The organism is Candidatus Pantoea communis (assembly GCF_011752685.1).
Lineage (GTDB): Bacteria > Pseudomonadota > Gammaproteobacteria > Enterobacterales > Enterobacteriaceae > Pantoea > Pantoea communis.
Map to the genome: position 1 here is coordinate 57214 of NZ_VWXC01000005.1, position 57671 is coordinate 114884.

Genomic DNA, 57671 nt, shown 5'->3' on the forward strand with positions numbered 1-57671 from the left:
GCGCTTTCATTTCAGAGGCGACAAACAGGTTGCCGTGCTCATCGTTGCCCATGTACAGCGGGATAATCCCGATGTGGTCACGGCCAATCAGATACTGCTGCTTCACGCTGTCCCACAGAATAAAGGCGAACATACCTTGCAGATCATCGAGGAAATCGAGACCTTTTTCCTTATACAGCGCGAGGATCACTTCGCAGTCAGAACCGGTCTGGAACGCATAACGATCGCTCAGTTCAGCACGCAAAGCCTGATGGTTGTAGATCTCACCGTTCACGGCCAGTACGTGGGTGTGGTCAGCGTTGTACAGCGGCTGTGCGCCGTTGTTGACGTCAACAATCGACAGGCGCTCATGCACCAGAATGGCTTTGTCATCGGCATACACGCCAGACCAATCCGGTCCACGGTGACGCATCAGACGGGAACACTCCAGCGCTTTCTTGCGCAGTTCAACAGGATCGGATTTCAGATCCAGCACACCAAAAATCGAACACATAACTGACTCCTGATCTCACCTTGCGGCGATGTTATTTCTACGTTTGTCCGGCAGCCTTGACTGCGTGATGTATAAGAAAATGCGCTATCTGGTGGTGTTAACGCAAGTTAAATTGCGATCTTTTGATAAAAAGATTGTTGTGATGGCTTAAAAATTGAATTTCATCTAATGGAATATCAATTAAATTAGATGGCATCTAATGAATTGGCGTTTTGGATGATTTCCTGCGCAATTAACGGTGCACAAAATCATAATAAAGGGATGTAAAAACAAACGCCCTGCTCACACGACGTGCGGGCAGGGCGATAAGTAAATGCGATAAGAGAAGGTTTAAAACAGGTCGATATCGGCCACTGAAGGGTAAATCCAGTCAGGGCGGAAAGGCATCGCATCAATGTCACTCAGCGTCGAAACCCCGGAGAGCACCAGAATGGTTTCCAGGCCCGCCTGGAATCCGGCCAGAATATCGGTGCGCAGGTTATCGCCGACAATCACCGTCTCTTCCGAGTGGGCATGCATCTTATTTAGCGCAGCACGCATGATATACGGGCTCGGCTTACCGACGTAAAACGGTTTGCGACCGGAGATGGTTTCGATACCGGCGCAGAGTGCACCGCAGGCTGGCACAAAACCGCGTGCGTGGGTATCCGGGTTGGTGGCGATAAAGCGTGCGCCATTAGCCACAAAGAAAGCCGCTTTATGCATCATTTCCCAGTTAAAGGAGCGCGTCTCCCCAACAATCACAAAATCGGGATTCACATCGGTGATGGTAAATCCGGCTTTATACAGTTCGTGAATCAGCGCGCCTTCGCCAATCACGTAGGCTTTTTTGCCTTCCTGACGACGCAGGAAATCGGCGGTCGCCATCGCCGAGGTATAGAACACTGAATCCGGTACCTCGACACCCGCATTGGCAAAACGGTTTGCCAGATCCTGAGCGGTTTGCGACGGATAGTTGGTCAGCACCACCAGCGGCATCTCTTTTTCAAGGATGCGCTGCAGAAACTCATTCGCGCCTTTCACGGCGGTATTGTCGTGCATCAACACGCCGTCGATGTCACAGATTACGCTTTTGATGGTCATATTGGCTTCCGGTCGGGCCCGCCAGACGGCAGGCTTCAATTATTCTTCCAGCAGATGCTGCAGCAAGATACCATTCAGCATCGCACGTTTCGCCAGGGCAAAGGCGCCAATAGCGGAACGGTGATCCAGTTCGGAACGCACCACCGGCAGGTTTTTGCGGAAGGCATTCAGCGCCTGGGTATTAATGCAGCCTTCAATCGCCGGGAACAGCACTTTGTCTGCATCGGTGATTTCCCCCGCCAATACCACCTTTTGTGGGTTGAACAGGTTAATGGCAATCGCAATCGCTTTCCCGAGATAACGCCCTACATACTCAATCACTTCGCAGGCCAGCGCATCGCCCTGGTTGGCGGCACGGCAAATTTGCGGCATCAGGCAGTTATCCAGCGTCAGCGTGCTGGGATAGCCCTGGTTGAGCAAATGGCGCACGCGATTTTCAATCGCGCCATTGGCGGCAATCGTTTCCAGACAGCCAAAGTTGCCGCAGTGGCAGCGCTCACCCAAGGGATCGACCTGGATGTGGCCAATTTCGCCCACGTTGCCGTTGCTGCCGAGGAAAATATGGCCGTTAGCGATGATGCCCGCGCCGGTACCGCGATGTAAACGCACCAGAATGGAGTCTGCACAGTCACGACTTGCACCGAAATAGTGCTCCGCCAGCGCCAGACTACGGATATCGTGACCGACAAAGCTGGTGACGTTAAAGCGTTTCTGCAAGCTGGATACCAGCGGCCAGTGGCTGACAGCAATGTGCGGCATATAGCGAATAATGCCGTTAATCGGGTCCACCAGGCCTGGCAGAATCACCGCGATCGCGATTAATTCATGAATCTTGCGTTGATGCGCCGCCATAAATGCCGTGATGGCATTGAACAGCGCATTCTCCAGCGTTTCCTGGGTGCGCTCAGGCAGGGGATAATCTTCCTGCGCCAGCGATTTTCCGCTCAGATCGAATAATGTCAGCGTGGCATCATTGCGTCCTAAGCGAACGCCGATGGTATGAAAATGGCGAGTTTCGGTAATGATGGAAATGGCGCGGCGACCACCGGTAGAGGCTTGTTGCTCTACCTCTTTGATCAGGCCGCGCTCAATAAGCTGGCGGGTAATTTTCGTGACGCTGGCGGGCGCAAGCTGGCTGAGATCGGCAATCTGTATACGCGATATCGGCCCTTGTTGATCAATTAGCCGGTAAACGGCTGCACTATTGAGTTGTTTGACAAGATCGACATTTCCTATTTGAGTCTGGCCGCCAGTGGTCATTCAGTACTTACTCGCTGAGGACGTCGTCTCCATTGACTAACGTCTTAGTGATTTGATAATCGCGGGTAAAGACAGTGAGGTTAGCGACTTTTCCTGCTGTCACTGAACCCAGCTGTTTTTCCACACCCATTGCCTGGGCCGGGTAGAGCGTTGCCATGCGCAAAGCTTCATCCAGCGCGATACCACAATGTTCTACGCTGTTTTGCACCGCTTCAATCATGGTGAGCGCAGAACCGCTTAAGGTACCGTTTTCGTCAACGCAAAGGCCGTCGCGATAGTATATTGTTTTGCCTGCAAAAATGAATTTATCAATTGACGCGCCAGCGGGTGCGGTCGCATCCGTTACCAACACCAGCTTGTCACCTTTGATGCGCTTTGCATTACGCACGTTAGCGTAGTGGACATGTAAACCATCCGCAATGATGCCGCAGTATACATCAGGTGAATCAAACAGCGCACCGATCAGACCAGGTTCACGCCCTGCAAAGGTTGGCATGGCATTATAAAGGTGAGTGGCAAAAGAGACACCCGCACTAAAGCCCGCTTTGGCTTCTTCATAAGTGGCGTTTGAATGACCCGCAGAAACAATAATGCCGGCATTGCGCAGCTTGCCAATCACCTCGGCACCGGCATTTTCTGGCGCCAGCGTCACTTTGGTGATCACGTCTGCGTTGGCGCAAAGAAAATCGACCATCTCCGCATCGGGCAGACGAATCAAATCTTGATTATGGGTACCTTTTTTGGCTTTGTTTAGCCATGGACCTTCCAGGTGTAGGCCTAACGCCTGATTAGGGTGTTTGGCCAGATAGGCGCGCATGGTTTCGATGGCACGCTTCATCAAAGCATTGGTGCTGGTGATCAGCGTTGGCAGATAGCTGGTGCAGCCTGATTTTTCGTTGGCACGCTGCATGATTTCCAGCGTTTCCACGCTCAGCGCATCGATATCATCGTTAAACTGCACGCCGCCGCAGCCGTTTAACTGCAAATCAATAAATCCGGGAGCGATAAACGCACCAGCCACATCCTGCTGTGTCATCGTTGCATCAAGCGCATCTCGTGGGCACACGCGCTCAATCAGGCCATCTGCAATCACCACTGCATGATTATCCAGAATTTCATGACCGGTAAAAATCCGGCCGTTCACTAATGCGTACATCGTTTTTCTCTCCCGGCTAAGCCTGCCACCTTACGGCAGCAGGTTTTTCACAACGTGTTCTCACACACCTTTCATATTTTCCGCTTCCATTTCGCGGAAATATTTCACGGTTTTCACTTTCAGTTCCATGGTGGCCGGTTCGTCACACACCACCACAGATTTCGCATGCAGCTGCAGGCAGCTGATGGTCCACATATGATTAACGTTACCTTCTACAGCGGCCTGCAACGCCTGCGCTTTAAGATGGCCCGTCACCAGAATCATCACTTCTTCGGCATCCAGAAGCGTACCCACACCCACGGTCAGAGCGTACTTTGGCACCTGATCGACATCACCGTTAAAGAAACGCGAGTTGGCGATGCGGGTATCGTGCGTCAGGGTTTTGATGCGGGTGCGGGAAGAGAGTGAAGAAGCCGGCTCATTAAAGGCAATGTGTCCGTCGTTGCCCACGCCGCCCATAAACAGATTAATTTTACCGTAAGAGCGAATCTTCTCTTCGTACTGGCGACATTCTGCGTCAATATCTGGCGCATTGCCATTCAGAAGATTGATATTTTCTGGTTGGATATCAACGTGATCGAAAAAGTTGCGGTACATGAAGCTGTGGTAGCTTTCCGGATGCTCCTTTGGCAGGCCCACGTATTCGTCCATATTGAACGTCACCACATGCTTGAAACTAACCTGGCCCGCTTTGTGCATATCAATCAGGTGCTTGTAAGCTTCCAGTGGCGTACCACCGGTTGGCAAGCCCAGCACGAAGGGACGTTCTGCGCTAGGCTTAAACGCATTAATGCGGTTAACAATGTGGCGTGCAGCCCATTTACCCACCTGGGTCGGTGTGGCCAAAGGGATCAGTCTCATGTCTTCACCTCAATTAAGATTAGGAAATTGTTGTCGCCGATGCTGGTTTAGGTTGCTGCCATTAAGCGTAATCGGTTTAAGCGCAACCAGCAGGGAAAAGTGCGACCTGATATTTTTCATCATAAAATAAGTTTGTGGTGGTGGCTAGCATTTCGCAGTGATAAACGTCCATTATGGTGATTAAAGTCACAGTTACTGTGGTTTTAATTTGCGAGGCGAATTAATTTATCTTTACACTGCGCCTCGTGGTGAAAGATGTCATCAAGGTACCGAGCGTAGGGATAATAAAATCAACCCGCGCTACGGCAAACGCCAGTCTCATAGGGGGAGAAAAAGGTGAGTATTTTAGGATATCTGCAAAAGGTCGGCCGCGCGCTTATGGTGCCGGTAGCGACACTGCCGGCAGCGGCAATCTTGATGGGGGTAGGGTATTGGATTGATCCAGACAGCTGGGGTGCAGGCAATGCGCTGGCCGCTCTGCTGATCAAGTCCGGTTCTGCCATTATCGAAAATATGTCAGTGCTGTTTGCCATCGGTGTGGCTTACGGTATGTCCAAAGATAAAGATGGTGCGGCCGCGTTAACCGGCTTCGTGGGCTTCCTGGTGGTGACGACACTCTGTTCACCTGCCGCAGTAGCGATGATTCAGAAGATTCCGGTCGATCAGGTGCCTGCTGCCTTCGGCAAGATCAACAACCAGTTCGTGGGTATTCTGGTCGGTATTCTCTCCGCTGAAGTGTATAACCGCTTTAGCCATGTTGAGCTGCCCAAAGCGCTGTCGTTCTTCAGCGGGCGCCGTTTGGTGCCGATCCTTGTCTCATTCCTGATGATCGTTGTGGCGTTTATCCTGATGTACATCTGGCCAATCATCTTCGGCGGCCTGGTGAACTTCGGTGAGCACATTCAGAAAATGGGCTCGGTGGGCGCAGGCGTGTATGCCTTCTTTAACCGCTTGCTGATTCCGGTCGGTCTGCATCACGCACTGAACTCCGTATTCTGGTTTGACGTGGCAGGCATTAACGATATTCCTAAGTTCCTTGGCGGTGCACAATCAATCGCGAATGGCACGGGTATCCCGGGCATCACCGGTCGCTATCAGGCGGGCTTCTTCCCGATCATGATGTTTGGCTTGCCGGGTGCAGCATTGGCTATCTTCCACTGCGCACGTCCAGAAAACCGCGCGAAAGTCGGCGGTATCATGCTGGCGGCAGCCTTCGCGGCCTTCTTCACGGGGATCACTGAACCGCTGGAATTCTCCTTCATGTTCGTGGCACCGGTGTTGTATGTGATCCATGCGGTATTGACCGGTATCTCCGTATTTATCGCCGCGAGCATGCACTGGATTGCTGGCTTCGGCTTCAGTGCCGGCTTAGTGGATATGGTGCTGTCAACGCGTAACCCGCTGGCGGTGAATTGGTGGATGCTGATCCCACAAGGCCTGGTGTTCTTCGCCATCTACTATGTGGTATTCCGTTTCACTATTCAGAAATTCAATCTGATGACACCGGGTCGTGAATTGTCTGCGGGCGATGAAACTGACGGCTACGACGTCAACGTTGATCACAGCGGTAACGGTGAAAGCCAGACCGAATCACTGGCACGCCGCTACATTGCCGCCATCGGCGGTTCAGACAACCTGACCAACATCGATGCCTGCATTACTCGTCTGCGTCTGAACGTCAAAGACTCAGCCCAGGTGAATGAAGGCGTGGCGAAACGTTTGGGTGCGTCTGGTGTGATTCGTTTGAACAAGCAGAGCGTGCAGGTGATTGTCGGCACGCAGGCTGAAAGCATCGCCTCCGCAATGAAAACGGTATTGAGCAAAGGCCCGGTTGCTGCGGCTTCCGCTCCTGCAGCAGCAGCGCCTGTTGCGGCAAAACCTCAAGCCGTGCTGAACACCGAAAAAGCGGTGATTGCTACGCTGGTGGCACCGGTGACCGGTGAGATTGTCGCGCTCGACGCGGTGCCGGATGAGGCGTTCGCCAGCAAAGCGGTGGGCGATGGTCTGGCAATCAAGCCAACCGACAAAACCGTGGTGGCACCGATTGCCGGTACCGTGGTGAAAATCTTTAACACCAACCATGCGTTCTGTCTGGAAGCCGCTAACGGCGTTGAGATCGTGGTGCACATGGGCCTGGACACCGTGGCGCTGGAAGGAAAAGGCTTCACACGTCTGGTAGAAGAGGGAGCAACCGTCACTGCCGGTCAGCCGATTCTGGAGATGGATCTGGACTTCCTCAACGCCAACGCGCGCTCAATGATTAGCCCGGTGGTGGTCAGCAACAGCGATGATTTCGCCGGACTGAATCTGCTGGCCAGCGGTTCAGTGGTTGCAGGTGTGACACCGTTGTATGAAGTGAAAAACTAAGTCCTTGTGATTTAGCCAGAAGGCAGGAAGCAATTCCTGCCTTTTTTGTTTTAAAACGACCAACAAACGGTTGTTTCCCTCCTGCGCTTTGTGGATCATACTCCGTTACTTCGTGGTACAAATCACCCGCTATTGTTTTGAGGATTTTGAGATGAGTGAGGCTGAAGCCCGCCCAACGAACTTTATTCGTCAGATCATCGACGAAGACTTGGCGAGCGGTAAGCACAGCAGTGTGCATACCCGTTTCCCGCCTGAGCCCAATGGTTATCTGCATATTGGCCATGCGAAATCTATCTGCCTGAACTTTGGTATCGCCCAAGATTATCAAGGACAGTGCAACCTGCGTTTTGACGATACTAACCCGGTGAAAGAAGACCTGGAGTTCGTTGAATCCATCAAGCGTGACGTGCAATGGCTGGGCTTTGAGTGGAGCGGCAACATTCGTTACTCCTCAGACTATTTCGACCAACTGTTTAACTACGCCGTTGAGCTGATCAATAAAGGTCTGGCTTACGTTGATGAGTTGTCTGCTGAAGAGATCCGTGAATATCGCGGCACCCTGACTGCGCCGGGTAAAAACAGCCCGTACCGCGACCGCAGCGTGGAAGAGAACCTTGCGCTGTTCCAGAAAATGCGTGATGGCGGTTTCGAGGAAGGTAAAGCTTGTCTGCGTGCCAAAATCGACATGGCATCCAGCTTCATTGTGATGCGCGATCCGGTGCTGTACCGTATTAAGTTTGCCGATCACCATCAGACCGGCAGCAAGTGGTGCATCTACCCGATGTACGACTTCACGCACTGCATTTCGGATGCGATCGAAGGCATTACCCACTCATTGTGTACGCTGGAGTTCCAGGACAACCGTCGCCTTTACGATTGGGTGCTGGACAACATCACCATTCCGCAGCATCCGCGCCAGTACGAATTCTCGCGGCTGAATCTGGAATACGCGGTGATGTCGAAGCGCAAGCTGACGCAGTTGGTCACCGAGAAAGTGGTGGAAGGCTGGGATGATCCCCGCATGCTGACCGTTTCAGGTCTGCGCCGTCGTGGTTACAGCGCGGCCTCGATTCGTGAATTCTGCCGCCGCATCGGCGTGACTAAACAGGACAATATCGTTGAGATGGCGTCGCTGGAATCCTGTATTCGTGACGATCTCAATGAGAACGCACCACGCGCGATGGCGGTACTTGACCCGTTGAAAGTGGTGATCGAAAACCTGCCCGCCGGCCACGAAGAAACGCTGACCATGCCTAATCATCCAAACAAGCCGGAGATGGGCACGCGTGAAGTGTCGTTCAGCCGTGAAGTGTGGATCGATCGCGCTGACTTCCGTGAAGAAGCCAACAAACAGTACAAACGTTTGGTTCTGGGCAAAGAAGTGCGTCTGCGCAATGCTTATGTGATTCGTGCTGAGCGTGTGGCGAAAGACGAAGAGGGTAACATTACCTGCATCTATGCCACTTGTGATGTTGACACCCTGAGCAAGGATCCGGCGGATGGTCGCAAAGTGAAAGGTGTGATCCACTGGGTTTCCGCCATTCATGGACTGCCAGCTGAGTTCCGTCTTTACGACCGTCTGTTCAGCGTGCCAAACCCCGCGGCGGCTGAGGATTTCCTCACCACCATTAACCCGAACTCGCTGGAGATCAAACAGGGCTTCGTGGAGTCTGGTTTGCGTGAAGCGGCCACTACCGCAGCTTATCAGTTTGAACGTGAAGGTTATTTCTGTGCCGATAGTGTCTACTCACAGCCGGGTAAATTGGTGTTTAACCGCACGGTTGGACTGCGCGATACCTTCGCGAAGATTGGCGAGTAATATCTTTCGTCGATTGCACAATATGATCATGAAAGGGCGAGCAATCGCCCTTTTTTATTGCCTGTAATTCGCCACGGGCAATCAATTATGCTGAAGGCGGCAAGCTGAGCTTGTTGTCTATTTTGCGACAATTCTGACTTTAGCAAAATTAACCCATTTGCGAGTGTGAAAAATTGTATTTCAGGTAGGCTATGCGCTCTAAATAGAGCTCTGCGGGTTATCAAAGGAAAAAAAATGACAAGTCTCGCCCTGGAAGCTAAGCATAGTGTGGTGGTATTACATCAGCTTATTGAACGTGTTTTTAACCAGGTAGAAGGCAGTGATGACAGCATGGAACTGCTTTTGTCACACTTTCACCCGGATTTCAAAATGGTGACGCCGCTGGGTAAGCAACTGGATCTGAATGAGACCGAAGTGCTGTTTCGCAAACTGCACGGTCAGCGGGAAGGGCTGCGCATTGCCACCAGTGAGCATGCCATCATTTCTCAACAGAGCCAGGAAGTGACGATTCAGTATCGTGAACTGCAGATGTTGAACGGCACCCATCAAACGCGCATCTCTTTGGCTGTGCTGGATTGCAGCACCACCATTCCTCGCTGGCGCTACCTCCACGAGACCTTTATCGCTTGATAACAGGCATAAAAAAACCGGTGACCAGCACCGGTTTTTTTATATTGCATAGCACACTCAATTACTTATCGTGGAGCGTCTCGTCTTCGCGGCAGTCTCCCAGTGCACAGTGGCCGTACAAGTACAGGCTGTGGTTACTGAGTTTAATGCCATGGCGAGTGGCAATCTCACGCTGACGCGTTTCGATTGATTCATCGCTGAATTCGATCACTTTGCCACAATCCAGGCAGATCAAGTGGTCATGGTGATGCTGCTGAGTCAGTTCGAATACGGATTTGCCGCCTTCGAAGTTATGACGGGTGACGATACCCGCGTCATCAAACTGGTTAAGAACGCGATATACCGTTGCCAGGCCAATCTCTTCGCCCATATCGATCAGGCGCTTATACAAATCTTCCGCACTGACGTGATGGGACTCGGGGCCCGGTCCCTGAAGCACTTCCAAAATTTTCAATCTTGGCAGAGTGACTTTCAGGCCAGCCTTCTTCAATGCGGAGTTGTTGTCAGTCATTCGGATATTGTCCTGTTACTTTGCATGTCACTTACGGCGCAGGGGCCTTGAATGTTTAGGTCACACGTATTCTCATTTGCGTCTCATTATAGAACTCAAGCAGTGAAATGAAAACCGGGGTATCGCGCAAATCAACAAAAGTCGTAAGGATAAACATCGCCTACGTCAGCGCGGAACGGTGTGGTTTGGGTTTCCATTTCACTCAGCCTCAGTCAACAATCAGAGGAATAAGCGGATGACCATTGCGGGTATTCTACAGATTTGCGGGGAAAAGTTAAAAAACCGTAGCTATTATTTTTATAGGAAATTCCTTTGTCCCAATGTGAGCCAGCGCTCACATTGGGGAGGCGAGGCATCAGGCTTCGATGATCTCTTTTAACTGCAGCTCATCAAAAATCTGTTTCACCCAGGCATCAACACGTTCGTTGGTCAGCTCAGGTTGACGATCTTCGTCAATCGCCAGGCCGAGGAAGTGTTTGTCATCGGCCAGACCTTTTGAGGCTTCAAAATGATAGCCCTCAGTCGGCCAGTGGCCCACAATCACCGCGCCGTTTGGTTCAATGATGTCGCGAATCGTGCCCATCGCATCACAGAAATATTCTGCGTAGTCTTCCTGGTCGCCACAACCAAACAGCGCCACCAGTTTGCCATTAAAGTCGATCTCTTCCAGCGTAGGGAAGAAGTCATCCCAGTCACACTGTGCTTCGCCGTAATACCAGGTAGGAATGCCCAGCAGCAGGATGTCGAACGCTGCGAGATCTTCTTTAGTGCTCTTAGCAATGTCATGCACTTCGGCGACATCTTTACCCAGTTGTTTCTGGATCATTTTTGCAATGTTTTCAGTGTTGCCGGTATCGCTGCCGAAGAAAATGCCTACGATTGCCATGGGTTAAGTAACCTCTTAAAGCCTGATTGTGAAAGTAAGTCAATTGACTGCACATGTTAGCGAATGATAGCAGACCGTTGAAAAGGGCGGAACGAGTAAAGCCTGAACTTTGTGTTCCTGCGTGCGGTCAGCGCGCTAAGACAGTTTGAGTTGCGCCAGCAGCATTTGTTCAATCAATTCGCTGCGGCTGATGTTTTGTTGCTCGGCCAGCGTGTTCAGGGCGTCAACCGCTTCGCTGGACATTTTCAGCTCAACACGACGCAGCCCTCGCACTTTATCGCGCTTGAGCTGGTTACGTTTGTTGATACGCAACTGTTCGTCACGTGTCAGCAGGCTGGTTTTGGGTCGACCAGGACGCCGCTCGTCTGCAAAAAGATCAAGCGTGGTACGGTCAGTCTGTTCTTTTGCCATGATTAGTGAAACTGAGTGGGCGCGAACGGCGGAAAGGCGCTGCGCGATTTATACATTATCGGCCCGACCGCGGCGAAAAAATCATCCGCGGCAAATTTTTAGCGCGACATCATACTCCAGCGCCATCCGCGACGCCAACCCTAAACCGCATACGGCAAGCTTTTGCTTTTACAGGTTAAAAAAACGACGAACTGCGCGCAAAACCGCATCAGGTTTTTCGGCATGGACCCAATGACCGGCCCCGCTAATCACGTGTGCGTGTGCCTGCGGGAACTGACGCAGCAGTGCATCGCGGTGCTGATTGTCGAGGTAAGGAGAATCGCCACCGCGAATAAACAATGCGGGATGTGGCCAGGCGGGAACTTCTTCCCAGCCAGAAATCGTGGTGTAGTTGTCCCACAACACCGGCACGTTAAAGCGCCATTCGCCCTCGACAAAGGACTTGAGGATAAACTGAATCACCCCCTCTTCGGCGACATGTTGGCGCATCACCTCGGCCGCTTCACTGCGACGCGTCACACCCGCGGCGGTGACGGCGCGAATACCGGCAAAGATTTCATCGTGGCGGCGGGTTTGGTAATCCACGGGCGCGATATCGATCAGCACCATCTTCTCAATACGTTCGGGGGCCACGGCACTCAGTGCCATGGCGATCTTACCGCCCATCGAGTGGCCTATCACGCCAGCGCGTTCAATCTGGTGTGCATCCAGCGTCTCAACGATATCTTGCGCCATGGCGTGATAATTCATCACCTCACTGCGCTCAGATAAACCATGGTTGCGTACGTCCACTTGTAACGTGGGGCGAGCATCCCGTACGCCGCGTGCCAGCACGCCAAGGTTATCCAGGCTGCCAAACAGGCCATGAATTAACAGAATCGGGGACGCTTCAGGGGGAGATTGTTCAGTTTGCAGACGGGCGTTCAAAATCATGGCTAAAGTTCTTACGGTTGTGACCTTGGCTTAGGGTATCATGGATTCACCTGTCCAGGAGCCAGCCGGCCAGGCATTAGGGCATATTCCGACTTTTGCCCTGAAACGACGCCAGCGCTATCGGCTGCCACGGATTTAACTTTATAATCCTTATGTTAGAGCCCGCTCACGTTTTGCACAGCTCGATTTTGCTAAGGCCGTTGCAATAAAGCGTGGTTCTGTCATTTGCCAGAATTGTACGGAATAAGATGAAAACGATTGAAGTTGACGAAGAACTCTACCGTTATATTGCCAGCCACACGCAGCACATTGGTGAAAGCGCCTCGGATATTTTGCGCCGCATGCTGAAGTTTACCGCGGGCCAGACCGCACCGACTGCACCTGTCGCTGCGGCTTCGGCTTCGGTCAAGGAAGCGCAGCCAGTGCGCAGCGAAGCGCGTCCTCAGGATCGCGTACGCGCCGTGCGTGAACTGCTGCTCTCTGATCAGTATGCTGAGCAGAATAAGGCGGTTAATCGCTTTATGCTGGTACTGTCAACGCTCTATCGTCTTGATCCAGCAGCCTTTGCTGATGCGACTGCCTCGCTGCAGGGCCGCACTCGCGTCTATTTTGCGGGTGACGAGCATACGCTGCTGCAAAATGGCACCCATACTAAGCCGAAGCACGTTCCTGGCACACCGTACTGGGTGATCACCAATACCAATACAGGCCGCAAATGCAGCATGGTGGAACACATCATGCTGGCGATGCAGTTCCCTCAGGAACTGACAGAGAAAGTTCGCGGCACCATTTAAACTGAAGCGTCAGGGAGAAGCGCCAATGGCCAATCACCCCCGTGCCGGGCAGCCTGCCCAGCAGAGCGATTTGATTAACGTTGCACAATTAACCTCGCAGTATTACGTCCTGAAGCCCGATGCGGCTAACCCGGACCATGCGGTGAAATTTGGCACTTCTGGCCACCGCGGCAGCGCGGGACGCCAAAGCTTCAATGAAGTGCACATTCTGGCGATTGCGCAAGCCATCGCAGAAGAGCGCAAAAAGAATGGCATCACCGGTCCGTGCTATGTGGGTAAAGATACTCACGCACTGTCTGAGCCGGCGATTCTGTCGGTGCTGGAAGTGCTGGCGGCGAACGGTGTAGATGTGATCGTGCAGCAGGATAATGGCTACACGCCAACGCCGGCGATCTCCAACGCCATTCTGGAACACAACAAACGCGGTGGCGCGCAGGCGGACGGTATCGTCATCACGCCTTCACACAACCCGCCAGAAGATGGTGGCATCAAGTACAACCCGCCAAACGGCGGTCCGGCTGATACCAACGTCACCAAGGTGGTGGAAGATCGCGCTAACCAGCTGATCAAAGGCGAACTGAAAGACGTGAAACGTCTGCCGCTGGATCAGGCCTGGGCAAGCGGCCATATCGTTGAGCAGGATCTGATTCAGCCCTATGTTGAAGGTCTGGCTGAAGTCATTGACTTCCCGGCAATCCAGAAAGCGGGCCTGAAAATCGGCGTTGATCCATTAGGTGGCTCCGGTATCGCTTACTGGCAGCGTATTGCTGAGCACTATAAGTTGGATCTGACCATTGTTAATGATGCGGTCGATCAGACCTTCCGTTTCATGCATCTGGATAAAGATGGCGTGGTGCGTATGGACTGTTCGTCTGAGTGCGCGATGGCGGGTCTGCTGGCGTACAAAGATAAGTTCGATCTGGCGTTCGGTAACGACCCGGATTACGACCGTCACGGCATCGTCACGCCTGCTGGCCTGATGAACCCGAACCATTATCTGGCTGTAGCGATCAACTACCTGTTCCAGCATCGCCCGCAGTGGGGCAAAGATGTGGCGGTGGGTAAAACCCTGGTCTCCAGCGCGATGATTGACCGCGTGGTCAACGACATCGGTCGCAAGCTGGTTGAAGTGCCTGTCGGCTTCAAATGGTTTGTTGATGGCCTGTTTGATGGCAGCTTCGGTTTCGGCGGAGAAGAGAGCGCGGGTGCTTCCTTCCTGCGCTTCGATGGCTCAGCCTGGTCGACCGATAAAGACGGTATCATCCTGTGCCTGCTGGCAGCCGAAATCACTGCGGTGACCGGCAAGAACCCGCAGCAGCACTATGACGAACTGGCAGCACGCTTCGGCGCGCCAAGCTATAACCGTCTGCAGGCGCCGGCGACCTCAGCGCAAAAAGCGGCACTGTCTAAGCTTTCGCCGGAAATGGTGAGTGCTGACACGCTGGCGGGCGATCCGATTACTGCACGTCTGACCGCTGCACCGGGCAACGGCGCGTCAATCGGTGGTCTGAAAGTGATGACCGAAAACGGTTGGTTTGCTGCGCGTCCGTCAGGCACGGAAGACGCTTACAAAATCTACTGTGAAAGCTTCCTTGGCGCTGAGCATCGCCAGCAGATCGAGAAAGAAGCGGTAGAGATTGTTAGCGAAGTGCTGAAAAACGCGTAATTAAACGTCGAGGCGCGCTATGTGCGCCTTTTCACGCGTTTTCCATGGAACGACCCACGTGACAACATGGGTCGTTTTTTTATGGCATAAACCGATAGCCGATACCGGTTTCGGTCAGCAGATGGCTGGGTTGGGTGGGATTGCTTTCCAGCTTCTGACGAAGATGTCCCATATAAATGCGCAGATAGTGGCTGTGCTCCACCGCATTCGGCCCCCACACCTGATTCAGCAACTGACGCTGCGTCAGCACTTTTCCGGCATTGTTCAGCAACAAACTCAGCAGGCGAAACTCGGTGGGCGTCAGGTGAATTTCCTGTTCGTTACGCAGCACGCGGCGCGCAGCCAGATCGACACTCACTTCCCCAAATTTCACGATCGGCTCAGGCTGGCTGCTTTGATGGCGACGTAACGCCACGCGCACGCGGGCCAGTAACTCGCCGATACCAAACGGCTTAGTCAGATAATCATCTGCACCGGCATCCAGTGCATCGATTTTGTCCTGCTCATCACTGCGCGCAGACAGCACAATCACCGGCATGCTGCTCCACTGGCGCACTTCACGGATAAAGTCGTTGCCGTCACCATCCGGCAGCCCAAGATCGAGGATCACTAAATCCGGCTTTCGTGTCGCTGCTTCAATCAGCCCGCGCTGTAATTGCTCCGCTTCCACAATTTTCAGACCTTCGCTTTCCAGCGCCAGGCGCACGAAACGGCGAATCTCTTTTTCATCTTCAACAATCAAGATGGTCGTCACGCTGACTCCTGCCACAGGTAAAGTTAACACGGCACTTTATCAAGAATTGGTCACCGCGTCCGTCATGATGTTTGTAACCTTGCGAGATCCCTACGTTTACAATTATGTAACTTACTTTCAGCTTAAGCCGTAAAGCACAAAAAAAGACCAAAATTAGTGGTCGGATGAGTAGTAAAATTACACAACCAGGCGTAATATCTGAGGCAGATCACATTTCAACGCAAAAATTACCCCAGGAGGCAATCATGTATCAGGCATATCCACTCTATAAAATCGTGTTGCGCCGTTTTCTGGCGGTATTGGTCGGCATACTTGCCTTGCCCGTCATGCTGTTCCGCCAGGATCGTGCCCGTTTCTATAGCTATCTGCACCGCGTCTGGTGTAAGACCAGCACCAAGCCAGTCTGGCTGGCGCAGACAGAAGCGATAGGCAGCATCCACTGGTAAGCGTTTCAACGACTCCTTTAGAACCCGGCAGCTTCAATCAAGCGCCGGGTTTTTTTATTCTAAACTTTGTCTGTATTCCCCGGTTACCCGCTGTTATCCCTCGCCGTTTCAGCTACACTTAAACCTCTACAAGAATTTGGAGGTTGTACAAGTATGAGCGAAAAAATTCCTGTCGGTATCAGCGCTTGCCTGCTCGGGGATAAGGTCCGTTTTGACGGTGGCCACAAGCGTTTCGCTTTTGCAACTGAAGAACTGACTCCCTTTATCCGCTTTGAACCGGTGTGTCCGGAAATGGCAATTGGCTTGCCCACGCCGCGTCCCGCACTACGTCTGGTCAAAGAGTCGGATGATCAAATCCATCTTTGTTTCAGTAAAGATGGCGGGCAAGAGGTGACCGATGAGATGGAGCGCTGGTCGGCCGATCGCGTGAAATCCCTGCATCACCTTTGCGGCTATATTCTCTGCGCAAAATCACCCAGCTGCGGTCTTGAGCGCGTGCGCGTCTATCAGCCCGATACCAATGACAATCGCAAAGCGGGCACCGGCGTATTCACTGCCTTTCTGCAAAAAGAGATGCCATGGCTGCCTTTAGAGGAAGATGGCCGTTTGCATGATGATGCTATCCGCGAAAACTTTATGGGCCGCGTGTATGCGCTGCATGAGTTCAATGAAATGTGGCGCAGCGGTTTAACCCGCCACAAGCTGATCGCCTTCCACAGTCGATACAAGTTGCTGCTGCTGTCGCATGCGCAGGATGAGTATCGCGAGATGGGACGCTTTGTGGCCGCGATGGAGCAGTGGGATTCATTGGATGATTACGCCTATGAATACCGGATTCGCCTGATGCATTTGATGTCCCATCAGGCTTCGCGTCGTAATCACACCAATGTGCTGATGCATGTACAGGGCTACTTCCGCCCGCAGTTGTCCTCACCACAGCGCCAGGAACTGGCGCAGCTAATCGATCGTTATCGCACTGGCGTCCAGCCACTGTTGGTTCCCATCACCATGCTGAAACATTACATGGCGGAGTATCCGCATCCGTGGCTGGCGCAGCAGCGTTACTTTGATCCTTACCCGGAAGCGCTGCGTCTGCGCTACGGACAATAATCCCGGAGCATTATGACCACCCACTTAGTCTGGTTGCGTAACGATCTGCGCATCAATGACAACACTGCGCTGGCTGCTGCCTGCCGCGACAGCCATGCCAGGGTGCTGGCGCTGTTTATTGCCACGCCTAAACAGTGGCAGCAACACCATATGGCACCGAAGCAGGCGGCCTTCATTCACCAGAATCTGTGTGCGTTGCAAGATTCACTGGCCGAGCGCGGTATTCCGTTGCATTACCATCAGTGCGATGACTTTGCTGCTTCTGTGGATTACCTGAGTGCGTTTTGCGACCAGCATCAGGTGGATGAGTTGTATTACAACTATCAGTACGAGATTAATGAGCGCGAACGTGATGCGACCGCCGAAAAGCGTCTCGATGCTCAGGGAGTAATTTGCCAGGGCTTCGATGACAGCCTGTTATTGCCGCCTGGCAGCGTGCAGACCGGCAATCACACCATGTTTAAAGTCTTCACACCGTTCAGCCGCGCCTTTGTCCGTCGACTGCATCAGGGGTTACCGGAGTGTCATCATGCACCGAAAGCGCGCCGTGATGGGCCGATCAGTGCGGGTAAGAAAATCCCTGCTTTTGATTATCCGCAGGAAGATTTCGATGCATCGCTATTTCCGGCTGGGGAAGAGGCAGCGCTGAAGCAATTGCGCCATTTCGGCAAACAATCGGTGCAGCACTATCCCGACGTGCGCGATTTACCGGCACTAGATGGCACCAGCCGCCTCTCGCCCTATCTCGCCATCGGAGTGCTGTCTCCGCGCCAGTGCTTACATCGTATATTAAAAGAACATCCTGATGCGTTGAACGAAGGTAAAGCCTTTACATGGCTGAATGAACTGATTTGGCGCGAGTTTTACCGTCATCTGATGGTGGCCTTTCCAGCGTTGTGCAAGCACCAGCCGTTTGTGGAGTGGACGCATAACGTACAGTGGCAGAAAAACGAGGCGCATCTCACCGCGTGGCAGCAGGGCAAAACCGGTTATCCCATCGTCGATGCGGCAATGCGCCAACTCAACACACTGGGCTGGATGCACAATCGCCTGCGCATGATTGTTGCCAGCTTTCTGGTGAAAGATCTGTTGATCGACTGGCATGAAGGTGAGCGCTACTTCATGCAGCAACTGATCGATGGCGATCTGGCGGCCAACAACGGTGGCTGGCAGTGGGCGGCCTCAACGGGCACCGACGCGGCACCGTACTTTCGCATATTCAATCCTACGACTCAGGGGGAACGCTTTGACGAGAAAGGCGAATTTATCCGCCAGTGGCTACCGGAATTGAAAGATGTGCCGGAGAGTGACATTCATCAGCCGCAGGTGTGGGCGAAGAAAAACAATAAGAAACTCGATTATCCCGCGCCAATCGTGGAACATAAGGACGCACGTAAAAAGACATTAGACGCCTTTGAGCGCGCGCGCAGCGCGGCCTGAGGCGATCAGGGAGCCGTATTAAATGAATCATGTTGAGTTAGAACATCTCGTTAATCAGCAGCTGAACACCAGCGCCTTCAGCGACTATGCACCCAATGGTTTGCAGGTTGAGGGACGTGAGGAAGTGAATACCGTCATCACGGGCGTAACCGCGTGTCAGGCGCTGCTCGATGAAGCGGTCAAGCGCAATGCTGACGCTATCCTGGTCCATCACGGTTATTTCTGGAAGAGCGAATCGCCGCTGATTAAAGGAATGAAACGCCAACGCCTGCGCACGTTGCTGCTCAATGATATCAACCTGTATGGCTGGCACCTGCCGCTCGATGCCCATCCGCAGCTCGGCAACAATGCGCAGCTGGCAAAGTTATTTGATATTGAAGTGAAAGGGGAAATTCAGCCGCTGGTGCCGTGGGGCGAATTGACTGAACCGTTGAGCGGTGAAGCGCTGGCGGCGAAAATCGCCGATCGTTTAGGCCGAAAACCGTTGCACTGTGGTGATAATGCCCCGGCACTGATCAAACGCGTCGCCTGGTGCAGTGGTGGCGGACAGGGCTTTATCGATAGCGCGGCTGCTTTTGGTGTAGATGCGTTTATCACGGGCGAAGTTTCTGAGCAAACCATTCACAGCGCACGTGAACAAGGCCTGCACTTTTTCGCCGCCGGGCATCATGCCACCGAGCGCGCTGGTATCAAGGCGCTGGGCGAATGGCTGGCGCAGAGCTATGGCCTCGACGTAACCTTTATTGATATCGACAATCCTGCCTGATTTCTCTCTCTCCGCGTCCTTAACCCACGTTAAGGACGCAAATCTGTTGACACATCTCTGTCACTTTCGCATAACTTATTGACTTTCATTATAAGCAAAGCGATTTGTGGACATTTTTTGTCCGCGCCAATCATGACCGGGAGGTGGGTTTTGCAACGAGCACGTTGTTATCTACTGGGTGAGCGAGCGGTGGTGCTGGAGCTGGAACCCCCCGTTTCACTCGCCAGCCAGCAGCGCATCTGGGGACTGTGCCAGCGCCTGCAGCACAATGAACAGGTTCAGGAAGTGATTCCGGGGATGAATAACCTGACGCTGCTACTGCGCGATCCGCAATTGAATGCGCTGGATGCCATTGAGCGTCTTCAGCGCTGGTGGGAAGAGAGCGAGGAACAGATTCCTGAATCACGTCGGGTGGAGATTCCGGTGGTGTATGGCGGTGCGGGTGGTCCCGATCTGCAAGTGGTGGCAGATGGCGCCAGCCTGTCGCCAAAACAGGTCGTCGAGCTGCACAGCAGTGTTGATTACGTGGTCTATTTCATCGGCTTCCAGCCTGGTTTTCCCTATCTCGGCGGCTTGGATGAACGTTTGCACACGCCGCGGCGTGCTGAACCGCGAGTTATCGTTCCCAGTGGATCAGTCGGCATCGGTGGCAGTCAGACCGGTATTTATCCCTTGGCCGCACCTGGCGGTTGGCAGCTAATTGGCCATACGCCCGTCAGCCTGTTTGACCCCTTACAACACCCGCCGACACTGCTGCGCCCCGGTGACAGCGTGCGCTTTGTGCCGCAACAGGAGGGCGTATGTTAAACATTCTACGCGCCGGATTGATGACCTCGATTCAGGATCAGGGCCGTACCGGCTGGCGGCAATATGGCATCAGCGTCAGCGGAGCGCTGGATCAACCCTCAATGCATACCGCCAATATGCTGGTGGGCAATCCGGAAGAGAGCGCGGTATTAGAGATTGTGCTTGGCCAGTTTAAAGCGGAATTTAAACGTGACGGCTGGTTTGCACTCACTGGGGCGGGCTGTAATGCCGATCTCGATGGCAAACCGGTGTGGACTGGCTGGCGACTGCCGGTGAAAAAAGGTCAGGTGCTGTCCCTGGCGATGCCGGTGCGCGGTATGCGCAGTTATCTGGCGGTCAATGGCGGTTTCGCCATTGATGAGATGCTCGGTTCACACAGTACCGATCTCAAAGCGGCTTTTGGCGGTTTCCAGGGCCGTAAGCTGCAGGACGGCGATCAGCTGCCGTTGGGCAAACCCTCCCGCACCTTCAAAGGCAAAGCGGGCGTTCGTCAGTTGTTGTGGGGCAACCGCATTCGCGCTTTACCGGGCCCGGAGTATAACGAGTTCACGCGCGAAGCGCAGGAAGGTTTCTGGCGCAGCCCGTGGAAGCTGAGTCCGCAGAGTAATCGTATGGGTTACCGCATGCAGGGCCGCCAACTGCAGCGTAAAGCCACGCGTGATTTGCTGTCGCACGGGTTAGTACCCGGTGTAGTGCAGGTGCCGCCTAATGGCCAACCGATTGTGCTGATGGCCGATGCGCAAACTACGGGCGGCTATCCGCGTATCGCCTGTGTTATCGAAGCTGACCTGTATCAACTGGCGCAGATTCGCCTCGGTGAGCCGATTCACTTTATCCATTGCACACTAGAAGAAGCGCTTCTGGCGAAACAACATCAGCAACGCTCCTTCGACCAAATAGCCTGGGGGCTTGCACATGAAGATTGATCTTAATGCTGACCTGGGCGAAGGCAGCGCCAGCGATCAGGAGCTGCTAACGCTGGTGAGTTCGGCCAATATCGCCTGTGGATTCCACGCCGGTGATGCGCAAACCATGCTGCAATCGGTGCGCTGGGCCAAAGCCTCAGGTGTGGCGATCGGCGCCCACCCGAGCTTTCCGGATCGCGAGAACTTTGGTCGCACCGCGATGCAGCTGCCGCCGGAAACGGTGTATGCGCAGATGATCTATCAGATCGGTGCATTAAAGAGCATCGCCGAAAGTGAAGGTGAGCGTTTAGTGCATGTGAAGCCGCACGGTATGCTGTACAACCAGGCCGCGGCGGATGCCACGCTCGCCGATGCGATTGCCCGCGCGGTGAAAGCGGTGGATCCCGCATTGATTCTGGTCGGTCTGGCGGGCAGTGCTTCCATCAAGGCGGCTGTGCATCATGGCTTGCGCACCCGAGAAGAGGTATTCGCCGACCGTGGTTATCTGGCAACCGGCGCACTGGTGCCGCGCAGCCAGCCAGGCGCGATGATTGAAGAAGCCGAGCAGGCGCTGGCGCAAACGCTCACTATGGTGCAGCAGCGTCAGGTGCAGAGTATCAGCGGTGAATGGGTGCCGGTGAATGCAGAAACCGTGTGTCTGCATGGTGATGGCGCACACGCGCTGCAATTTGCGCGCACGTTGCATGCGGCTTTTGCTACCCATCAAATTACTGTGACCAGCGCATAACAAATAACAACTCGCCCGATCTGTATCGGGCTCTTTATTTCTGGTGAGGGGAAAAACATGGATAACGTGGTCAATCTCTGGCCGTTACTCGGCATTGCCGCCATCGTTCTGGGATTCGTGTTGCGCTTTAACCCGGTGCTGGTGGTGATTGTTGCCGGTTTTGTGACCGGCCTGGCCGCGCATCTGCCGCTGGCCGATATTCTGGAGAAACTTGGTTCCGGCTTCCTGAACACCCGCAACCTGCCGCTGATTTTGCTGCTGCCGCTGGCCGTGATCGGTTTGCTGGAGCGCCACGGTTTGAAGGAGCGCGCACAAAGCTGGATCGCGCAGATCAAAACCGCGACGGCGGGCCGTTTGCTGATTGTCTATCTGTTCGTGCGTGAAATCACCGCAGCACTCGGTTTAACCAGCCTCGGAGGTCATCCGCAGATGGTGCGTCCACTGCTGGCACCGATGGCAGAAGGCGCCACAGAAAACCGCTATGGTGAAGTGCCCGATGAAGTGCGCCATCGCTTGCGCGCCATGTCGGCAGCCACCGATAACGTCGGGCTGTTCTTTGGTGAAGATATCTTTGTCGCATTCGGCGCGATTATCTTCATGCACAACTTTATGCAGGAGTCGGCAGGCATTAGCACCGAGCCGCTGCATATCGCTTTGTGGGGTATTCCCACCGCACTCTGTGCCTTCCTGATCCATTCGGCGCGACTGGTGCGCCTTGACCGTCAGCTGGCGCGTGAATTGGGTGCCATTAATCAGCAGGCGTTGCACGCCAAAGGCGGGAAATAATGTTTCAGCAACAATATCTGATGTGGCTGGCAGGTGTGATCCTGCTAGTGGTCGCTGTTCTCTCCTGGCGTGATGCGGCTAACCCAAGACGCTTTACCACCGGTTTATTCTGGGCGCTGTATGGCCTGATGTTCCTGATTGGTGATGGTGCTTATCAACTAATGGGGCAGTGGGCAGGCGATACCGCTGCGGGTAAACGCATGCTGCACATTGGCGTCGGCATTGCGGTGGTGTTGATGGCGTTAATTGCCGGTTTCGGCGGCGTGCGTCTCGGCAGCTATCATCAGCGAAGCGATCAGCAGAAGCGCGAAAGTGCGCAGCGTTTGCGTAATAAGCTGTTTTTACCCGCGCTGGCGATTCCGGTGGTCACCGTGATTGGTGTGCTGGCGTTTAACAACATCCCGGGTTTGCAAGATGCTGTGTTTGGCCCGGGTAATCATTCAACGCTGGTGACCCTGTTCTCGATGATGGTCGGCTGCGTGCTGGGCTGGATCATCGCGCTGCAAATCACCCATGAAAAACCGCTGCAGTCGATGCAGGAAACTCGCCGCCTGCTGGATGCGGTGGGTTGGGCATTTATTCTGCCGCAAATTCTTGCCACGCTTGGTCTGTTATTCACCAGCGCGGGCGTCGGCACTGCGATTTCACATCTGACTGAACAGTATCTGGCAGTGGACAATCGCCTGATTGCGGTTGCGGTGTATGCGATTGGCATGGCGCTGTTAACCATGGTGATGGGCAATGCGTTTGCCGCTTTCCCGATAGTGACGGCTGGCATTGGGATTCCTATTCTGGTGCTGCAACACGGCGGCAATCCGGCGGTCATGGCGGCAATTGGCATGTTCTCTGGCTATTGCGGCACCCTGATGACGCCGATGGCGGCGAACTTCAACATCGTACCCGCGCGGTTACTGGAGTTGCCGGATCGAAACGGGGTGATCAAGGCTCAGGTGCCAACCGGTGTGCTACTGTTGGTGGTAAACGTATTCCTGCTCTACTTCCTGATGTTCTTGTGAGGTCGCAATGAAAACGGTATTGATGACGGCGTTTGAGCCGTTCGGTGGCGAAACCATTAACCCTTCATGGGAAGCGGTGCGCAGTTTTGACGGTAAAGAGATTGCCGGAGCCCGAATTGTGGTACGCCAGCTACCCGTGGTGTTTGCCACCTGCGGAAAGGTGCTAACGCAAGCGCTGGATGAGATTCAACCTGACCGAGTATTGTGCGTGGGCCAGGCCGGTGGGCGTGTTGATATCACCGTCGAACGTGTGGCGATCAACGTGGATGATGCGCGTATTCCCGACAACGAACAGCAGCAGCCGATCGACCAGCCCATCGTGATGGATGGACCTGCCGCCTATTTTTCCACCTTACCGATTAAAGCGATGGTTGCAGCACTGCGTGAAGTGGGTGTGCCGGCCTCGGTATCGCAAACGGCCGGCACATTTACCTGTAATCACGTGATGTACAGCCTGTTGCACTGGCTGAAGACCACCAACAGTCCGGCACGCGGGGGCTTTATTCATATCCCCTATATGCCGGAACAGGCGGTGAACCATCCCGGCGTCGCCAGTATGGCGACGGCCAGCGTGATCCTGGCGCTGGAAACCTCGTTGCAGGTGATGTTGAGCACTGAAAATGACATCCGCGTGGTCGGTGGATCGACGCATTAACAGGAGAAGTTATGCCTGAAGGACCGGAGATCCGCCGTGCGGCGGATCAACTGGCAGCGGCGATGGAAGGCAGGCCACTCACTGATGTGTGGTTTGCCTTTCCTGAACTGAAAACCTACGAACCGGCACTAATGGGTGAAACCATTACGGCTTTTGAAACACGTGGCAAAGCACTGCTGACGCATTTTTCGAATGGCTTAATTCTCTATAGCCATAATCAATTGTACGGCGTGTGGCGAGTGGTGCCGACCGGCACTGAACCCAACACTTCGCGGCAGTTGCGCGTGCGGTTGGCAAACGCCGAACAGACCATCCTGCTCTACAGCGCTTCGGATATCGAACTGCTCAATGCAGATACCGTCGGCGCACATCCCTTTCTGCAGCGCGTGGGGCCCGATGTGCTCGATGCCACTTTAACGGTGGCAGAGGTGCGTGAGCGGCTGCTATCGCCGCGTTTTCGTCGCCGTCAGTTCAGCGGATTGTTACTCGATCAGGCCTTTCTGGCGGGATTGGGTAACTATTTGCGTGTGGAGATTTTATGGCATGCCGGATTGCTGGCATCGCATCGGGCGCAGGATCTCACTGAGGCTCAGCTCAATGCATTAAGTGAGGCGATGCTGGCGGTGCCACGGTTGTCGTATCAGATGCGCGGCAGTATGAAGAAATACCATGCCGATGCGGCGTTTCGCTTTGAGGTGTTTCATCGCCAGGGCAAGAGATGTCGGCGCTGCGGCACGCTGATTGAGAAGGGCACGCTATCGTCGCGGCCATTTTACTGGTGCCCGGGATGTCAGTTTTGACGCCATAATGCGATCAATAAAAAAGCTGCCATCTCAATGAAATGGCAGCCTTTCTTTCACACTCATTTAGCTGTGGATTACTTTTTCAGCGCCGAGTTAAATGGACGCTCGGTGTAACCGGTGTACAGCTGACGTGGACGCGCAATCTTCATGCCTTCGTCGTGCATCTCTTTCCAGTGTGCAATCCAACCCACGGTACGCGCCATCGCGAAGATCACGGTAAACATGGAAGAAGGAATACCCATCGCTTTCAGAATAATGCCAGAGTAGAAATCGACGTTTGGATAGAGTTTACGCTCGATGAAGTACGGGTCGTTCAGCGCGATATGTTCCAGCTCCATCGCCACTTCCAGCAGATCATCTTTCATACCCAACTCATTCAGCACTTCGTGACAGGTTTCACGCATCACGGTGGCGCGCGGGTCATAGTTTTTGTAAACACGGTGACCGAAGCCCATCAGACGGAACGAATCGTTTTTGTCTTTCGCGCGACGTACGAATTCTGGGATGTGCTCAACGGTGCTGATCTCTTCCAGCATACGCAGGGTAGCTTCGTTGGCGCCACCGTGTGCCGGTCCCCACAGCGAAGCGATACCCGCAGCGATACAGGCAAATGGGTTTGCACCAGAAGAACCGGCGGTACGCACGGTTGAGGTAGAGGCGTTCTGCTCATGATCAGCATGCAGAATCAGAATACGGTCCATGGCGCGTTCCAGCACCGGGTTCACTTTGTACTCTTCACACGGTGTGGCGAACATCATATGCAGGAAGTTGCCTGCGTAGGACAGGTCGTTACGTGGGTAAACGAACGGCTGGCCAATCGAATATTTGTAGCACATCGCTGCCATGGTCGGCATTTTGGACAGCAGGCGGAAGGCAGCGATTTCACGGTGACGTTCAATGTTGACGTCTAAGGAGTCGTGATAGAACGCCGCCAGGGCGCCAGTGACACCACACATTACCGCCATTGGATGCGAGTCGCGGCGGAAGCCATGGAACAGTCGGGTGATTTGCTCGTGGATCATGGTGTGGCGGGTAACGGTGGTGCGGAATTCTTCAAACTGGGCTTGGGTCGGAGCTTCGCCATTCAGCAGGATGTAACACACTTCGAGGTAGTTGGAGTGGGTTGCCAGTTCGGAAATCGGGAAGCCGCGGTGTAACAGAATGCCTTCATCACCATCAATAAAAGTGATTTTAGATTCGCATGACGCAGTAGAGGTGAAACCGGGATCGAAAGTGAACAGGCCGTGATTGCCAAGTGTGCGGACATCAACAACGTCTTGTCCCAGCGTACCTTGCATCACATCCAGTTCAACGGAAGCATTATCTTGTAGGGTTAGCGTCACTTTTTTATCTGTCATTTTTCGTCTCCATAGCGCCTTAGTAGGTAAGGATCTTAGACACCAGAATAGCCTTCATGTTGTATAAAACCACAATCTTCACAGTATCACTCTGCGGTAACGTTTGTCGTGCAGGGTTACAGGGAGATGTATTAGGGCCAGTCGGTGGCGTTCGGGCATGACATGCTGAACAGCGCGGATGTTAAAGATCCTGTCACGACATAACTTCTTGGTAACCAATAACCTGATGCTTTGTGTTGCTCGTAAAGGCAATGTTACATAACTTGAGCTTAGGGGAAAGTGTATCCCCATAACTTTTGTGCATCATAGGGCTTTAATGCGTTTGTTTGTAACTGAAATGTTGATCTTTTGTCAAATCAGATAATTAAAAATGTATGAATTGTGAAATTCGTGAGTCGGATCACTGTTCAGCCTAAATGTGACCAAAGAGATTGTAGGGGAATTGTAATCAGAATGTGATCCTCCTATACTGCCGCCAGGTCTCCGGAATACCCTGACACCAGGAGCCACCCAGCGTTTTTTTCGCTTCACTTAACACTGGATGTTGCTTTTTTGGTGGCGGTTGCAGTCTGAACACGCGCTGTGCTCTGATGCGACTCAGGTCCGGAGGAAGCAAAATAAAAAAGAGCTGTGTGGGCAAAACCGTGAAAAAACAAAGACCTGTTAACTTGGATCTCTCGACGATCCGGTTTCCCGTTACTGCAATATCGTCCATTCTCCACCGCGTCTCCGGCGTGATCACCTTTGTCGCTCTCGGAATACTGCTCTGGTTACTGGGTCTCTCTCTCTCTTCTCCTGAAGGCTTCCAGCAAGCGGCTTCCATCATGGACAGCTTCTTCGCCAAATTCATCATGTGGGGCATCCTGACTGCGCTGGCGTACCACGTCGTGGGCGGTATTCGTCATATGCTGGCTGATTTTGGCTTTATGGAAGAAACCCTGCAGGTGGGAACCCGTTCCGCGCAAGCGGCTTTTGGTATCACTGTCGTGCTCTCAATTTTGGCTGGAGTCCTCGTATGGTAAGCAATGCTTCTGCATTAGGACGCAACGGTATTCATGACTGGCTGTTACTGCGTGCTGCTGCAATCTTAATGACGCTCTACATCATCTACCTCCTTGGTTTTGTGGTGATGACCGGCACCCTGACCTATGACGACTGGCACGGCTTCTTCGCCTCTGCCTTCACGAAAGTGTTTACGATACTGACGCTGTTCTCGATTCTGGTCCACGGCTGGATTGGTATGTGGCAGGTCCTGACCGACTACGTTAAACCAGTAGCAACCCGCTTGCTGCTGCAGTTTGTGATTGTGGTCGCGCTGTTGTCGTATGCCGTTTATGGAATCGTTGTTGTGTGGGGTGTGTAAATGAGTTTGCCAGTCAGAGAATTTGATGCCGTGGTGATCGGCGCGGGTGGCGCGGGAATGCGCGCGGCTCTGCAAATCTCCCAATCGGGCCAGACTTGTGCCCTGTTATCCAAAGTTTTCCCAACCCGTTCTCATACCGTATCGGCGCAGGGCGGTATTACCGTTGCGCTGGGTAACACCCATGAAGATAACTGGGAATGGCATATGTACGATACCGTCAAAGGCTCCGACTATATCGGTGACCAGGACGCGATCGAGTATATGTGTCACGTCGGTCCGGAAGCGATTCTGGAACTGGAACACATGGGTCTGCCTTTCTCCCGTCTTGATGACGGCCGCGTATATCAGCGTCCGTTTGGTGGTCAGTCGAAGAACTTCGGCGGTGAGCAGGCGGCGCGTACCGCTGCGGCAGCCGACCGTACTGGCCACGCACTGCTGCATACCCTGTATCAGCAGAACCTGAAAAACAAAACCACCATCTTCTCCGAATGGTATGCGCTGGATCTGGTGAAAAATGAAGACGGTGCGATTGTCGGCTGTACCGCTATCTGCATGGAAACCGGTGAAACCGTTTACTTCAAAGCGAAAGCGACCATTCTGGCAACGGGCGGTGCAGGCCGTATTTACCAGTCCACCACTAACGCGCACATCAACACCGGTGACGGCGTAGGTATGGCGCTGCGTGCCGGTGTGCCGGTGCAGGATATGGAAATGTGGCAGTTCCACCCAACCGGTATCGCCGGTGCGGGTGTGCTGGTAACTGAAGGTTGCCGTGGTGAAGGTGGATACCTGCTGAACAAACACGGCGAACGCTTCATGGAGCGTTATGCGCCAAACGCCAAAGACCTGGCAGGTCGTGACGTGGTCGCACGCTCCATGATGGTGGAAATTCGTGAAGGCCGTGGTTGTGACGGTCCATGGGGCCCGCACATCAAGCTGAAACTCGATCATCTGGGCGCAGAAGTTTTGGAATCGCGTCTGCCGGGTATCCTTGAGCTGTCGCGTACCTTTGCGCACGTCGATCCGATTAAAGAGCCGATTCCGGTTATTCCAACCTGCCACTACATGATGGGCGGCGTGCCGACCAAAGTGACCGGTCAGGCGCTGCGCGTGAATGAGCAGGGTGAAGACGAAGTGATTCCGGGCCTGTTCGCGGTAGGCGAAATTGCTTGTGTATCAGTACACGGCGCTAACCGTCTCGGCGGTAACTCGTTGCTCGACCTGGTGGTATTTGGCCGCGCGGCGGGTGTACACCTGCTGGAGTGTCTGGAAGAGCAGGGTGAACTGCGCGAAGCCACGCAGGAAAACATTGATGCCGCCATGGCGCGCTTCAACCGCTGGGAAAACAACACCACGGGTGAAGATCCGGTTGAAATCCGTAAAGCGTTGCAGCGTTGCATGCAGAACAACTTCTCGGTATTCCGTGAAGGTGATGCGATGCGTGAAGGTCTGGAAGAGCTGAAAGTGATTCGTGAACGCCTGAAGTCAGCGCGTCTTGATGACCGTTCGCCAGATTTCAACACCCAGCGTATCGAGTGCCTTGAGCTGGATAACCTGATGGAAACCGCGTACGCCACTGCGGTCGCCGCAAACTTCCGTACCGAAAGCCGTGGCGCACACAGTCGCTTCGACTACCCGGAACGTGATGATGCTAACTGGCTGTGTCACAGCCTCTATGTTCCGCAAACGGAAAGCATGACGCGCCGTGAGGTGAACATGCAACCGAAACTGCGTGCGGCCTTCCCGCCGAAAGCGCGTACCTACTAATTGCGGAGATCATCATGAGACTCGAATTTTCTATCTATCGTTACAACCCGGAAGTCGATGACAAACCGCGTATGCAGGAATACACGCTGGAGTCAGAAGACGGTCGTGACATGATGTTGCTGGACGCGTTGATTCGTCTGAAAGAGAAGGATCCAACGCTGGCCTTCCGCCGCTCATGCCGTGAAGGTGTATGCGGTTCTGACGGCCTCAACATGAACGGTAAAAACGGTCTGGCCTGCATCACGCCAATCTCCGCGCTGGGTAATGGCACGAAGAAAATTGTTATCCGTCCACTGCCTGGTTTGCCGGTGATCCGCGACCTCGTCGTTGATATGGGACAATTCTATACGCAGTATGAGAAGATTAAGCCTTTCCTGTTGAATAATGGAGAAAATCCGCCAGCACGCGAGCATCTGCAGACCCCGGCAGACCGTGAGCACCTGGATGGATTGTACGAGTGTATTCTGTGCGCTTGCTGCTCGACCTCGTGCCCATCGTTCTGGTGGAACCCGGACAAGTTCATCGGTCCGGCAGGTTTGTTAGCCGCTTACCGTTTCCTGATCGACAGCCGCGATACCGAAACCGATGCGCGTCTGGACAATCTGAACGATGCTTTCAGTGTATTCCGCTGTCACAGCATCATGAACTGTGTGAGCGTGTGCCCGAAAGGACTAAACCCTACGCGCGCTATCGGCCATATTAAGTCGATGCTGTTGCAACGCGGGGCGTAACACACTGAAGTCACTGTCCGGGAACTTAAGGTTCCCGGCAGTTTACGGAAGCCTTTATAAGCGCGGTACTGACCACGCTTATAAAGGTTCCCTTACGGGCCAGGCGCCGGTTGCGCACAGGTTCGTATCGCTGAACTCACTACGGCAAGCCGCGAAAGCGGCAACAAATGAAACCTCATAAAAAGCAGATTAATGCTTAAGGGATCACAATGCAGAACAGCGCGATGAAACCCTGGCTGGACTCCTCCTGGCTGGCCGGCGCGAACCAATCCTACATAGAGCAACTCTATGAGGATTTCCTGACCGATCCTGACTCAGTTGATGAAATGTGGCGCGAGCTGTTCCAACAGCTGCCCGGCACTGGCGTGAAACCTGAGCAGTTTCACTCCACCACGCGTGATTACTTCCGCCGCCTGGCAAAAGATGCGACCCGCTACACATCCTCAGTCACCGATCCGGCCACCAATTCCAAACAGGTTAAAGTGCTGCAGCTGATCAATGCGTTCCGCTTCCGCGGCCATCAGCACGCTAACCTCGATCCGCTCGGCCTGTGGAAACAGGATCGGGTTGCGGATCTTGACCCTTCTTATCACGATCTCACCGACGCCGATTTTCAGGAAAGCTTTAACGTAGGTTCCTTTGCCATTGGTAAAGAGACCATGAAGCTGGCTGATCTGTTCGCGGCGCTGCAGCAGACCTATTGTGGCTCGATTGGTGCAGAGTACATGCACATCAACAACACCGATGAGAAACGCTGGATTCAGCAGCGTCTGGAATCGGTGGTCGGCCATGCGTCATTCAGCAGCGACGAGAAAAAAGGTTTCCTGAAAGAGCTGACCGCGGCTGAAGGTCTGGAAAAATACCTCGGCGCGAAATTCCCGGGTGCAAAACGCTTCTCACTGGAAGGCGGTGATGCTCTGGTGCCGATGCTGCGCGAAATGATTCGCCATGCAGGCAAAAGCGGTACGCGTGAAGTGGTTCTCGGGATGGCGCACCGTGGTCGTCTCAACGTCCTGATCAACGTACTGGGTAAAAAGCCACAGGATCTGTTTGACGAATTCTCCGGCAAACACAAAGAGCACCTCGGCACCGGCGACGTGAAGTACCACATGGGCTTCTCGTCTGACGTTGAAACCGAAGGTGGTTTAGTGCACCTGGCGCTGGCGTTTAACCCGTCACACCTCGAAATCGTAAGCCCAGTGGTTATGGGTTCGGTGCGTGCACGTCTGGATCGTCTGGCTGAGCCAAGCAGCAACAAAGTTCTGCCGATCACCATCCACGGTGATGCGGCGGTGATCGGCCAGGGCGTGGTGCAGGAAACCCTGAACATGTCTGCGGCGCGCGGTTACGAAGTGGGCGGTACCGTTCGCATCGTGATTAACAACCAGGTAGGTTTCACCACCTCGAACCCGAAAGATGCGCGTTCAACGCCTTACTGCACCGACATCGGCAAGATGGTGCTGGCGCCAATCTTCCACGTGAATGCGGACGATCCAGAAGCGGTGGCCTTCGTGACTCGCCTGGCACTGGATTATCGCAACACCTTTAAACGCGACGTGTTTATCGATCTGGTGTGCTACCGCCGTCACGGCCATAACGAAGCGGATGAGCCAAGTGCAACCCAGCCGCTGATGTACCAGAAAATCAAGAAACACCCAACGCCACGTAAGATCTACGCCGATCAGCTGGAAAGCGAAGGTGTGGCGACATTAGAAGATGCGACTGAATTGGTCAATCTCTACCGTGATGCGTTGGATGAAGGCGAATGCGTGGTGCCAGAATGGCGTCCGATGAGCCTGCACTCCTTCACTTGGTCGCCGTACCTGAACCACGAGTGGGATGAAAACTATCCTGCCACGGTTGAGTACAAACGCCTGCAAGAGCTGGCGCGCCGCATCAGCAGCGTACCGGAAGCCGTCGAAGTGCAGTCGCGCGTGGCTAAGATTTACAATGACCGTAAAGAGATGGCGGAAGGCAACAAGCCATTTGACTGGGGCGGCGCGGAAAACCTGGCGTACGCGACCTTGGTTGATGAAGGCATTCCTGTTCGTCTGTCGGGTGAAGACTCCGGCCGCGGCACCTTCTTCCACCGTCATGCGGTGATCCACAACCAAACCAACGGCTCAACCTACACCCCGCTGCACCATGTCCATAACGGCCAGGGTCAGTTCAAGGTCTGGGATTCCGTGCTGTCAGAAGAAGCCGTATTGGCCTTTGAATACGGCTATGCCACCGCAGAACCGCGCGTGCTGACCATTTGGGAAGCGCAGTTCGGCGACTTCGCCAACGGTGCTCAGGTGGTAATCGACCAGTTCATCAGCTCCGGCGAGCAGAAGTGGGGCCGTATGTGTGGCCTGGTAATGCTGCTGCCACACGGTTATGAAGGCCAGGGGCCAGAGCACTCCTCTGCGCGTCTGGAGCGCTATCTGCAACTCTGTGCTGAACAGAACATGCAGGTATGCGTGCCATCAACGCCAGCACAGGTTTACCACATGCTGCGCCGTCAAGCGCTGCGCGGTATGCGCCGTCCGCTGATCGTGATGTCACCGAAATCGCTGCTGCGTCATCCGCTGGCGGTCTCCAGCCTGGAAGAACTGGCTAATGGTAGCTTCCAGCCGGCGATTGGCGAGATTGACGATCTGGATCCGAAACAAGTGAAACGCGTGGTGATGTGTTCCGGTAAGGTTTATTACGATTTGCTGGAACAGCGTCGCAAGAATGAGCAGACCGATGTCGCCATCGTGCGTATCGAACAGCTCTATCCGTTCCCGCACAAAGTAGTGCAGGACGTATTGAAAAATTATGCGCATGTGCAGGATTTCGTCTGGTGTCAGGAAGAGCCACTGAACCAGGGCGCATGGTATTGCAGTCAGCATCATTTCCGCGAAGTGGTTCCCTTCGGTGCGTCACTGCGTTACGCAGGTCGTCCGGCTTCTGCTTCACCAGCCGTGGGCTACATGTCCGTACATCAACAACAGCAGCAAGACCTGGTTAACGACGCGCTGAACCTTGGTTAATTAAAAGGAAAGAAAATGAGTAGCGTAGAAATTCTGGTTCCCGATTTGCCTGAATCCGTAGCGGATGCAACGGTTGCAACCTGGCACAAAAAACCCGGCGATGCGGTCAGTCGCGATGAAGTACTGGTTGAGATTGAAACGGACAAAGTTGTCCTTGAAGTGCCTGCTTCAGCAGACGGTGTACTGGAAGCGATTCTGGAAGACGAAGGCGCTACGGTGCTCTCGCGCCAGCTGTTAGGCCGCCTGGTGGAAGGCAACAGCGGTGGTAAAGAGACCTCTGCGAAAGTAGAAACGAAAGAAGCGACCCCAGAGCAGCGTAAAACCGCGTCTCTGGAAGAAGAGAGCAACGATGCGCTGAGCCCAGCGGTTCGTCGCCTGATCGCTGAAAACAACCTCGACGCGAGCCAGATCAAGGGCACCGGTGTCGGTGGTCGTCTGACGCGTGAAGATGTTGAGAAGCATGTCGCGAAGAAAGCTGACGGCGCGAAAGCGGCGCCTGCAGCAGCGGCTGCAGCACCTCAGGCTGCTGTGGCTAACCGCAGCGAAAAACGCGTACCAATGACGCGTCTGCGTAAGCGTGTGGCTGAGCGTCTGCTGGAAGCGAAAAACAGCACCGCGATGCTGACCACTTTCAACGAAATCAACATGAAGCCGATCATGGATCTGCGCAAGCAGTACGGCGACGCGTTTGAGAAACGTCACGGTGTGCGTCTGGGCTTCATGTCCTTCTACATCAAAGCGGTGGTTGAAGCCCTGAAACGCTATCCAGAAGTGAACGCTTCTATCGATGGCGAAGATGTGGTTTACCACAACTACTTCGACGTCAGCATCGCGGTATCTACCCCGCGCGGCCTGGTAACCCCAGTGCTGAAAGATGTTGATGCGTTGAGCATGGCTGACATCGAGAAGAAGATTAAAGAACTGGCGGTGAAAGGCCGTGACGGTAAGCTGACGGTTGACGAGCTGACCGGCGGTAACTTCACCATCACCAACGGTGGTGTGTTCGGTTCCCTGATGTCTACCCCGATCATCAACCCACCGCAGAGCGCGATTCTGGGCATGCACGCGATCAAAGAGCGCCCGATGGCGGTCAATGGTCAGGTTGTGATCTTGCCAATGATGTATCTGGCACTCTCTTATGACCACCGTCTGATCGATGGTCGCGAATCCGTGGGCTATCTGGTCGCGGTGAAAGAGATGCTGGAAGATCCGGCGCGTCTGCTGCTGGACGTCTAATTTTCGCCGGGCGCATCGCACAACGGTGCGCCCAAACTCATATCTGAATGGATTGAACATCATGAACTTACATGAATACCAGGCGAAGCAGTTGTTTGCTCGCTATGGCATGCCAGCTCCAACTGGTTACGCCTGCGCTACGCCACGTGAAGCAGAAGAAGCCGCCTCTAAAATTGGCGCAGGTCCGTGGGTAGTAAAATGTCAGGTACATGCCGGTGGCCGCGGTAAAGCGGGTGGCGTGAAAGTGGTGAACAGCAAGGAAGATATCCGTGCATTTGCTGAGCATTGGTTGGGCAAGCGTCTGGTGACCTACCAAACTGATGCAGATGGCCAGCCGGTAAACCAGATTCTGGTTGAAGCCGCGACTGACATCGACCAGGAACTGTATCTGGGTGCGGTAGTTGACCGTGCTACCCGTCGCGTGATCTTCATGGCTTCCACCGAAGGCGGCGTGGAAATCGAGAAAGTGGCGGAAGAAACCCCGCACCTGATCCACAAAATGGCATTGGATCCGCTGGCCGGACCTCAGCCATATCAGGGTCGTGAGTTGGCGTTCAAACTGGGCCTGTCCGGTAAGCAAGTTAGCCAGTTCACCAAAATCTTCATGGGCCTGGCGACCATGTTCCTGGAGCGCGACCTGGCGATGGTTGAGATCAACCCGCTGGTGATCACCAAGCAGGGCGACCTGATCTGCCTCGATGGCAAGCTGGGCGCCGACGGTAACGCATTGTTCCGTCAGCCTGAGCTGCGTGAAATGCGCGATCCAAGCCAGGAAGATCCACGTGAAGCACACGCAACACAGTGGGAACTGAACTACGTTGCGCTGGATGGCAACATTGGCTGTATGGTAAACGGTGCCGGTCTGGCAATGGGTACCATGGACATCGTGAAACACCACGGCGGCCAGCCTGCTAACTTCCTCGATGTGGGTGGCGGCGCGACCAAAGAGCGCGTAACCGAAGCCTTCAAAATCATCCTGTCTGACGATGCCGTTAAAGCGGTATTCGTTAACATCTTCGGCGGCATCGTGCGTTGCGACCTGATCGCAGACGGCATCATCGGTGCAGTAGCAGAAGTGGGTGTGAACGTGCCAGTAGTGGTACGTCTGGAAGGTAACAACGCCGAGCTGGGCGCGAAGAAACTGGCCGACAGCGGTCTGAACATCATTGCAGCAACCAGCCTGACAGACGCTGCGCAGCGTGTTGTTGCTGCCGCGGAGGGTAAATAATGTCCATTCTTATCGACAAAAACACCAAAGTCATTTGCCAGGGTTTCACCGGTGGCCAGGGGACTTTCCACTCTGAGCAAGCTTTGGCCTATGGTACGCAGCTGGTTGGCGGTGTAACGCCAGGCAAAGGCGGCACCACGCATCTCGGTCTGCCAGTGTTCAACACCGTGCGTGAAGCGGTAGAAGCCACAGGCGCGACCGCGACCGTGATCTACGTTCCAGCTCCGTTCTGCAAAGACGGTATCCTGGAAGCCATCGACGCAGGCATCAAACTGATCATCACCATCACCGAAGGCATCCCAACGCTGGATATGCTGACCGTGAAAGTGAAGCTGGATGAAGCTGGCGTGCGCATGATCGGCCCGAACTGCCCAGGCGTGATCACCCCAGGCGAATGTAAGATCGGTATCATGCCGGGGCACATTCACCAGCCAGGCCGTGTCGGTATCGTATCCCGTTCAGGTACCCTGACTTATGAAGCCGTTAAGCAGACCACTGACATTGGTTACGGCCAGTCAACCTGCGTGGGCATCGGTGGTGACCCGATCCCAGGTTCAAACTTCATCGATATCCTGAAAATGTTCCAGGATGACCCACAGACCGAAGTGATCGTGATGATCGGTGAGATCGGTGGTAGCGCTGAAGAAGAAGCCGCAGCCTTCATTAAAGAGCACGTGACCAAGCCGGTTGTCGGCTACATCGCGGGTGTGACTGCACCGAAAGGCAAACGTATGGGCCACGCAGGCGCCATCATTGCTGGTGGTAAAGGCACCGCTGACGAGAAATTCGCTGCGCTGGAAGCGGCCGGTGTGAAAACCGTACGCAGCCTGGCTGACATTGGCGACGCCGTTAAAGCAGTTCTGCCAATCAAATAAGTCATCACTGTTGATGCGCATGAAGCCACCTTCGGGTGGCTTTTTTTATGCCTGAAAGGGAGGGGTAGCCAGTGGCAACAGCGCCCTGTGCAGAGTCACACAAAAAGCAGGGAAAAACCGTAACGGAGATAAAATCTGCGGCTATGCTTACTGAGTTGGTAAGGTAAAGATAGGAAAATGTGCGTGATCTCACAGGGGAAATTAAACCTGAGTATCCGGTATTAACGTTAAAAAAATACGGGAGAAGTAATTATTTCCTTAATTGCATCACGCGTTCATGACAACTAATTAACAACAACGCTAACACTACATATCTGAAAAAATATTGTCTTAATCCAGATCAATAAAGGGTGAGATATAACAAACTTTACTGCTGGCATCACGCACGACAAACGGTATAAATTGCGCTGCATCAATTCAGTCTTTTCCGCGAATTTTCAGGAGTTTGAGCCAGGCGTTGTTAGCGCAATTCTGTCGCCTTCTTGCATCACACTCCTGCTCGAAACAGATTGAAGCGATCGGTTTTTCGGGAAATTTTCAACACTGTTACTCACTCATTTCGGGCTACAGATTTCTCTGTTCTGTCAGTAATAAAACTGGAATCAATAATCAGTCGTTCCTGGATCTTATTCTGCACGTCAATGTTCGTTGTTTACCGTTGTCAGCCGCAGAGTAAATTCATGCGAGGAGCAAGGAGTCATCATGTTAGATATTGTCGAGCTGTCGCGTTTACAGTTTGCCCTGACGGCGATGTACCATTTCCTGTTCGTCCCCTTAACGCTGGGTATGGCGTTTTTGTTGGCGATCATGGAAACCGTATATGTCCTGACGGGTAAGCAAATTTATAAAGACATGACCAAGTTCTGGGGCAAGTTGTTCGGTATCAACTTTGCACTGGGTGTCGCAACCGGTCTCACCATGGAGTTTCAGTTCGGGACCAACTGGTCATACTACTCCCACTACGTCGGCGATATCTTTGGTGCGCCGCTCGCCATTGAAGGCTTGATGGCGTTCTTCCTTGAATCCACCTTTGTCGGTCTGTTCTTCTTCGGTTGGGATCGCCTTGGCAAAGTCCAGCACCTGGCGGTCACCTGGCTGGTGGCGCTCGGTTCTAACATGTCTGCGTTGTGGATTCTGGTGGCGAACGGTTGGATGCAAAACCCGATCGCATCCGAATTCAATTTCGAAACCATGCGCATGGAGATGGTGAGCTTCTCCGAGCTGGTGCTTAACCCGGTTGCGCAGGTGAAATTTGTCCACACCGTGGCGGCAGGTTACACCGCTGGCGCGATGTTCGTGCTGGGTATCAGTGCCTGGTATCTGCTGAAAGGCCGCGATGTGGCATTCGCTAAGCGCTCATTCGGTATTGCAGCCAGCTTCGGCATGGCCGCGATATTGTCGGTGATCGTCTTGGGTGATGAATCCGGTTATGAAATGGGTGACGTACAGAAAACCAAACTCGCAGCAATAGAAGCTGAGTGGGAAACGCAGCCTGCACCTGCGGCCTTCACGCTGTTTGGTATTCCCGATCAGGATTCGAAGGAGAACAAGTACGCGATTCAAATCCCGTATTTGCTCGGGCTGATCGCGACGCGATCGGTGGATACACCGGTCACCGGTCTGAAAGATCTGCTGTCGCAACATGAAGTGCGCATCCGTAACGGCATGAAAGCCTACGCGTTGCTGAATGAACTGCGCGCGGGCAGCAAAGATCCTGCGGTGCGTAGCCAGTTCGAAGCCAGCAAACAGGATCTCGGTTATGGCTTGCTGCTGAAGCGTTATACCCCGGATGTGGCGAATGCGACTGAAGCGCAGATTCAGAAAGCGACACAGGATTCGATTCCGCGTGTGGCTCCGCTCTATTTCGCCTTCCGCATCATGGTGCTATGTGGCGTGCTGCTGCTGGGCATTATCGCTCTGTCATTCCTGAGTGTGATTCGCAACCGCATTGGTAAGAGCCGCTGGCTGCTCAAGGCGGCGCTGTACGGTATTCCGCTGCCATGGATTGCCATCGAATCAGGCTGGTTTGTCGCTGAGTATGGTCGTCAGCCGTGGGCAATTGGTGAAGTGCTGCCGACCGCCGTGGCGAACTCCTCACTGACCGTTGGCGATCTGCTGTTCTCAATGATTCTGATTTGCGGTCTCTACACCCTTTTCCTGGTGGCGGAAATGTACCTGATGTTCAAGTTCGCTCGTCTGGGACCTAGCAGCCTGAAGACTGGCCGCTACCATCATGAGACCGTGAAAGCGGCCGCTCAGTCAGTACGTGGATAAGGAGAGCAACCATGTTTGATTATGAAGTATTGCGCTTTGTCTGGTGGTTGCTGATTGGCGTGCTGCTAATTGGCTTTGCGGTTACCGACGGGTTTGATATGGGGGTCGGTATGCTGACGCGCATCCTTGGCCGTACCGATACCGAACGACGTATCATGATTAACAGCATCGCCCCGCACTGGGACGGCAACCAGGTATGGCTGATCACCGCGGGTGGCGCGCTGTTTGCTGCCTGGCCAATGGTTTACGCCGCCGCGTTTTCCGGCTTCTATGTGGCGATGATTTTGGTGCTGGCTTCGCTGTTCTTCCGCCCGGTGGGTTTTGACTACCGTTCGAAGATTGAGGACATGCGCTGGCGCAACACCTGGGACTGGGGCATTTTCATCGGCAGCTTTGTACCACCACTGGTGATTGGCGTGGCCTTCGGCAACTTGCTGCAGGGCGTACCTTTCCATGCGGATGAGTATCTGCGTCTGTTCTACACCGGTAACTTCTTCCAGCTACTCAATCCGTTTGGCTTGCTGGCGGGTGTGATCAGCGTCGCGATGATCCTGACACAGGGTGCGACCTATCTGCAGATGCGTACCAACGGCGATCTGCACCTGCGTGCGCGCGGCACCGCGCAAATCAGTGCGCTGGTGATGATGGTGTGCTTCGTATTAGCCGGTGTGTGGGTGAAATACGGAATAGATGGCTATGTGGTGAAAAGCGTCATCGATCATCACGCTGCATCCAACCCGCTGGGCAAAGAAGTGGTGCGTGAAGCCGGTGCGTGGATGGTGAACTTCGAGCAGACGCCAATCCTGTGGCTGTTCCCGCTGCTTGGCGTAGTGCTGCCGCTGCTGACCGTGCTCTGTTCGCGCATGGAGAAGGGCGCCTGGGCGTTTGTCTTTTCTTCATTGACGCTGGCATGCGTCATTATGACTGCAGGCATCGCGATGTTCCCGTTCATTATGCCTTCCAGCACCGTGCCGGGCACTAGCCTGACCATGTGGGATGCCACCTCAAGCCTGCTGACGCTGAAAGTGATGACCTTCGCCGCCATCATCTTTGTCCCGATTATCCTCGCCTATACCGCGTGGTGTTATTACAAGATGTTTGGCCGTATCACCAAAGAACACATTGAGAGCAATACGCACTCCCTGTACTGATTAAGGAGATTGAGCATGTGGTATTTTGCCTGGATTCTTGGCACTTTGCTGGCCTGTGCGTTTGGCGTGATCACGGCGCTGGCGATTGAGCAAGCAGAAGAGAGTGGCGCAAAGGATAAACAACACTGATGCGCACACTGATTCAGACGCTGTATCGTCTGATGGACAAGGGCCCGTTACGGGCCCTTTCGCTGATACTGGCGCTGTGGCTGGCGGGCTGTGTTATCTGGCAACCGTCACGCTTTGCCGCCCGCACGAGCGACTTAGCCATCTGGCATGGATTATTGATGATTTGGGCGGTGTGCACCGGCGTGATTCATGGTACGGGCTTCCGTCCATTGCAAACGCGCTGGCGAGCCGTGTTTTCACCGTTGCCTGCGATGATCGTACTGATTCTGGGAATCTATTGGTTCTATCACTGAGTCCCCGAGGCTGTTTTTATCCGCTTTATTCGGGCGCTGACGTGAGTTTATGTCAGCGCCTGGTCAAGAAATATCCTGAAATTCCTTCCAGTTGTTAACGTGTGATAATTATTTTCTCCTGGCTCTGGCGGACCATTCCCAAGCCGATCTCACTTGCGTATAGTAGCAACGTTTAAAATGAGACCGGGATGTAGAGTGAGTACAACGCTGTTTCGCTGGCCGGTTCGGGTCTATTACGAAGACACCGACGCCGGTGGTGTGGTTTACCACGCCAGTTATCTTGCTTTCTATGAACGAGCACGTACCGAGATGTTGCGCCAGCACCATTTCAATCAACAAGCCCTGTTAGAAGAACAGGTGGCGTTTGTGGTACGACGCATGACGATAGACTTTGTTGCCGCAGCACGTCTTGACGATCTTCTGGATATCCAGAGTGAAGTGACCGCCATGACTCGCGCCACCATGACGTTCTCGCAGCGTATCGTGAATGCAGAAGGCAAAGTGCTGAATGAAGCAGAAGTCCTGATTGCCTGCATCAACCCACATCTAATGAAGCCGATTGCGCTTCCCAAGTCTATTGTCGCGGAGTTCAAGCAGTGACTGACATGAATGTTCTTGATTTGTTCCTGAAGGCGAGCCTTCTGGTCAAACTTATCATGTTGATTTTGATCGGCTTTTCTATTGCCTCATGGGCGATCATTATTCAGCGCACGCGCATCCTGAATGCGGCGGGTCGCGAAGCCGAAGCCTTTGAAGATAAGTTCTGGTCAGGCATCGAGTTATCGCGCCTGTATCAGGAAAGCCAGGGACGCCGCGATGAGCTGGGCGGATCTGAGCAAATTTTCTATTCGGGCTTCAAAGAGTTTGCCCGTTTGCACCGTGCTAACAACCACGCGCCAGAAGCGGTGGTCGAGGGCGCCAGCCGTGCGATGCGCATCTCAATGAACCGTGAACTGGAAGCGCTGGAAAACCACATTCCTTTCCTTGGCACCGTTGGTTCCATCAGCCCGTATATCGGTCTGTTCGGTACGGTGTGGGGGATCATGCACGCCTTTATCGCGCTTGGCGCGGTGAAACAGGCGACGTTGCAGATGGTTGCGCCGGGTATTGCCGAAGCGCTGATCGCCACTGCCATCGGTTTGTTCGCGGCCATTCCTGCCGTTATGGCGTATAACCGTCTGAACCAGCGCGTCAACAAGCTGGAGCAGGGCTACGACAACTTTATGGAAGAGTTCACGGCTATCCTGCATCGTCAGGCTTTCTCCACCGACAACACGAAGTAAGTCGAGGTTAACGATGGCCAGAACCCGTGGTCGCGGGCGCCGCGACCTTAAGTCGGAAATCAACATAGTTCCACTGCTGGACGTACTGTTGGTGTTGCTGCTCATCTTTATGGCAACTGCGCCGATTATTACGCAAAGCGTGGAAGTGGATCTGCCTGATGCGACCGACTCGAAAACGGTCTCAACGGATGATAATCCCCCGGTCATTGTTGAAGTGGCTGGCGTCGGGCAATACAGCCTGGTGGTGGATCACGATCGTATGACGCAGCTGCCGCCGGAACAGGTGGTGAGCGAAGCACAGCGTCGCATTGAAGCCAATCCGAAGACGGTGTTCCTGATTGGTGGCGCGAAAGACGTGCCTTACGACGAAATCATCAAGGCGTTGAACCTGTTACATCAGGCAGGCGTGAAATCTGTCGGTTTGATGACACAGCCGATTTAAAGCGAACCGTTTTTGGGATCCGAGAGTGTCGAAGGTAACCGAGCAGAACGACAAGTTAAAACGCGCGATAATCATTTCGGTGATTCTGCACATCGTGCTGATCGCCCTGCTGATCTGGAGCTCGTTTAACGAAAAGATCGAATCCAGCGGCGGTGGCGGCGGCAGTGACATTGATGCCGTGATGGTCGATTCCGGCGCGGTGGTTGAACAATATAACCGCCAGCAGAATCAGCAACGCGACAGCCAACGTGCCGAGCAGCAGCGTCAGAAACAGTCGCAGCAGCAAGCCGAAGAGTTACAGCAGAAGCAAGCTGCTGAACAGCAGCGCTTGAAAGAGATGGAAAAAGAGCGTTTGCAGGCGCAGCAGGAAGCCAAAGAGCAGGCTAAACAGCAAGCTGAGCAGCAGAAAGCCGCTGAAGCAGCTGCGAAGCAGGCTCAGGATCAGCAGAAGGCAGCTGAAGCGGCCGCCGCAAAAGCTAAGGCCGACGCCAAAGCTGAAGCGGATGCGCAAGCTAAAGCGGCGGCAGATGCCAAAGCGAAAGCGGTAGAAGAGGCGAAGCAGGCAGCAGCGGACGCGAAGAAGAAAGCGGACGAACAGGCCAAAGCAGCGGCTGCTGAAGCGGCGAAAGAGAAAGCGGTAGAGCAAGCCAAAGCCGCCGCCGAAGCGAAAGCGCAAGCTGCCGCCGAGGCCAAAGCACAGGCTGCAGCTGATGCGAAGGCGAAAGCCGCTCAGGAAGCCAAAGAGGCTAAAGAGCAAGCTGCCGCAGAAGCAAAAGAAAAAGCCGCTGAGGCAGCGAAAGAGAAAGCGGCTGCCGATGCGAAAGCTAAAGCGGATGCTGCCGCGAAAGCGAAAGCTGATGCAGCAGCCAAAGCGAAAGCAGCCGCAGATGCTAAAAAGAAAGCCGCTTCTGAAGCAGCGAAGAATGAAAGTGACGTTGATGACCTGTTAGGTGGACTCTCGTCTGGTAAGAATGCACCGAAAAGTGGCACGGCTTCTGGCGGTGCGGCAGGGCAGGGCAATCAGAAGAAAGCGGGTGCATCAGGCGCTGAGATTAACTCTTACATGGGCCAGGTCGTTGGTGCGATTCAAAGTCGCTTCTACGATGCGGATACCTTTAAGGGTAAAGAGTGTAATCTGCGTATCAAATTGGCACCTGACGGTTTGCTGATTGATGTCAAAGCAGAAGGTGGCGACCCGGCATTGTGCCAGGCTGCAATCACCGCCGCGAAGCAGGCTCGAATTCCTAAGCCGCCATCGCAAGCGGTGTATGAAGTGTTTAAAAACGCCCCAATGCGTTTCAAACCGGAATAATGCAGTAACTCACGGCAGGTTGAACTAAGGTTAGCTTGCCGTAATTTATGAACACTCGTGTTTTTCAGGAACTGTGCGAATTATCGTGGACTCAGGTTCAGATAAGGGAGAAAAGATGAAGCAGGCACTTCGTGTAACCTTAGGTTTTTTTGTACTGCTGTGGGCAGCCATGCTGCACGCAGAAGTGCGCATTGAAATTACGCAGGGCGTGAACACCGCACGTCCAATTGGTGTGGTGCCGTTCAAATGGGCTGGCCCAGGCGCGGCGCCAGAAGACATTGGCGGCATCGTCGCGGCTGACTTGCGCAACAGCGGTAAATTCAATCCGCTGGATCGTTCACGTCTGCCACAGCAGCCGACCAGCGCGCAGGAAGTGCAACCTGCTGCCTGGAGCGCATTAGGTATTGATGCGGTTGTCGTGGGTCAGGTCACGCCGAACCCGGACGGTAGCTACCAGATCGCTTACCAGCTGGTGGACACCGGCGGTGCACCGGGCACGGTGCTGGCGCAGAACTCTTACAAAGTCACTAAGCAATGGCTGCGTTATGCAGGCCACACCGCCAGTGATGAAGTGTTTGAGAAGCTGACCGGTATCAAAGGCGCATTCCGTACGCGTATCGCGTATGTGGTGCAAACCAACGGCGGCCAGTTCCCGTATGAACTGCGCGTATCAGACTACGATGGCTACAACCAGTTCACCGTGCACCGTTCACCAGAACCGTTGATGTCACCGGCCTGGTCTCCAGATGGCAGCAAAGTGGCCTACGTGACCTTTGAAAGCGGTAAGTCGGCGTTAGTGGTACAAACGCTGGCAAACGGTGCCATCCGTCAGGTGGCTTCTTACCCGCGCCACAACGGTGCGCCGGCCTTCTCGCCGGATGGTACAAAACTGGCGTTCGCGCTGTCTAAAACTGGCAGCCTGAACTTGTACGTGATGGATCTGGCCTCAGGTCAGACGCGTCAGGTGACCTACGGTCGCTACAACAGCACCGAACCGACCTGGTTCCCGGATAGCCAGACACTGGCTTACACCTCGGATCAGGCGGGTGCGCCTCAGATTTATAAAGTGGGTATCAACGGCGGTGCGCCACAACGTATTACCTGGGAAGGTTCTCAGAACCAGGATGCGGATGTGTCAACTGACGGCAAAACCATGGTGATGATCAGCAGCGCCGGTGGCGCTCAGCATGTCGCCAAACAGGATCTGGTAACGGGAGCCGTTCAAACAATAACGGACACGTTCCTGGATGAGACGCCAAGTCTGGCGCCTAACGGCACGATGGTAATCTATAGCTCTACTCAGGGGATGGGTTCCGTGTTGCAGTTGGTTTCAACAGATGGGCGTTTCAAAGCGCGTCTTCCGGCAACTGATGGACAGGTCAAATTCCCTGCCTGGTCGCCGTATCTGTAATGCATGAGTCCCCTGCATAGCGGGGGATGACAATGTATAGCAAACAAAATAATAGGATAAAGAAATGCAACTGAACAAAGTGCTGAAGGGTTTGATGCTGGCTCTGCCGGTAATCGCGGTAGCTGCATGTAGCTCGCACAAAAACAACAACAACGACCAGACTGGTATGGGCGCAGACAACGGCGCTTACGGTGCTGGCCAGAACGGTAACATGTCTTCTGATGAGCAAGCGCGTCTGCAGATGCAGCAGCTGCAGCAGAACAACATCGTTTACTTCGGTCTGGACAAGTATGACGTAGCTTCTGACTATGCTCAGATGCTGGATCAGCACGCAGCATTCCTGCGCGGCAACCCGTCTTACAAAGTCACCATCGAAGGTCACGCGGATGAGCGCGGTACCCCAGAGTACAACATCGCCCTGGGCGAACGTCGTGCTACCGCAGTGAAAATGTACCTGCAGGGTAAAGGCGTTTCTGCTGACCAGATGTCTATCGTTTCTTACGGTAAAGAAAAACCAGCTGTACTGGGTCATGACGAAGCGGCTTACGCTAAAAACCGTCGTGCCGTACTGGTTTACTAAGAGCATTACATGATGAGTAACTTCAGACTTCATCTATTGAGTCTGTCGTTACTGGTTGGCGTAGCGGCCCCCTGGGCCGCTAATGCCCAGGCGTCAATCAGTAGCGTTGGCTCAGGCTCGGTCGAAGACCGTGTCACCAATCTTGAACGTATCTCCAATGCCCAGGCTCAGCTTCTGCAGCAGTTGCAGCAGCAGATGAGTGACAACCAAAGCGATATCGATTCGCTGCGCGGCCAAATCCAGCAGAACAGCTATCAACTTAATCAGGTGATTGAGCGCCAGAAGCAGCTCTATCAGCAGATCGATACGTTGAGCAGCGGTAATGCCGGCGCACAGGCGAACGGTGGCGGTGATGCCGCAGCGGCGGGCGCAGGTGCAGCAGCGGGAAACGCTGATGCAGGTGGTAGCAATGCCAGTGGAAGTTCCGCTGCCCCTGCACAAACCGGCGATGCGAATACCGATTACAATGCGGCAGTTGCGCTGATTCTTGAGAAGAAACAGTTCGATCAGGCCATCACGGCCCTGCAGGCGTGGGTGAAGAAGTATCCTGACTCCACCTACCAGCCCAATGCCAATTACTGGCTCGGTCAGTTGTATTACAACAAGGGCAAGAAAGATGATGCCGCTTATTATTTTGCCACTGTGGTAAAGAATTACGCGAAATCGCCGAAAGCCCCGGAAGCGCTGTTTAAGGTTGGCGTGATCATGCAAGAGAAGAACGATACGGCGAAAGCCAAAGCGGTCTATCAACAAGTGATCAAACAATTCCCGACCAGCGAATCTGCCAAGCTGGCGCAAAAGCGTCTGGCTGGGATGTAATTTGTGCAGCAGAGACCGGATTTCGTATGATTTCTGGTCTTGCAGCATGAAAGGTAAGCAATTGAGTGATTTGGTGATAAATAAGGGTTGCGCCCTCCCGCTAAATCAGTAATATATGCCGCCGTTGCCCGGGCAGTTTAACAAAGCGTCCGGCAGCCTGAAGATGGGTCGTTAGCTCAGTTGGTAGAGCAGTTGACTTTTAATCAATTGGTCGCAGGTTCGAATCCTGCACGACCCACCATCTTAACCTGCTGTATGTTAGATGTTTTCTTCAGAAGCTTCACAACCTTGATGGGTCGTTAGCTCAGTTGGTAGAGCAGTTGACTTTTAATCAATTGGTCGCAGGTTCGAATCCTGCACGACCCACCATCAAGTTTAAAGTTGTAAGCCGCTCCTCGAGCGGGTCGTTAGCTCAGTTGGTAGAGCAGTTGACTTTTAATCAATTGGTCGCAGGTTCGAATCCTGCACGACCCACCACTATGTAGAAAGGCGCCCTAAAGGCGCCTTTTTGCTTTTCTGCGTTTCTCAAAAATTTTAGCTGAACTTGCTATGAGTCCGAAGCGTCAGTCTTTCCGTGTGGGCGGATGGCAAAGGAGTCTCATTCAGAACTAAAATTTGGTGGGATTGCTATGAGTCCGTGCGTCAGCCCGTCAAGGCGGGACGGATCGCGAAGGAATCTCACATCCCTGTGGATCGGCCTCGCCATCCATGGCTCGGACGCTTCGCTCTTCCGCTCCCGCCTTGACTGGCTTTTGTGACTTGGTTGCTGCTTTGTAAAAGCGCGTACCTGTTTGGATGAGACTGTGTGCTCATTAATATCTAATTGTTTGGTGGGATTGCTGTGGGTCTGTGCGTCAGCCCGTCAAGGCGGGACGTATCGCGAAGGAATCTCACATCCCTGTGGATCGGCTTCGCCATCCATGGCTCGGACGCTTCGCTCTTCCGCTCCCGCCTTGCCGGACTTGTTTGGCTTTGGTTAATGCTTTTAAAAAACCGCAGAGATGTGCCATGAAGGCGGCAATAAGGGGCGGTGGAGTAAAGCTTGTGGCGCAGGGATGCGCCACCAGAGCCTACAGGGATGTATTCACGGCGTCTTTACGTAACCGCCCCTTATTGCCGACTGGAACGCACTGTCGTTGTTTTGCAGGCGACTGGAGTGTACAAGCGATGATCCCATTGCCGAAAAGAAGGCCCAGTCATGCCTTTTTCTCTTTCTCAGCCGATTTCTCAGGCGTCAAACTCTTCCAGATATGCAGCACCGCATAGCTACGCCATGGGCGCCAAACCTGCGATAACTGCTCTGCCACTTTGGCACTCACCCCACCGAGGTTATTACGAATCGCAATATCCTCTTTAGGGAACGCATCCGGCCAGCGCAGGGCGCGCATGGCAATATAACTCGCCGTCCATGGCCCTACGCCTTTCAATGCCAGCAGCTGCTGCTGAACCACGTCAGGATTCACCGCGCCATTAAAGCGCAGCGCACCGGAGGCACACGCCTGTGCCAGCGCCTGAATCGCCTGCGAGCGAGCGCTCACAATACCGAGACTGGCAATATCATCAATGGTTGCGGTAGCGAGGGATTCCGCCGTCGGAGGCAGGCGAGAAAGTTCCGGCCATGGTGTCACTAATGGCTCGCCAAACCGCTGCGCCACACGACTGCTTAGCGTGGTGGCCGCTTTCACCGTCACCTGCTGACCAAGAATTGCGCGTACCCCCAACTCAAAGCCGTCAAACGCCCCAGGAACGCGTAACCCAGGATAACGTGCCAGACTCTCAGCTAACAACGGATCCTGGCTTAGCTGCTCGCTGATGCGCTGTGGTTGGGCATCGAGATCAAACAGGTCGCGCAGGCGACGCAGCAGGGCAGGCAAAACCGGCGTTAAGGTGGTAGTGAACTGCACCTTGAGTGCCTGCTTCTCCGGCAAATGGCAGACACGCACCCAGCCCCGACAGTTCCCCAGCGCCACGGTGCGATGATAAGCGCCTCCACTGACCCACTCGGCCTCTTTCATCACACGCTGCTGAAGAAAATCCAGAATGGCATCCCAGTCGTAAGGTGGGCGATAACTCAGCCGCAGCTCTGCGCTCTCCTGCACCGTGGTCATGCTCTCTGGTTGACTCTGTTTGCGCAGGCGCGAAGGCGTCATACGGTAACGAGCCTGAAATACATCATTAAAGCGGCGCAAACTGCGAAAGCCGCTGGCGTAGGCGATTTCGGTGACGGGTAAAGAAGTCTCAGTCAGAAGTTGCTTCGCCAGCAGCATGCGCCGCGTTTGGCGCAGCTCCAATGGTGACACGCCCAACTCCTGCTGGATCACGCGGCGAAGCTGGCGCTCACTCAGGTCAAACTCGCCGGCGATGTCGGCCAGTGTCTCTTGCTCTTCCAGCAGGCCCTCTTCGATGCGACGAATCAACCGGTCAGCGATGCGATGATGACTATCGACCGGTGCGAAGCCCGGCGCTAACTCAGGACGGCAGCGCAGGCAGGGTCTGAAATGTGCTTTTTCGGCGGCTTCAGCGCTGCCAAAAAACAGGCAGTTCTTCTGCATCGGCGCTTTCACCGGGCAAATGGGCCGACAGTAAATGCCGGTTGAGGTCACGCCGACAAAGAACACGCCGTCGAAGCGACTGTCGCGCGAGGTCAGCGCCTGGTATGCAATCTCGGGATCAAACATCATCGTCTCCAGCTAATAAACCGGCTATACCTTTCCTACTTTAAAGCGCAGAAGCGCTGGCTGCTCTCGATCATCCGAATCACGTACTTGATAAAGTCATCGGGATGATGGACCTCCTAAAAGAGGTTCCCCTGCGGGCCAGCGCGGTTCAAATCGACTGTTCGATGAGTCTCTCGTTTGCCGCCTTCTTGCGCCTTGCATTATTTTGGGTATCGTCGCGCAAGTGGCAAAGCAAAACTCGCTGCTTTCGGACAGCTAACCAGTTTATGCTCATGACCGAAAACAGCCAGTTTATCGCGGCAGAAGTGCGATAATGACACACTGATTTATGCCGGAGGTGCCTTATGTATCATGCCAAAATCATTCCCACGCCAGTTGGTGAGCTGACGTTGATTGCGACCGATAACGGGTTATCAGCGATTCTGTGGGAAAACGAAGGCTCGCAACGCGTGCCACTGAAGCCCATCAGCCGCAACGATCAGCATCCGATCCTGTGTGAGGCCGAGCGCCAGCTGCGTGAATACTTCGCCGGAGAGCGTCAGCAATTCGACATGCCTTACGACACGGTCGGCACTGAATTCCAGAAAAAAGTCTGGCAAGCGCTGCTCACCATTCCGTTTGGTGAAACCCGTAGCTATCAGCAAATCGCGGAACAGATCGGCAACCCGAAAGCCATGCGTGCAGTGGGCGCAGCTAACGGTAAAAATCCTCTGTCGATCATGGCGCCCTGCCATCGGGTGATTGGCAGCAACGGTAAGCTCACCGGCTTCGCGGGCGGTCTGGCGGTCAAAGCTTTCTTGCTGGAACTGGAAAACCCGCAGAAATCGTTAGGTGGCTTGTAAACCGGATAAAAAAGAGACGACACTCTCGCGCAATTCCGCTATCGTGTTTAGCATATAAAACACGATAGCGGTTTTGATGCCGCATCATCGCTGTAACAGGCGATTTTGTTAAATTGAGAAAACGAGAGCCGTGTCATGAGTCTGATGTTCGATCCTGAAAGCGCGATTTATCCCTTTCCGCCGAAACCGGCGCGTCTCAGCCAGGATGAAAAATCCCACTACATCTCTGAAATCAAACGCTTATTAAAAGAGCGTGATGCGGTGCTGGTCGCGCATTACTACACCGATCCTGAAATTCAGGCGCTGGCGGAAGAGACCGGCGGCTGCGTCTCGGACTCACTGGAAATGGCGCGCTTCGGCAGCACCCATCCGGCAAAAACGCTGCTGGTGGCGGGCGTGCGTTTTATGGGCGAAACCGCCAAAATTCTCAGCCCGGAAAAAACCGTGTTGATGCCGACGCTGCATGCAGAGTGTTCACTCGATCTCGGCTGCCCCATTGAGGAGTTCAATCGCTTCTGTGATGAACATCCGGACCGCACGGTGGTGGTGTACGCCAACACCTCAGCCGCGGTGAAAGCGCGCGCGGATTGGGTTGTCACCTCCAGTATTGCGGTGGAGCTGATTGAACATCTCGACAGTCTCGGTGAGAAAATTATCTGGGCACCGGATCGCCATCTGGGCCGTTACGTCACCCAACAGACCAAAGCGGACGTGCTGTGCTGGCAGGGCGCGTGCATCGTGCATGACGAGTTCAAAACTCAGGCCCTGCAGCGCATGAAAACGCTCTATCCGGAGGCAGCGATCCTCGTACATCCGGAATCCCCACAGGCGATCGTCGATCTGGCGGATGCTGTCGGCTCCACCAGCCAGCTGATTCAGGCGGCGAAAAACCTGCCGCATCCGCAAATGATCGTCGCTACCGATCGCGGCATCTTCTACAAGATGCAGCAGGCGGTGCCGGACAAAGAACTGCTGGAAGCGCCGACGGCAGGTGAGGGCGCGACCTGTCGCAGCTGCGCGCACTGTCCGTGGATGGCGATGAATGGCCTGAAAGCCATTGCCGAAGGACTGGAGCACGGCGGCAGCGAGCATGAAATCCATGTCGATGATGCGCTGCGCGAAGCCGCATTGATACCGCTTAACCGCATGCTAGACTTTGCAGCACAACTCAAACTCAAGGTGAAAGGGAACGCGTAAGGCGGCTTTCATACAGGTGCAGATCATGGACTTCTTCAGCACACAAAATATTTTGGTTCACATTCCTATTGGCGTGGGTGGCTACGACCTGTCATGGATCGAGGCGGTGGGCACCCTTGCGGGTCTGCTGTGTATCTGGCTCGCCAGCCAGGAAAAGATCATCAACTACTTCTTCGGGCTGATTAACGTCACCTTGTTTGCGGTGATCTTCTTCCAGATTCAGCTGTATGCCAGCTTACTGCTGCAGCTGTTCTTCTTTGTCGCCAATGTTTACGGCTGGTACGCGTGGAGTCGACAAAACACCGCCAATGAAGCCGCACTGAAGATTCGCTGGCTGCCGTTGCCGAAAGCTCTCGGCTGGGGTGCGGCGTGCGTCATCGCCATTGCGCTGATGACGCTGTATATCGATCCGGTGTTTGCGTTTCTGACTCAAACCGCCGTCGGCATTATGCAGAGTCTGGGCCTGAACGTGGTGATGCCGCAACTGCAGCCGGATGCCTTCCCGTTCTGGGATTCTTGCATGATGGTGCTGTCGATTGTGGCGATGATTCTGATGACGCGTAAATACGTCGAGAACTGGCTACTGTGGGTGGTGATCAACGTGATTAGCGTGATGATTTTTGCCCGTCAGGGCGTGTATGCGATGTCGCTGGAATACGCGATTCTGACGTTGATCGCGCTTAACGGTTCCCGCTTGTGGATGCAAAGTGCGCGCGAACACGGGTCGCGCGCGCTGTCGAATCAGTGATGGTGATGGGCGTGACCATCCAGCGTGAGATGTTCATGTGAGTGATGATGCGAGCTCTGCTCCGCGCAGAGTTCGCAATCATGACCGGTACAAGGCTGGTACTCCATCTGCACCGTGGCATGCGCAATCTGATAGTGCTTGTGCAGATACTGATGAATACGCACCAGCAGCCCGTCATGATCGTAAGGTGGGATCACCTGCACATGTAATGTCAGCACCGGCTTCTCTCCCACCTGCCACACATGCACATGATGCACATTGCGCACTTCCGCGATGTTGCGTGTCAGCTCGCGTGCCAGTTTATCCACGTTAATCCCGCTCGGCGCGCCTTCCAGCAGCTCATGCAGACTTTCCCGCAGCAACGACCAGGCACTGCGTACCACCAATAGCGAAACCAGCAGTGAGAGGATCGGGTCGATCGGTGTCCAGCCGGTCAGCATGATAATGATAGCGGCAACAATCGCGCCAACGGAGCCGAGCAGATCGCCCAGCACATGCAGCGCCGCCGCACGTACGTTGAGATTTTTTTCTTCACTGCCACGATGTAACAGCCAGAAAGAGAGCAGATTAGCCAGCAAACCGGCAATCGCAATCCCCAGCATTAATCCGCCAGCCACCGGCTGAGGTTGATAGAAACGGCGCAGCGCTTCCCAGACAATCAGTGCCGTAATCACCAGCAGCGCGATGGCATTCACAAAGGCGGCAAGTGTGGTGAGGCGCAGTAAGCCAAAGGTGTGGCGGGCGCTGGGTTTGCGCTGAGCAAACTGCACGGCCAGCAGCGCCATCAACAGCGCGGCGGCGTCAGTGAGCATATGTCCGGCATCCGCCAGCAGCGCCAGCGAACCCGATACCACGCCACCAATCACTTCGGCAATCATAAACAGCGCGGTGACGCCAAACGCCGCCGCCAGACGCGTACGATTGCCGTTATGCGCGCCGTGAGAATGAGTGTGTGCCATAACTTTCCAGTTGTTCCAGTAACCTGTTCGTTAATGATATCAGTAAATTGAGCGCATCATCGTCCAGACGCTGCTGTTTTGCCTGATCGGTGAGCTGCTGACAACGTTCGGCCATCTCATCCATGCCGAGCAACAGCCAGCTGCCTTTCATGCGATGGGCGGCACGCTCGACAGCGGGCCAGTCATGCTCGACGCTGGCCGCCAGTAGCGCATCGCGATCCTGCTGCAGCGTGCGTTGCAGTGTCTGGCAAATGCGCGGGATAAAGGCCTCATTGTGCTGGGCCAGAATCATTAAACTGTCGGGCAGCTGTCGGAGAGGATCGCGCACCGTGCGTGCCAGCAGAGCTGCGAGATCATCCAGCACAATCGGTTTCAATAACAGCGCCTCGTCCTCCTGCAAGGCTACCTTCAATAGTTGCACATCGGCGGAGCAGAGTACGCGCAGTGCTGGTTTGCTGCGTCGCTGCTGGCGGCGGCGTAAGATGCGCAGCAGTGTTAATCCATCCGGGCGTGGCATCATCTGGTCAATCAACAGCACATCAAACGGCTGAAGCGCATCGGCGCGCAACAGGCTGCGCCCCTCCTCAAACACCATTGCCGTAATAGCGAATCGGGCCAGTTGTTGCTGCAAGACCAACAGATTGGTGGGATGGTCATCAACAATCGCCACCCGCAGATGCGGATAGCGTGGCCAGTCAGCAGGGCGCTCGGCGGGCGTATCTTCACAGATATCGAGCGGTAATCGCACCTCCACCGTAGTGCCTTTGTCCGGTTCAGAGGTTAGCGTTAACTGACCGCCCATACGTTGCACGATCTCACGACAGATAAACAACCCCAGGCCGCTACCCTGCACGGCGTGGCTTTTGCCCGACGGTGCCTGATACCAGGGTTCAAACAGCTGCGCTTGTTCGCTGAGTGGAATACCGCTGCCGCTGTCGGCGACCGTTAACTGAATCTGATCGGTGACGGCGAGCGACAGCCTGACTTCACCCTGGCGCGTGAATTTCAGCGCGTTGGCCACCAGATTGTTCACCACCTGCTGCAGGCGATCACCATCCAGCATCACGCGCGTCGGCAAGGGCGTGAGCGCCTCAACCAACAATATCGGACCGGATTCGCGCATCAAAGGGTGATAGAACTGCAGCTGTTGCTGCAGCCAATCTGCCAGATGGAGCGGATGCGGTGCCAGGCGAAAACTCTGATTCTCAATGCGTGCATGGTCTTGCAGATCGTTCAGCAGCGCCATCAGCGAGCGCGCACTGCTGTGCATCAGTGTCAAACGCTCGCTAGGATGCTGCTGCTGTTCGAGTTCCAGCAGGCCGAGAATCGCCTGCATTGGCGTGCGCAATTCGTGGCTGGCGGTGGCCAGAAACTGACTTTTGGCGGCGTTAGCGCGCTCTGCTTGTTCACGCTGCAGGCGATCGCGCCGCTGTTGCAGGTAGCGGCGCAGCAGCAGCACCAACAGCAGCAAAATGATCATCCCGGCCGCCATCAAAATCATCAGCGGCACATTGCGCATCGCCATAGTGGTGCCTGGCTGGGGCGGCTGAGACCAGTTAATGCGCATCTGATTGAGCGTATCCGCTGGGATTTGCTGCAGTGCATGATCCAGCACCCCCTGGAGTTGCGGCTGATCCTGGCTCACCTGAGGCGCCAGCGGCCAGGCAACATCGCTGGCGGCAAAGGCTAAATGGACACGATTATCCGCGTGGCTGGCCATGCGCCAGCGTGCAGACAGTACATTATCCACCAGTGCATCAATCTGACCGCTGTTCAGGGCTTGCCAGAGTTGCGCACGGTCATCGAACAGTTGAGGCGTAATATCCTCAGGCAGCAAGCGTTGCGCCAGGTCGGCTCGCAGTACGCCCACACGCTGCTTTTGCAGAGAGGGCCAACTCATCGGCTGCTGCGTGTTTAGCGTGTAGATCCCCCAAATTGCACGCCATACCGGCAGTGTATTGTTGTTGGCATCATCGCCGTTCAAAGGCTGTAACAGATTGAGCATCACCTGATGTTGTTGCATTAGCGTCTGCGCCTGTTGGGGATTGCTCACCCAGCGCGGCGTAAAGCGCAATCCGGTGCTTTGGCTTAACGCATTAAGCAGATCAATGCCAAAACCGCGCGCATTGCCGTTGCCATCGCGATAGCTCCAGGGGGCGTTATCCACTTCTGCGGCATAAGGAATCTCATTGTGTGCGGCCAGCCACTGCTTCTCGGCAGCCGACAGCATCAGCGTTTGCGTATCCTGATAACGCAGCAAAGGCGGGCTCCAGCGCTGTTGCACGCGATTACTGAACTCCGCGGGCAGCAGGCGCAGCTGAGTATTGAGCCAGTGAATCAGTGTGGGATCGCGCGCCAGCGCCCGTAGTGACAGTTCACCGGCGCCGGGATCGGCGGTGATCTGGTAAATCTGTCCTTGCTGCAGTTGACTCAGCAGAAAGCCGGCGCTGGTTTCATCCGCCACCAGATAATCACTCTGCTGATTGAGCAGCGCATACAGTGCCTGCAAATCGCCCGGCAGGCTGTGCCAGCGATGGTTTTGCACAAAGGCATCGGGCAGTTGCGCCAGTGTGGCTTGCGCGATGGTGAGCTGGGCATTTTCACTGTTGAACATCACCGCGCGTTGATTATTACGATTGCGGTAAATGCGGATCGGGCTGTTAACCCAGCTGTCGCTGACCAGGATGTTTTCCGGCAGCTGCGCATGTTCGTTGCTCAACACGAAATCGACGTCACCGCGCTCCAGTGCCGCCAGCTGCTGCGAACGATCGGCGTAACTTTGCAGGCTAAAGCGCGTGCCAGTGAGTTGGCTCAGTGCACTGAGGTAATCGGCATCAATTCCCCAGATACGATCGCCAATGCGCATTGCCCAGGGCGCGCTGTTTTGCGCCGGCACGGCAACGCGTAAGGTGGGTTGCGGCCATGGCTCGACATGCGGTGCTGGCATCATGGCGGGGAGCATCACGCTGCTGGCGGGCTGTAAGTCGGCGCGAGCCGTTAAGCTGATCAACAGCAGACACAGCCACAAGATGACTTTCACTGTTGGGCTTTCCACAGTTCGGCCAGCTCCACCACCGACTGCACGCCGGTTTTCTCCAGAATGTTTTTCTTGTGGGTGCTGACGGTTTTATTGCTGATATGCAACTGTTCACCAATCTGCAAATTAGACAGCCCGCGCACCAGCAGTGCGACGATTTGCTGCTCTTTCTCGGTGAGCGGCAGCTCGATACGCTCGGGCAGCGGTGGAAACGCTTGCTGACCGCCAAGCACCGCCAGAATCGCACTCAGCAATTGCGCCATACTCTGGCTTTTTACCACATAGCCCGCCGCACCGAGCGACACGGCACTCAGCAAAGTGTGGCGGCTCTGCTGTGCGGAATAGATCAACACCGGGCAATTTGGATCGCGGGCGCGCAGACGGCGCAACAGTTCGAGGCCATCGCTGTCCGGCAGGCCGATATCGAGCACAATAAGATCAAATTGATGCTGCTGTAAAAGCTGGCGCGCCTCAGCTTCGGTCGCGGCGGCGTGCAGTTTAACCGGGATAGGGGAGTGAATACAGGCCGCTTCCAGCGCGACTTCGACTAAAGGATGATCATCAATAAGCAGCAGTGAAGCCATGAAACAGTTCCTCTGAATTTCATGGCTTCAGCATAGCGGAAAAGCCTGCACGGAAATAGAAAGGGAGAGCCAGCGCTCTCCCTTTATGTGATCGGATAACCCGTTATTGGGTCGTGCCGTCCGTTTTGTGTTTCACATGGCCGCCACCTTTTTTGGTATCGACCTTTTTATTCATATCCGGACATTTACCGTCTTTGCACATAGAATTTTTGTGCATTTGCTCAGCTGACATATTGCCAGTGCTGGTGCCAGATGTCGCTGCGCTGTTGGTGTTCATGCTGCCATTATTAATTTTGCTATTGTCCACATTATTGGGTGGCAGATTCTGTTTCGCGCCGCCTGCCGCCGCGCCAGCTTCTGCTGAGGCATTCGCGTCACCGTTATTACTGTCTGCAGCCATTGCCGCGCCGCTACCCAAGGTCATCGCTGCCGTCAGAAAGATAATTGCAAACTTATTCATCATTATGCTCCTTTAATCGATGGAGAGTTGCCGTCAAACACCACGGGTGCTGAGTGACGAAAATAACGTACCGTGACGGAATATAATTCCATCGTTAACGCTTCGCTTAAAAATTAAATATCGCAAGAACCTCATTCCTCAGTGCTTACGTTTAAAAAGCTTAGTTCATGGACGGATAAATGCAAATTTCACAAAAGCATTTACGCGAGCGTGGAATTTACACCCGCAGCCTGAAGGGATACATTTAACGGGTTGCGCCCGGCGAACGCGGGGCCAGAAATTTGAATGGAATTATGTATGGATTATCAGAACGACGATTTACGCATCAGAGAAATCAAAGAATTATTACCGCCTGTTGCTTTGCTCGAAAAATTCCCCGCTACCGATAAAGCCGCTGAAACCGTTGCTCAGGCACGTCAGGCGATTCACCGCATTCTGCACGGTCAGGACGATCGTCTGCTGGTGGTGATCGGTCCTTGCTCAATCCACGATACCGAAGCCGCTAAAGAGTATGCGGGCCGTCTGCTGACGCTGCGTGACGAGTTGAAAGGCGAGCTGGAAGTGGTCATGCGTGTTTATTTCGAAAAACCGCGTACCACGGTGGGCTGGAAAGGGCTGATCAACGATCCTTTTATGGATGGCAGCTTCCAGATCAACGATGGCCTGCGTCTGGCGCGTAAGCTGCTGGTGGACATCAACGACATTGGTCTGCCAGCGGCAGGTGAATTCCTGGATATGATCACCCCGCAGTACATGGCGGATTTGATGAGCTGGGGCGCGATTGGTGCGCG

Annotated in this window: 55 protein-coding genes and 3 tRNA genes (2 of these 58 only partly in view); 42 read left to right on the forward strand and 16 right to left on the reverse strand. The window is 54.2% G+C overall.

Annotated elements, in window-relative coordinates:
* From asnB to nagB, 5 genes are all read right to left on the reverse strand, one after another.
* On the reverse strand, positions 1–493 hold the 5' portion of the coding sequence (gene asnB / locus F3J37_RS08795) for an asparagine synthase B (RefSeq protein ID WP_166933017.1). 1175 nt of this gene lie to the left of the window's left edge; only the first 493 of its 1668 coding nucleotides appear in the window; its start codon is at positions 491–493; its stop codon lies off the left edge, out of view.
* A 330-nt stretch (positions 494–823) separates the two neighbouring features.
* Positions 824–1576 (reverse strand): HAD-IIA family hydrolase, encoded by a 753-nt coding sequence (locus F3J37_RS08800; protein ID WP_034829095.1) that lies wholly within the window; start codon positions 1574–1576, stop codon positions 824–826.
* A 39-nt stretch (positions 1577–1615) separates the two neighbouring features.
* Positions 1616–2836 carry a DNA-binding transcriptional regulator NagC gene (gene nagC, locus F3J37_RS08805; protein WP_034829098.1) on the reverse strand — a complete coding sequence of 407 codons (1221 nt, stop codon included), beginning with the start codon at positions 2834–2836 and terminating at the stop codon, positions 1616–1618.
* Positions 2837–2843: 7 nt separating this feature from the next.
* On the reverse strand, positions 2844–3992 hold the full coding sequence (gene nagA, locus F3J37_RS08810; RefSeq protein WP_166933019.1) for an N-acetylglucosamine-6-phosphate deacetylase: 1149 nt from the start codon (positions 3990–3992) through the stop codon (positions 2844–2846).
* 60 nt (positions 3993–4052) lie between these two features.
* Positions 4053–4853, reverse strand: coding sequence for a glucosamine-6-phosphate deaminase (gene nagB / locus F3J37_RS08815; RefSeq protein WP_034829102.1), 801 nt, complete (start codon positions 4851–4853; stop codon positions 4053–4055).
* A gap of 342 nt (positions 4854–5195) precedes the next feature.
* Here nagB and nagE point away from each other — a divergent pair, with 342 nt between their 5' ends.
* The 3 genes from nagE to F3J37_RS08830 all read left to right on the forward strand — a co-directional run bounded on the left by nagE (position 5196) and on the right by F3J37_RS08830 (position 9669).
* Positions 5196–7220 carry an N-acetylglucosamine-specific PTS transporter subunit IIBC gene (gene nagE, locus F3J37_RS08820; RefSeq protein WP_166933206.1) on the forward strand — a complete coding sequence of 675 codons (2025 nt, stop codon included), beginning with the start codon at positions 5196–5198 and terminating at the stop codon, positions 7218–7220.
* Positions 7221–7371: 151 nt separating this feature from the next.
* Positions 7372–9039: a glutamine--tRNA ligase gene (gene glnS / locus F3J37_RS08825; RefSeq protein WP_038648266.1), complete on the forward strand. Its 1668-nt coding sequence runs from the start codon at positions 7372–7374 to the stop codon at positions 9037–9039.
* A 234-nt stretch (positions 9040–9273) separates the two neighbouring features.
* The gene (locus F3J37_RS08830; protein WP_038648263.1) at positions 9274–9669 is read left to right on the forward strand and encodes a hypothetical protein; all 396 of its coding nucleotides are present in this window, start codon (positions 9274–9276) and stop codon (positions 9667–9669) included.
* A gap of 61 nt (positions 9670–9730) precedes the next feature.
* Here the strand turns inward: F3J37_RS08830 and fur are convergent, their stop codons facing one another.
* The 4 genes from fur to ybfF form a co-directional block, all read right to left on the reverse strand.
* Entirely contained in the window at positions 9731–10180 is a 450-nt protein-coding gene (gene fur / locus F3J37_RS08835; protein ID WP_058962149.1) for a ferric iron uptake transcriptional regulator, read from the reverse strand.
* Positions 10181–10535: 355 nt separating this feature from the next.
* On the reverse strand, positions 10536–11066 hold the full coding sequence (fldA, locus tag F3J37_RS08840) for a flavodoxin FldA (RefSeq protein ID WP_034829111.1): 531 nt from the start codon (positions 11064–11066) through the stop codon (positions 10536–10538).
* Positions 11067–11201: 135 nt separating this feature from the next.
* On the reverse strand, positions 11202–11477 hold the full coding sequence (ybfE, locus tag F3J37_RS08845) for a LexA regulated protein (RefSeq protein WP_034829114.1): 276 nt from the start codon (positions 11475–11477) through the stop codon (positions 11202–11204).
* A 168-nt stretch (positions 11478–11645) separates the two neighbouring features.
* Complete coding sequence (ybfF, locus tag F3J37_RS08850; protein WP_166933021.1) at positions 11646–12410, reverse strand: esterase; 765 nt, start codon at positions 12408–12410, stop codon at positions 11646–11648.
* 248 nt (positions 12411–12658) lie between these two features.
* Here ybfF and seqA point away from each other — a divergent pair, with 248 nt between their 5' ends.
* Together seqA and pgm are read left to right on the forward strand one after the other, a co-directional pair.
* The gene (seqA, locus tag F3J37_RS08855; RefSeq protein WP_166933023.1) at positions 12659–13204 is read left to right on the forward strand and encodes a replication initiation negative regulator SeqA; all 546 of its coding nucleotides are present in this window, start codon (positions 12659–12661) and stop codon (positions 13202–13204) included.
* Positions 13205–13229: 25 nt separating this feature from the next.
* Positions 13230–14870 carry a phosphoglucomutase (alpha-D-glucose-1,6-bisphosphate-dependent) gene (gene pgm, locus F3J37_RS08860; protein WP_034829119.1) on the forward strand — a complete coding sequence of 547 codons (1641 nt, stop codon included), beginning with the start codon at positions 13230–13232 and terminating at the stop codon, positions 14868–14870.
* 79 nt (positions 14871–14949) lie between these two features.
* Here the strand turns inward: pgm and kdpE are convergent, their stop codons facing one another.
* The gene (kdpE, locus tag F3J37_RS08865; RefSeq protein ID WP_034829121.1) at positions 14950–15624 is read right to left on the reverse strand and encodes a two-component system response regulator KdpE; all 675 of its coding nucleotides are present in this window, start codon (positions 15622–15624) and stop codon (positions 14950–14952) included.
* A 245-nt stretch (positions 15625–15869) separates the two neighbouring features.
* On the opposite strand from kdpE, the gene F3J37_RS08870 reads away from it, so the two are divergent.
* From F3J37_RS08870 to nei, 11 genes are all read left to right on the forward strand, one after another.
* Positions 15870–16070 (forward strand): YbfA family protein, encoded by a 201-nt coding sequence (locus F3J37_RS08870; RefSeq protein WP_058962143.1) that lies wholly within the window; start codon positions 15870–15872, stop codon positions 16068–16070.
* Between the two features lie 153 nt (positions 16071–16223).
* Positions 16224–17180: a YbgA family protein gene (locus tag F3J37_RS08875; protein WP_034829125.1), complete on the forward strand. Its 957-nt coding sequence runs from the start codon at positions 16224–16226 to the stop codon at positions 17178–17180.
* A gap of 12 nt (positions 17181–17192) precedes the next feature.
* Positions 17193–18620 carry a deoxyribodipyrimidine photo-lyase gene (gene phrB / locus F3J37_RS08880; RefSeq protein WP_166933025.1) on the forward strand — a complete coding sequence of 476 codons (1428 nt, stop codon included), beginning with the start codon at positions 17193–17195 and terminating at the stop codon, positions 18618–18620.
* A gap of 22 nt (positions 18621–18642) precedes the next feature.
* Positions 18643–19386, forward strand: coding sequence for a type 2 GTP cyclohydrolase I (locus F3J37_RS08885; RefSeq protein WP_166933027.1), 744 nt, complete (start codon positions 18643–18645; stop codon positions 19384–19386).
* A gap of 150 nt (positions 19387–19536) precedes the next feature.
* On the forward strand, positions 19537–20193 hold the full coding sequence (gene pxpB, locus F3J37_RS08890; protein WP_166933029.1) for a 5-oxoprolinase subunit PxpB: 657 nt from the start codon (positions 19537–19539) through the stop codon (positions 20191–20193).
* A complete protein-coding gene (pxpC, locus tag F3J37_RS08895) occupies positions 20187–21119 on the forward strand; it encodes a 5-oxoprolinase subunit PxpC (protein ID WP_166933031.1) in 933 nt (310 codons plus the stop codon). Before pxpB ends, pxpC begins: the two co-directional genes overlap by 7 nt.
* A complete protein-coding gene (gene pxpA / locus F3J37_RS08900) occupies positions 21109–21846 on the forward strand; it encodes a 5-oxoprolinase subunit PxpA (RefSeq protein ID WP_166933033.1) in 738 nt (245 codons plus the stop codon). The genes pxpC and pxpA overlap by 11 nt, the downstream gene beginning before the upstream one ends.
* A 57-nt stretch (positions 21847–21903) precedes the next feature.
* Positions 21904–22632, forward strand: coding sequence for a DUF969 domain-containing protein (locus tag F3J37_RS08905; RefSeq protein WP_034829137.1), 729 nt, complete (start codon positions 21904–21906; stop codon positions 22630–22632).
* Positions 22632–23648: a DUF979 domain-containing protein gene (locus F3J37_RS08910; RefSeq protein WP_166933035.1), complete on the forward strand. Its 1017-nt coding sequence runs from the start codon at positions 22632–22634 to the stop codon at positions 23646–23648. The genes F3J37_RS08905 and F3J37_RS08910 overlap by 1 nt, the downstream gene beginning before the upstream one ends.
* A 7-nt stretch (positions 23649–23655) precedes the next feature.
* On the forward strand, positions 23656–24303 hold the full coding sequence (pcp, locus tag F3J37_RS08915) for a pyroglutamyl-peptidase I (RefSeq protein WP_166933037.1): 648 nt from the start codon (positions 23656–23658) through the stop codon (positions 24301–24303).
* 11 nt (positions 24304–24314) lie between these two features.
* On the forward strand, positions 24315–25103 hold the full coding sequence (gene nei, locus F3J37_RS08920) for an endonuclease VIII (RefSeq protein ID WP_097117417.1): 789 nt from the start codon (positions 24315–24317) through the stop codon (positions 25101–25103).
* Between the two features lie 77 nt (positions 25104–25180).
* Here the strand turns inward: nei and F3J37_RS08925 are convergent, their stop codons facing one another.
* Positions 25181–26464: a citrate synthase gene (locus F3J37_RS08925; protein WP_034829145.1), complete on the reverse strand. Its 1284-nt coding sequence runs from the start codon at positions 26462–26464 to the stop codon at positions 25181–25183.
* Positions 26465–27054: 590 nt separating this feature from the next.
* On the opposite strand from F3J37_RS08925, the gene sdhC reads away from it, so the two are divergent.
* The 22 genes from sdhC (at position 27055) to F3J37_RS09035 (ending at position 46852) form a co-directional block, all read left to right on the forward strand.
* A complete protein-coding gene (gene sdhC, locus F3J37_RS08930; RefSeq protein ID WP_176505733.1) occupies positions 27055–27486 on the forward strand; it encodes a succinate dehydrogenase cytochrome b556 subunit in 432 nt (143 codons plus the stop codon).
* Complete coding sequence (sdhD, locus tag F3J37_RS08935) at positions 27480–27827, forward strand: succinate dehydrogenase membrane anchor subunit (protein WP_166933039.1); 348 nt, start codon at positions 27480–27482, stop codon at positions 27825–27827. The genes sdhC and sdhD overlap by 7 nt, the downstream gene beginning before the upstream one ends.
* On the forward strand, positions 27828–29594 hold the full coding sequence (gene sdhA, locus F3J37_RS08940) for a succinate dehydrogenase flavoprotein subunit (protein WP_034829148.1): 1767 nt from the start codon (positions 27828–27830) through the stop codon (positions 29592–29594).
* 14 nt (positions 29595–29608) lie between these two features.
* Positions 29609–30325: a succinate dehydrogenase iron-sulfur subunit gene (locus F3J37_RS08945; RefSeq protein ID WP_166933041.1), complete on the forward strand. Its 717-nt coding sequence runs from the start codon at positions 29609–29611 to the stop codon at positions 30323–30325.
* 209 nt (positions 30326–30534) lie between these two features.
* Positions 30535–33342: a 2-oxoglutarate dehydrogenase E1 component gene (gene sucA, locus F3J37_RS08950; protein ID WP_160832598.1), complete on the forward strand. Its 2808-nt coding sequence runs from the start codon at positions 30535–30537 to the stop codon at positions 33340–33342.
* Positions 33343–33357: 15 nt separating this feature from the next.
* Entirely contained in the window at positions 33358–34578 is a 1221-nt protein-coding gene (gene odhB / locus F3J37_RS08955; protein WP_034829152.1) for a 2-oxoglutarate dehydrogenase complex dihydrolipoyllysine-residue succinyltransferase, read from the forward strand.
* Positions 34579–34639: 61 nt separating this feature from the next.
* The gene (gene sucC / locus F3J37_RS08960) at positions 34640–35806 is read left to right on the forward strand and encodes an ADP-forming succinate--CoA ligase subunit beta (protein ID WP_034829153.1); all 1167 of its coding nucleotides are present in this window, start codon (positions 34640–34642) and stop codon (positions 35804–35806) included.
* On the forward strand, positions 35806–36681 hold the full coding sequence (sucD, locus tag F3J37_RS08965; protein ID WP_034829155.1) for a succinate--CoA ligase subunit alpha: 876 nt from the start codon (positions 35806–35808) through the stop codon (positions 36679–36681). Before sucC ends, sucD begins: the two co-directional genes overlap by 1 nt.
* A gap of 702 nt (positions 36682–37383) precedes the next feature.
* Positions 37384–38955, forward strand: a complete 1572-nt coding sequence (gene cydA / locus F3J37_RS08970; protein WP_166933043.1) for a cytochrome ubiquinol oxidase subunit I — start codon at positions 37384–37386, stop codon at positions 38953–38955.
* Between the two features lie 11 nt (positions 38956–38966).
* Entirely contained in the window at positions 38967–40106 is a 1140-nt protein-coding gene (gene cydB / locus F3J37_RS08975) for a cytochrome d ubiquinol oxidase subunit II (protein ID WP_058962354.1), read from the forward strand.
* Between the two features lie 15 nt (positions 40107–40121).
* On the forward strand, positions 40122–40235 hold the full coding sequence (cydX, locus tag F3J37_RS08980; protein ID WP_058962355.1) for a cytochrome bd-I oxidase subunit CydX: 114 nt from the start codon (positions 40122–40124) through the stop codon (positions 40233–40235).
* Complete coding sequence (ybgE, locus tag F3J37_RS08985) at positions 40235–40528, forward strand: cyd operon protein YbgE (protein WP_045833524.1); 294 nt, start codon at positions 40235–40237, stop codon at positions 40526–40528. The genes cydX and ybgE overlap by 1 nt, the downstream gene beginning before the upstream one ends.
* 177 nt (positions 40529–40705) lie before the next feature.
* A complete protein-coding gene (gene ybgC / locus F3J37_RS08990; RefSeq protein ID WP_202404442.1) occupies positions 40706–41128 on the forward strand; it encodes a tol-pal system-associated acyl-CoA thioesterase in 423 nt (140 codons plus the stop codon).
* Entirely contained in the window at positions 41125–41811 is a 687-nt protein-coding gene (gene tolQ, locus F3J37_RS08995) for a Tol-Pal system protein TolQ (protein WP_034829162.1), read from the forward strand. The genes ybgC and tolQ overlap by 4 nt, the downstream gene beginning before the upstream one ends.
* A 13-nt stretch (positions 41812–41824) precedes the next feature.
* Positions 41825–42253 carry a colicin uptake protein TolR gene (gene tolR, locus F3J37_RS09000; RefSeq protein WP_034829164.1) on the forward strand — a complete coding sequence of 143 codons (429 nt, stop codon included), beginning with the start codon at positions 41825–41827 and terminating at the stop codon, positions 42251–42253.
* Between the two features lie 25 nt (positions 42254–42278).
* Positions 42279–43565: a cell envelope integrity protein TolA gene (tolA, locus tag F3J37_RS09005; RefSeq protein WP_034829166.1), complete on the forward strand. Its 1287-nt coding sequence runs from the start codon at positions 42279–42281 to the stop codon at positions 43563–43565.
* A gap of 115 nt (positions 43566–43680) precedes the next feature.
* Entirely contained in the window at positions 43681–44976 is a 1296-nt protein-coding gene (gene tolB / locus F3J37_RS09010; protein ID WP_166933045.1) for a Tol-Pal system beta propeller repeat protein TolB, read from the forward strand.
* A 64-nt stretch (positions 44977–45040) separates the two neighbouring features.
* Positions 45041–45556, forward strand: a complete 516-nt coding sequence (gene pal, locus F3J37_RS09015) for a peptidoglycan-associated lipoprotein Pal (protein WP_166933047.1) — start codon at positions 45041–45043, stop codon at positions 45554–45556.
* A 9-nt stretch (positions 45557–45565) separates the two neighbouring features.
* On the forward strand, positions 45566–46375 hold the full coding sequence (cpoB, locus tag F3J37_RS09020) for a cell division protein CpoB (protein WP_166933049.1): 810 nt from the start codon (positions 45566–45568) through the stop codon (positions 46373–46375).
* A gap of 165 nt (positions 46376–46540) precedes the next feature.
* A tRNA-Lys gene (locus F3J37_RS09025) sits at positions 46541–46616 on the forward strand.
* Positions 46617–46668: 52 nt separating this feature from the next.
* Positions 46669–46744 (forward strand) — tRNA-Lys (locus F3J37_RS09030).
* Positions 46745–46776: 32 nt separating this feature from the next.
* Positions 46777–46852 (forward strand) — tRNA-Lys (locus F3J37_RS09035).
* A gap of 719 nt (positions 46853–47571) precedes the next feature.
* On the opposite strand, the gene F3J37_RS09040 is transcribed toward F3J37_RS09035, so the two are convergent.
* Positions 47572–49053 (reverse strand): AlkA N-terminal domain-containing protein, encoded by a 1482-nt coding sequence (locus tag F3J37_RS09040; protein ID WP_166933050.1) that lies wholly within the window; start codon positions 49051–49053, stop codon positions 47572–47574.
* A 344-nt stretch (positions 49054–49397) separates the two neighbouring features.
* On the opposite strand from F3J37_RS09040, the gene F3J37_RS09045 reads away from it, so the two are divergent.
* The 3 genes from F3J37_RS09045 (at position 49398) to pnuC (ending at position 51840) form a co-directional block, all read left to right on the forward strand.
* Positions 49398–49895, forward strand: a complete 498-nt coding sequence (locus tag F3J37_RS09045) for a methylated-DNA--[protein]-cysteine S-methyltransferase (RefSeq protein WP_034829173.1) — start codon at positions 49398–49400, stop codon at positions 49893–49895.
* Positions 49896–50030: 135 nt separating this feature from the next.
* Entirely contained in the window at positions 50031–51092 is a 1062-nt protein-coding gene (gene nadA / locus F3J37_RS09050) for a quinolinate synthase NadA (RefSeq protein WP_097117408.1), read from the forward strand.
* A 25-nt stretch (positions 51093–51117) separates the two neighbouring features.
* A complete protein-coding gene (gene pnuC, locus F3J37_RS09055; RefSeq protein WP_166933052.1) occupies positions 51118–51840 on the forward strand; it encodes a nicotinamide riboside transporter PnuC in 723 nt (240 codons plus the stop codon).
* Here the strand turns inward: pnuC and zitB are convergent.
* From zitB to F3J37_RS09075, 4 genes are all read right to left on the reverse strand, one after another.
* Positions 51834–52799 carry a CDF family zinc transporter ZitB gene (zitB, locus tag F3J37_RS09060; RefSeq protein WP_166933054.1) on the reverse strand — a complete coding sequence of 322 codons (966 nt, stop codon included), beginning with the start codon at positions 52797–52799 and terminating at the stop codon, positions 51834–51836. The genes pnuC and zitB overlap by 7 nt on opposite strands.
* On the reverse strand, positions 52768–55854 hold the full coding sequence (locus F3J37_RS09065; RefSeq protein WP_166933056.1) for an ATP-binding protein: 3087 nt from the start codon (positions 55852–55854) through the stop codon (positions 52768–52770). The genes zitB and F3J37_RS09065 overlap by 32 nt, the downstream gene beginning before the upstream one ends.
* Positions 55836–56420, reverse strand: coding sequence for a response regulator transcription factor (locus F3J37_RS09070; protein ID WP_166933058.1), 585 nt, complete (start codon positions 56418–56420; stop codon positions 55836–55838). Before F3J37_RS09070 ends, F3J37_RS09065 begins: the two co-directional genes overlap by 19 nt.
* A 103-nt stretch (positions 56421–56523) precedes the next feature.
* A complete protein-coding gene (locus F3J37_RS09075; protein ID WP_160867853.1) occupies positions 56524–56883 on the reverse strand; it encodes a YbgS-like family protein in 360 nt (119 codons plus the stop codon).
* Positions 56884–57177: 294 nt separating this feature from the next.
* Here F3J37_RS09075 and aroG point away from each other — a divergent pair, with 294 nt between their 5' ends.
* Positions 57178–57671, forward strand: partial view of a 3-deoxy-7-phosphoheptulonate synthase AroG gene (gene aroG, locus F3J37_RS09080; RefSeq protein WP_166933060.1) — the 5' portion only. Its footprint extends 559 nt past the window's final position; 494 of the gene's 1053 nt are visible here — the first part of the coding sequence; the start codon lies at positions 57178–57180; its stop codon lies off the right edge, out of view.

Bases quoted from the DNA above. Each gene is read 5' to 3' on its own strand.
- F3J37_RS08800 (WP_034829095.1), bottom strand. From the start codon at position 1,576: ATGACCATCAAAAGCGTAATCTGTGACATCGACGGCGTGTTGATGCAC.
- nagC (WP_034829098.1), bottom strand. From the start codon at position 2,836: ATGACCACTGGCGGCCAGACTCAAATAGGAAATGTCGATCTTGTCAAA.
- nagA (WP_166933019.1), bottom strand. From the start codon at position 3,992: ATGTACGCATTAGTGAACGGCCGGATTTTTACCGGTCATGAAATTCTG.
- nagB (WP_034829102.1), bottom strand. From the start codon at position 4,853: ATGAGACTGATCCCTTTGGCCACACCGACCCAGGTGGGTAAATGGGCT.
- glnS (WP_038648266.1), top strand. From the start codon at position 7,372: ATGAGTGAGGCTGAAGCCCGCCCAACGAACTTTATTCGTCAGATCATC.
- F3J37_RS08830 (WP_038648263.1), top strand. From the start codon at position 9,274: ATGACAAGTCTCGCCCTGGAAGCTAAGCATAGTGTGGTGGTATTACAT.
- fur (WP_058962149.1), bottom strand. From the start codon at position 10,180: ATGACTGACAACAACTCCGCATTGAAGAAGGCTGGCCTGAAAGTCACT.
- fldA (WP_034829111.1), bottom strand. From the start codon at position 11,066: ATGGCAATCGTAGGCATTTTCTTCGGCAGCGATACCGGCAACACTGAA.
- ybfE (WP_034829114.1), bottom strand. From the start codon at position 11,477: ATGGCAAAAGAACAGACTGACCGTACCACGCTTGATCTTTTTGCAGAC.
- ybfF (WP_166933021.1), bottom strand. From the start codon at position 12,410: ATGATTTTGAACGCCCGTCTGCAAACTGAACAATCTCCCCCTGAAGCG.
- seqA (WP_166933023.1), top strand. From the start codon at position 12,659: ATGAAAACGATTGAAGTTGACGAAGAACTCTACCGTTATATTGCCAGC.
- pgm (WP_034829119.1), top strand. From the start codon at position 13,230: ATGGCCAATCACCCCCGTGCCGGGCAGCCTGCCCAGCAGAGCGATTTG.
- F3J37_RS08870 (WP_058962143.1), top strand. From the start codon at position 15,870: ATGTATCAGGCATATCCACTCTATAAAATCGTGTTGCGCCGTTTTCTG.
- F3J37_RS08875 (WP_034829125.1), top strand. From the start codon at position 16,224: ATGAGCGAAAAAATTCCTGTCGGTATCAGCGCTTGCCTGCTCGGGGAT.
- phrB (WP_166933025.1), top strand. From the start codon at position 17,193: ATGACCACCCACTTAGTCTGGTTGCGTAACGATCTGCGCATCAATGAC.
- F3J37_RS08885 (WP_166933027.1), top strand. From the start codon at position 18,643: ATGAATCATGTTGAGTTAGAACATCTCGTTAATCAGCAGCTGAACACC.
- pxpC (WP_166933031.1), top strand. From the start codon at position 20,187: ATGTTAAACATTCTACGCGCCGGATTGATGACCTCGATTCAGGATCAG.
- pxpA (WP_166933033.1), top strand. From the start codon at position 21,109: ATGAAGATTGATCTTAATGCTGACCTGGGCGAAGGCAGCGCCAGCGAT.
- F3J37_RS08905 (WP_034829137.1), top strand. From the start codon at position 21,904: ATGGATAACGTGGTCAATCTCTGGCCGTTACTCGGCATTGCCGCCATC.
- F3J37_RS08910 (WP_166933035.1), top strand. From the start codon at position 22,632: ATGTTTCAGCAACAATATCTGATGTGGCTGGCAGGTGTGATCCTGCTA.
- pcp (WP_166933037.1), top strand. From the start codon at position 23,656: ATGAAAACGGTATTGATGACGGCGTTTGAGCCGTTCGGTGGCGAAACC.
- nei (WP_097117417.1), top strand. From the start codon at position 24,315: ATGCCTGAAGGACCGGAGATCCGCCGTGCGGCGGATCAACTGGCAGCG.
- F3J37_RS08925 (WP_034829145.1), bottom strand. From the start codon at position 26,464: ATGACAGATAAAAAAGTGACGCTAACCCTACAAGATAATGCTTCCGTT.
- sdhC (WP_176505733.1), top strand. From the start codon at position 27,055: ATGCGACTCAGGTCCGGAGGAAGCAAAATAAAAAAGAGCTGTGTGGGC.
- sdhD (WP_166933039.1), top strand. From the start codon at position 27,480: ATGGTAAGCAATGCTTCTGCATTAGGACGCAACGGTATTCATGACTGG.
- sdhA (WP_034829148.1), top strand. From the start codon at position 27,828: ATGAGTTTGCCAGTCAGAGAATTTGATGCCGTGGTGATCGGCGCGGGT.
- F3J37_RS08945 (WP_166933041.1), top strand. From the start codon at position 29,609: ATGAGACTCGAATTTTCTATCTATCGTTACAACCCGGAAGTCGATGAC.
- sucA (WP_160832598.1), top strand. From the start codon at position 30,535: ATGCAGAACAGCGCGATGAAACCCTGGCTGGACTCCTCCTGGCTGGCC.
- odhB (WP_034829152.1), top strand. From the start codon at position 33,358: ATGAGTAGCGTAGAAATTCTGGTTCCCGATTTGCCTGAATCCGTAGCG.
- sucC (WP_034829153.1), top strand. From the start codon at position 34,640: ATGAACTTACATGAATACCAGGCGAAGCAGTTGTTTGCTCGCTATGGC.
- sucD (WP_034829155.1), top strand. From the start codon at position 35,806: ATGTCCATTCTTATCGACAAAAACACCAAAGTCATTTGCCAGGGTTTC.
- cydA (WP_166933043.1), top strand. From the start codon at position 37,384: ATGTTAGATATTGTCGAGCTGTCGCGTTTACAGTTTGCCCTGACGGCG.
- cydB (WP_058962354.1), top strand. From the start codon at position 38,967: ATGTTTGATTATGAAGTATTGCGCTTTGTCTGGTGGTTGCTGATTGGC.
- cydX (WP_058962355.1), top strand. From the start codon at position 40,122: ATGTGGTATTTTGCCTGGATTCTTGGCACTTTGCTGGCCTGTGCGTTT.
- ybgE (WP_045833524.1), top strand. From the start codon at position 40,235: ATGCGCACACTGATTCAGACGCTGTATCGTCTGATGGACAAGGGCCCG.
- ybgC (WP_202404442.1), top strand. From the start codon at position 40,706: ATGAGACCGGGATGTAGAGTGAGTACAACGCTGTTTCGCTGGCCGGTT.
- tolR (WP_034829164.1), top strand. From the start codon at position 41,825: ATGGCCAGAACCCGTGGTCGCGGGCGCCGCGACCTTAAGTCGGAAATC.
- tolB (WP_166933045.1), top strand. From the start codon at position 43,681: ATGAAGCAGGCACTTCGTGTAACCTTAGGTTTTTTTGTACTGCTGTGG.
- pal (WP_166933047.1), top strand. From the start codon at position 45,041: ATGCAACTGAACAAAGTGCTGAAGGGTTTGATGCTGGCTCTGCCGGTA.
- cpoB (WP_166933049.1), top strand. From the start codon at position 45,566: ATGATGAGTAACTTCAGACTTCATCTATTGAGTCTGTCGTTACTGGTT.
- F3J37_RS09040 (WP_166933050.1), bottom strand. From the start codon at position 49,053: ATGTTTGATCCCGAGATTGCATACCAGGCGCTGACCTCGCGCGACAGT.
- F3J37_RS09045 (WP_034829173.1), top strand. From the start codon at position 49,398: ATGTATCATGCCAAAATCATTCCCACGCCAGTTGGTGAGCTGACGTTG.
- nadA (WP_097117408.1), top strand. From the start codon at position 50,031: ATGAGTCTGATGTTCGATCCTGAAAGCGCGATTTATCCCTTTCCGCCG.
- pnuC (WP_166933052.1), top strand. From the start codon at position 51,118: ATGGACTTCTTCAGCACACAAAATATTTTGGTTCACATTCCTATTGGC.
- zitB (WP_166933054.1), bottom strand. From the start codon at position 52,799: ATGGCACACACTCATTCTCACGGCGCGCATAACGGCAATCGTACGCGT.
- F3J37_RS09070 (WP_166933058.1), bottom strand. From the start codon at position 56,420: ATGGCTTCACTGCTGCTTATTGATGATCATCCTTTAGTCGAAGTCGCG.
- F3J37_RS09075 (WP_160867853.1), bottom strand. From the start codon at position 56,883: ATGATGAATAAGTTTGCAATTATCTTTCTGACGGCAGCGATGACCTTG.